Source organism: Frateuria sp. YIM B11624 (assembly GCF_049727805.1).
In the GTDB taxonomy this organism is placed as follows: domain Bacteria; phylum Pseudomonadota; class Gammaproteobacteria; order Xanthomonadales; family Rhodanobacteraceae; genus Frateuria_A.
On record NZ_JBCNYA010000014.1, the window covers coordinates 1 to 54,439 of the forward strand.

Consider the following 54,439-nt stretch of genomic DNA (forward strand, 5'->3'; position numbering starts at 1 on the left):
GCCACCGAAACGCTCGGCGCCCACCTTGGTCAGCGCCGCCGTCAGCGTCGTCTTGCCGTGGTCCACGTGGCCGATCGTGCCCACGTTCACGTGCGGCTTGGTGCGTTCGAATTTACCCTTTGCCATGCGCGCTAAACCCCGATGGAGTCAATGAAAAAAAGAAAACCTGCCGTAGGCCCGGAGCGACCGGCGGCAGCCGCGTGAGATGGTGCTCATGACAGGAATCGAACCTGTGACCTCTTCCTTACCAAGGAAGTGCTCTACCGACTGAGCTACATGAGCGAAGTTCTTGCAGCCATCCATCCTGGTGGCGAATAGCCCGGCATCCGGCCGAACCCTCAAAATCCTGCGACGAGATCAATGGAGCGGGAGACGGGAATCGAACCCGCACCATCAGCTTGGAAGGCTGAGGTTCTACCATTGAACTACTCCCGCCTGGCAATACCCTGCGCGGAACTCGTCTTGATGGTGGAGGGAGGTGGATTCGAACCACCGAAGGCGTAAGCCAGCAGATTTACAGTCTGCCCCCGTTGGCCGCTTGGGTATCCCTCCAACAAAGAACGGCTATTTTCGCGAGCGACCCCGGATGTGTCAACAGTTTGCGACGGCGAAACCGCCGATCGCAGCGGCTTTTCGATGCACGATCACCTCCGGCGCATGATCGCTCCTGCCGCCGCGGCCGCCGCGGCCGCTTGCGGCACGCGATGCCGGCCGCCATATGGCGGAAAGGTCCTACGGGAGCACCTCATGTCCACGCCATTGAACATTCCCTGCGCGCATTGCGGCGCGCTCAACCGCGTACCGGCCGAACGCCTGGCCGAGCATCCGGTGTGCGGTCGTTGCAAGCAGGCGCTGTTCGAAGGCCGGCCAATCGAGCTGACCACGGCCAACTTCGACGCCGTGGCCGGGCGCGGCGACCTGCCGGTGCTGATCGACTTCTGGGCGACCTGGTGCGGCCCCTGCCGCGGCTTCGCACCGGTGTTCGCCGAGGCGGCCCGCCAGTTCGAGCCGCGCCTGCGCCTGGTCAAGGTGGATACCGACGCGCAGCCGCAACTGGCGCAACGCTTCGGCATCCGCAGCATCCCGACGCTGGTCCTGCTCAAGGATGGCCGCGAGCTGGCGCGGCAGGCGGGCGCGCTCGGTGCCGCGCAACTGCGCCAGTTCGTCGACGGCGCGCTGCGCTAGACCGCCCCGCCGTGGACGCGTCGGCTGTCCGCAGGCGCTTCTCCCCGTTCGCGCATGCCGTAGTCGCGCAGGACCGTCGCCACGCGCAGCCGGTAGTCGGCGAACACGTCCGCGCGTCCTTCGCGCTGCGCGGCGCGATGCACTTCCAGTTGTCGCCACCGGGCCACCGCTTCCTCGTCGCGCCAGAACGACAGCGATAGCAGCTTGTCCGGTTCGGCCAGGCTGCGGAAGCGCTCGATGGAAATGAAGCCGTCGATCGTTTCCAGCCACGGCCGCAGCTGTGCAGCCAGTTCCAGATAGCGGCCATCGTGCCCTTCCTTCAGCACGACCTCGAAGATGACGGCGATCATCGGAACGCCTCCGCCGCATGGATGAAGGCATCCACGCTTTCGTACAGCGAGCGGCGCGCGCGTTCCAGGTGCATCACGTGCGTGCCGTGGTCGATGCGCAGCCGCCAGCGCAGGGGACTGGCATCGAAGCGCGCTAGGAACCCCGCCGCCGACGCATCGCCGACCACCGTGTCGTGGTCGCCGTACACCACGAACACCGGCACGCGGACGTCGCCTGCGGCATAGGGATAACGGCCGGCCTGCGCTTCGCCGATGTCCGCCACTGGGCCCGCCGGGATCCGCAACTGGCCGCGCGGGTCACCGGCGACATGCGGCGCCGACGCCTCGAACCGCGCGGCCCAGACGGCATCCACCGCCGGCTCCAGCAGCACCATGCCCCGCGGCAGCACGTCCAGGAAGCGCAGTTGCCGGTAGCGCGCCTGCGCGGTGATGCCCCACCACGCGCTGCGCACCGGCTCGCCATCCGGGTGAGCCACGGGTGTCACCGGCCCGAACAGGGTGAGCGAGGCAAGCGCGTGCGGATGCGAGGCGGCGAAGGCCGCCGCCGGAATCGTGCCCCATGAATGAGCCACCAGATGCACCTTGGCCATGCCGCGGGTGCCGCGCAGGTAGTCGACCGCCAGCGCGATCTGCGCCGCCGCCTCCGCGGCACGGTCGACCGGCGTGCCCGCCTCGTCAGCTTCCATGGCCGGCGGCCGGCTGGAAGCGCCGAACCCGATGAAGTCCAGGCCGCAGGCGAGGTAGCCGCGGCGCGCCATGAAGGCCATCCAGGAGTCGCCCGGCGCGAACTCGAAGCCGGCGGCGAGCATCGTCGGAAAACTCGCACCATGGATGAACAGCACGCTGCGGCCGGTCGCCTGCGCGGGTGCGATGCAATGCAGCGCCACCTGCTGTCCGGGCGCCTGCGGCAAGGGAAGATAGGCGGTGTGCACGGCCGCCGCGGAGAGCAGGCCGGCGAGCAGGATTGCGGACATGGGGCGCGTCCTGAGGAAGGGGGAGCCCATGCTGAGCGACCTGGCGCGCCGTGGTTTCGGGACGGAACGAAACATCGCAGGTGCGCGATGTGCCATGAAGCAGCCCTGCGCGTGCGTTCCTCAGGAGCTGCAGGAAAGCATCGAACAGCCGGCACGCTGCTTCGCCCAGTCCGGGCGCTTGTGTGCGAAGCGCTCGCGTCCCGGTTGCTCGTCGTACGGATGGCGCATGACTTCCAGCAGTTCGTGCACCAGCGCGTAGTCACCCTGCTCCGCGCGGTCGATCGCTTCCTGCGCCAGGTAGTTGCGCAGCACGTATCGCGGATTGGACGCACGCACGCGGTCGCGCCGCTGTGCGTCCGGCAGCGGGTCCTCGCGCAGGCGCGCGGCGTAGCGTTCGAGCCAGTCGCGCAAGGCCGGCTCGGCGGCAAGGCGGCTGTTCTCGTCGTAGCACACGCCCGCCAGCAGGTCGGGCGATGGCGCGTCCGGCCGGAAATCGGCCAGCGCGCGCCAGGCGAGGGTCATGTCCGCTTGCGCTGCGCGCATCCACGCGTGCAGGCCGTCGCGCAGGGCCAGGTCCTCGTCGCTGGCCCGGGTCAGGCCCAGCTTGGCCGCGACGTTGGCGCGATCGGCCGCCTCCCATGCGGCCACGTAGCGGTCGAGTCCCGCCTGCAGCGGCGCGATGTCGGCGAACAGCGGCGATAGCGCGCTGGCCAGCCGGGTAAGGTTCCACCACGCCACGTTCGGCTGCTGGCCGAAGCGGTAGCGCTTGCGCGTCGCATCGGTGGTGTTGGGCGTCCAGTCCGGATCGTAGTCGTCGATCCAGCCGTAGGGACCGTAGTCGATCGTCAAGCCGAGGATGGACATGTTGTCGGTGTTCATCACGCCGTGCACGAAGCCCACGCGCATCCAGTGCGCGAGCAGCCGGGCGGTGCGTTCGCAGATCTCGCCGAACCAGTCGGCGTAGAGCGTCTCGCCCTGCCCGCGCAGCTGCGGGAAGTCGCGGCGGATCGTGAAGTCCGCCAATTGGCGCAGCAGGGCCACGTCATTGCGCGCATAGGGCAGTTCGAAATGGCCGAAGCGGATGAACGAGGGCGAGACGCGGCAGACGATCGCACCGGGCTCCTCGCGTGGATGGCCGTCGTAGAACATGTCGCGCACCACCGCCTCGCCCGTCTCGACCAGGCACAGCGCGCGCGTGGTGGGGATGCCCAGGTGATGCATCGCCTCGCTGCACAGGAACTCGCGGATGGACGAACGCAACACCGCACGGCCATCCGCACCACGCGAATACGGCGTGGGGCCGGCGCCCTTCAGCTGCAGCTCCCAGCGCTGTCCGCGCGCGTCCAGCGCCTCGCCCAGCGAGATCGCGCGACCGTCGCCCAACTGGCCGGCCCAGACGCCGAACTGGTGGCCGCCGTAGTTGCTTGCCCATGGCTGCATGCCGTCCAGCAACGCATTGCCGCCGAAGACGCGGGCGAAGCGCTCGCTGTGCAGGTCCGCCTCGCCAAGGCCAAGCGTCTGGGCCATCTCGGCCGACCAGGCAACCACCCGCGGCGCGGCGACCGGCGTCGGCTCGACGCTCGACCAGTAGGCGCCTTCCACCTGGCGCAGTCGCGATCCGCTCTCGCTGTCGCCGGGCAGCTCGCGCAGGAAGGCATTGTCGAACTCGAAAGACATGCGCGGATGATCGCACGCCCTTCCGCCATGGGATGTCCATGCGCCTCGCCTACCCTACGGCGTCCGCCCGGCGACGGGATGAAGCGAACACGAACCTTTAGCACGCGGCTTGGCGGCAGGCGCCATACTGGCGCGTGGACAACTTTCCCGAAACCGGCGAGTACGCCGAGAGCATCGATCCTTCCGTGCAATGCACCGACTGCGACGCCGTCTGCTGCCGGCTGACCGTGGTGCTGATGCCCGAAGACCACGTGCCCGACTGGCTGGTGGCGCATGACGACCATGGACTCGCGGTCCTCGCCAAGGGCGAGGACGGCTGGTGCGCCGCGCTCGATCCGGACACCTACCGCTGCACGATCTACGCAGAGCGCCCGGCGATCTGCCGCAAGTACGCGATGGGCAGTCCCGGCTGCCGCGACGAGCGGCGCAAGTGGTACCAACGCCCGTTGCCAACGCCGGTGAAGTTGCTCTAGCGCCCGCCGGGCACCGTCGGTTCGAAGGCCTTGGCGACTCCGGCGGCATCGAGCGCACGCCACTCGCCAGGCGCCAGCCCATCGAGCGCCAGTTGCCCGATGGCCACGCGCTCAAGCGCATCGACGTGGTTCCCGGTCGCCGCGAACATGCGCCGCACCTGGTGGTAGCGCCCTTCAGTGACCGTCAGCCGCGCACGACGCGGCGCAAGCACCTCCAGTTGCGCGGGCGCCAGCGGCGTGGTCTCCGATTCCAGCATCAGCGTGCCGCTGGCGAACAGCTCGCCTTCGCCGCCTCCCAGGTCGCGGGCGAGCGTGGCTTCGTACACCTTGGCCACGCTGGCCTTCGGCGAAATGATCCGGTGCAGCAGTGCGCCGTCGTCGGTCAGCAGCAACAGGCCGGAGGTGTCGCGATCGAGCCGGCCGACGGTGGAAAGCGCCGGGTCGCGCCGGCGCCAGCGCGGCGGCAGCAGGTCGTACACGAGACGCCCGGCGTCCTTGCGCGAGCAGGTGTAGCCGGTCGGCTTGTGCATCAGCAGGACCAGGCCGGTGGGCGGGTCGAGCGGCTCGCCATCGATGCGGACGTCCTCGTGCGCGACCTTGTCGTCCGTGTAGAGCACCTCCCCTGCCGCGTCGGTGATGCGCCCCTCGCGGAACAACTGCATGACCTCCTTGCGGCTGCCGTAGCCGAGGTTGGCGATCAGGCGTACCAGCTTCATGCGCGCACCGCCTCGATCACCTTGAAGCCGTCCTGCAACGCGACTGTGCGCACCTGCGCGAAGCGCGAGGCCAGCGTGGCCTCGTACGGTAGGTGCCGGTTGGCGACCAGCCACAGGCGCCCGCCCGCCAGCAGCGCATCGGCGGCGGTTTCGATGAAAGCGCGACCGAGTTCGGGCAGGTCCGCCCGGCCCTGGTGGAATGGCGGGTTGCTCACGATGGCGTCGTAGCGCTGCGGCAGGCCGCGGGTCACGTCGTGCCAGTGCACGTTCACCGCAACCGGTCGCCCGCTCGCGTCGACGGCTTCGGCCAGGTTGATCCGCGCCGGCTCCAGCGCGCGCGCCTCGGCCTCGTACAGGTCGATCGAGGTGATTGCGGGACAGCGCGCAACCACCTGCGCCGCCAGGTAGCCGTAGCCGGCACCGAGATCGGCCACGCGGCCGCGCAGGTCATCCGGCAGATGCGCGGCGAGCAGGCCCGAGGCGGCATCGACCCGGTCCCAGGCGAACAGGCCAGGGCGGCTGAGGTAACCGCCGGCAATCCGCCGCGGAGCCTCCAACGCTTCCCATTCGGCCAGCAGCGCGCCGTCCGTCGCATCACCGGCGGTCGCCCAGAACACACGGCACTTGTGCTTCGAGAGGCTGCGCACGGGACCCAGCAGCCGCGCAAGGTCGGCCTCGGCCGATCGGGCGCCTTCGGCATTGGGCACGGCCACCAGCACGATGCCGCCGGGTCGCAGGTGGCGAGCCGCGCGCGCGAACAGCGCACGGGCCTCGTCGCGCTGGCGTGGCGGCAGCAGAAGGACGAGCGCAAAACGTTCGTCCTGCGCCGGCTCGCCGACTTCGCAGTCCGCGCGCTCGAGTTCGTCCGCGAACGGCTTGAAACCCTGCTGGCACAGCCAGCCCGCGCGGGCGAACGCACGCAGCGGCGCACCGTCGCGGGCGCGCAGGAAAAGCACGCGGGCATCGTCGGGCCACCGCAGCTCGCCGGTGGCCAGAGGCAGGAACAGCGCGTCCAGCTGAAGCGCGGGAGCGGAAGCGGCGATAGAAGCCATCGAATCGGGACGCACGGGCGGGGGCTGGATTCTACCCGGCCGCCGCACGGTGGGCTTCGGCCCACCGCCTCCTCCATGTCGCCATGGTGAGCCGGGCCCACCAAACGCCTGCCGCGCCCTCAGCGTGCGACCGAGCCGGCGCGAACGAGATACTGCACGCTGAACATGCGCTCGGGGTCGAGCCACACGCGCAATACCTCCAGCCCGGCCTTGCCCGCGAGTGCGGCGAAGTCCTCCAGCGAGTACTTGCAGCTGATCTCCACGCGGATCGCCTCGCCGTCGCCGAAGACGACCGTGCCACGGCCCAGGCGCACCTTTTGTGCGCGCTGGCTGACCAGGCTGGTCTCGATGCGGCCGGCCAGCGCGTTGTAGTGCGCGCGGTGGCGGAAGCCGGCAAGGTCGAAATCGCATCCCAGCTCGCGGTTGAGGCGCGCCAGCATGTTGAGGGTGAACTCGGCGGTGACGCCGGCCGCATCGTTGTAGGCCGCCTCGATCAGCGCAGGGTCCTTCTTCAGGTCGGCGCCGATCAGGATCCCGCCGTTGTCACCCATCTCCCCGCGCATCTTGCGCAGCAGCGCCACCGCATCGCGCGTGTCGAAGTTGCCGATGGTCGAGCCCGGGAAATAGAGAACCGTGCGCCGCGGCGCGCGCGACGGGATCGGCAGGCGCAGCGCGCGGGTGAAGTCGGCGCACAACGGCTGCACGGCCAGCTGGGGGAAGCGTTCGCCCAGGCGCCGGACGCTCTGCTGCAGCGGCTCGGGCGAGATCTCCACCGGCACGTAGCTCACCGGCGCGGCCATGTGCTCGAGCAGCAGGCGCGTCTTGGCCGCATTGCCGCTGCCGTATTCGACCAGGCGCACGTCCACGCCCAGCGTATCGGCGATGCCGGCGGCGTGCGCCTGCATCAGCGCGGTCTCGCAGCGCGTCAGGTAGTACTCGGGCTGCTCGCAGATGCGCTCGAACAACGCCGAACCCGGCGCGTCGTAGAACAGCCACGAAGGCAGGCGTTTGGGCTGCGCGCGCAAGCCGCGGCGGACGATCTCCAGCAAACCGGTGGCGGGCGGGGTACGACCATCGTCGTGCAGGTCCAGGGCACGGATATTCATGGAGTGGGGCTCCTTGGAAGTCCTAACGGTCCTTGGCCAGGCGCAGCCCGGCGAACTGCCAGCGCGCCTGCGGGGGGAAGAAGTTGCGATAGCTGGCGCGCACGTGGCCCTGCGGCGTGGCGCAGGAACCGCCGCGCAACACCCACTGGCCGCACATGAACTTGCCGTTGTACTCGCCCAGCGAGCCGGGCAAGGGCCGGAAGCCTGGATACGCCACGTAGGGCGAGGCGGTCCATTCCCACGCGTCGCCGTACATCTGGGCCAGGCCGGCGCCGTGCGCCGCCTGCGGCAGCCGAGGCGTGCCGTCGAGCAGGTTGCCCTCGATCGGCAGCACGGCGGCCGCGGTCTCCCATTCGGTTTCGGTGGGCAGGCGCGCGCCGGCCCAGCGCGCGAAGGCGTCGGCCTCGTAGTAGCTGACGTGGCAGACCGGTGCAGCCGGATCGAGCGCGCGCACGCCGACGAGCGAGAACGCGCTGGCCAGGTCCGGCTGCCAGTACAGCGGCCGCTGCCAGCCTTCGCGCTGCACCGTGGCCCAGCCGTCGGACAGCCACAGCGACGGTTCGCGGTAACCGCCGTCGTGGACGAAGGCGGCGTACTCCTCGTTGGTCACCAGGCGGTTGGCCAGCGCGTGCGGCGACAGCCACGTGCGATGGCGGGGCGTCTCGTTGTCGAAGGCGAAGCCCTCGCCGGCGTGGCCAATGTCCGCCACGCCCTCGCGTCCCGGCATGAACTGCAGCGGCGGTGCGCCGGACGCGGCGTCCGGTGCCGGCTCGTGCAGGTACGCCGGCAACAGCGGGTTGCTCCAGAAGGCATGCTGGATGTCGGTCAGCAACAGTTCCTGGTGCTGCTGTTCGTGCTGCAGCCCCAGCTCGACGAGCGCGGCGAGCGCGCCGTGGTCGTCGCGCAGCAGGCGCTCACTGACGGCCTCGTCGACATGCCGGCGCCAGCCGAGCACCTCGTCGAGCGCCGGGCGAGAGAGCAGCCCGCGCTGCGGCCGCGCATGCATCGGACCGACGCTCTGGTAGTAGGAGTTGAACAGGTAATGCCACGCCGGGTCACGCGGGCGATAGTGCGGATCGTGCCCAAGCACGAACTGTTCGAAGAACCAGGTGGTGTGCGCCAGGTGCCATTTCGCCGGGCTGGCGTCGGGCATCGACTGCACCATCATGTCCTCGGCGGTGAGGCCTGCACACAGCTGGAGGCTCTGCTGGCGGATGCGCCGATAGCGCTCCGCAAGGGCATGGCCGGCGAACGGACTCAGTTGCGTCATGGCACGCTCCTTCGGGTGTCGGACGCGAGGCTCGCGTGCGCGCCGGCAGCGGCGCTGTACCAGGGGACGGATCGAACCGTTGGCATCGCCCAAGCTTGGCGCAGCGTCCGTTCAATACTTGTGATCTGCCGATGGCAGTTCGCTGACAACGTTCCACTGGCGCCGCGCCGGCCGGCGCGCGATGCTGGCGCCGCGCGGCCCACCGTGCGCCTTCCCCAGCGAGGTGATGTCCATGAAACGCCTGCCTTCCCTGTTGCTGTTCGCCACCTGTGGCTGTGCTACGGCATTCGCCGCCGACGTGCCGACGCACAAGCCGTTGCCCTATGCGCAATGCATCCAGACCGACAAGATCAACGAGTGGCACATCGTGGACAAGCGCACCGCACTGGTGCGCACCGGTCCCTATCGCTACGCGGTGCACCTGAAGGCCGACTGCCCGCGCCTGGGGATCGGCGTGCCGGGCTTCCTGCTGCACGCCAGCGAATCGGGCAAGGCCGCCGGCGGCAACCGCATCTGCGGCGACCTGGGTGAAACGGTCGCCGCGCGCGACCAGCCGCCCTGCGCGATCTCATCGGTGGAACCGATCGACGAGGCCAGCTTCGAGCGCATGCGCAAGCATGCCGCGCGCCACGGCAGCGGCGCTGACATCCCGCCTGCCCGGTAGGAAAAAAAAGGCCCGGCTTGGCCGGGCCTTTTTCGCAGCGCGACGCGCTCAGTCGCCGTCGCCGTAGTAGCCCACGTAGCGGGTCGGCGGAGCATCCTCGTAAACCGTGCGCGTCTCGACCACGCGGCGGGTTACCACCGGTTCCTCGTAGATCACCCGCACCGGACGGCGGTACACGGGACGTTCGTAGACCACCGTGCGCGGCGGCGGGTTCAGCGCGTCGTCGACCAGGCCGATCACCGCGCCGGTGACGATCGCGCCGGCGATCCAGCGGCCGCCGCTCCAGTGGCCGCGGTCGCGGTAGTAGTGGCCATGCCAGCCGCCACCGTAGTAGCCGCGATCGTAATGCCCGCGGCCGTGCCAGCCCCGGTCGTGCCAGCCGTGCGCCGAGGCGCCCATCGGCAACGCCGCGGCGGCCGCGAGCAGCGCGGCGGCGATGGTGAGGGCGGGCTTGCCCAGCCAATGCCTGGTCATGATGCGTACCTCCTTACGGGCAAGTCGATGCCCTGCGCGACGATGCTCCGGCCGGCGGGCTTAATCGCCACTTAAGCGCAAACGGGACCGTGCGGGCGCACCCTTAGCGGTCTTCTGTGGGCAGGTCGCCGTGCACTACGAGGCGTCCATCGCGCACATCGGCCGTCACCTGGAAGGCCGGCCGCTGCACGCCCAGGTCGCGCATGTCGATGCGGCTGTCCGGACCGATGCCGGTCAGGCGGACGTCACGGTATTCCAGCGGCTGTCCCGGCGCGATCCGCTGCGGCGTACCCTCCGGCTGCACCAGCCAGGCAAAACCATGGTCCCTGGTGAAGATCCGCCCGATGCCGTCGCCACCGATCGCCAGCACGGTCGCCTCGTCGACGCCCAGTCCGACCACCTGCGCATGCCCTTCGTGGCGCAGCCGCGCAACGAAGGCGATCAATCGCCCCAGCCGCCCGCGTGCGGCGAAGTGCGTGTCGGTGATGACCTGCGCCAGCCACGGCACGTGCAGGAATCCATCGACCAGCGTCACGGCGCTGCCCAGCGGGTCGTGCGTCGCCTCGGGCGAAACGATGCTGCCGCCGTCCAGCGCGCCGTAGGCGTAACCGCCGAGGATCGCCAGCCCGGCGCTGGTGCCGCCGATCGGCTTGCCCTCGCGCACGTGGCGGTCCATCAGCTCGTTCAGCGGCGTGCCCTTCCAGAAGCACACGTAGTTGGCCTGGTCGCCGCCGGCGATGAAGATGCCGTCCGCGTGCCGCACGATGTCGAGCACGGCCGGATCGCTGGCGGCCGCGCGATCGTGGAACACCAGCGTCTGCACCGAGGCCACGCCGCCGATGCGCCGATAGAGCTCGTCCTGCATCTCGTCGGCGCCGGAGGCGCGCAGGATCACGACGTGCCCGTGCCCAGCCTGGGCCACGAACCAGTGGAACGCCGGATCGACCCAACTGCCGCCGCCCATCAGCATCAGCGCGGGCGCAGTCTGGCCGGGCCGGGCGGCCTGGGTGTCGCCGATGCGGTAGTACTCGTAGCCGCGATGCGTCGCCGGGTCGGCCGCCGCCGCCCAGCCCGCCAGGGCGAACCCGCAGGCGAACACCACCCACCACCAGCGGCATGCGCGCATCGTGGACTCCAGGCAACCAGGGCACTTGACGACCGGGACGATTGGCCGTGCGATATCCCCCACGCGCCGCGTCCGCCGCCGCGCTCCCAAGCGAGGCCGCCGCATGGACGATTCGCTCGACGCCTGGTTCGCCCGCGAGGTCCTCGCGCACGAGGCCGCGCTGATGCGCTACCTCACGCGCCTGTGGCCGCGCCGCGACGAGGTGCCGGATCTGCGCCAGGAGGTCTACGTGCGCGTCTACGAGGCAGCGGCCCGCGCGCGCCCTGTCAGCCCCAAGTCGTTCATGTTCACCACCGCGCGCCACCTGATGACCGACCGCCTGCGCCGCGGCCGCGTGGTGTCGATCGAGGCGATGGGTGATTCGGACGCCTGGAACGTCCTTACAGATGAGCTGTCCCCGGAACACCGGCTCGACGCGCGGCAGGAACTCAGGCGCCTGGCGACCGCCTTCGACCGCCTGCCCGACCGCTGCCGCGCGGTGGTCTGGCTGCGCCGGGTCGAGGAACTGCCGCAGAAGGAAGTGGCCGCGCGCCTGGGGATCGGCGAGAAGACGGTGGAGAAGCAGGTGGCCAAGGGCATGCGCCTGATCGCCGACTACTTCCACGGCGGCATGCGCAACACGCGCGATGGTGCGGGCTCGCCCGCCCGCTGCGCGGCAACGGAACGGGACGATGACCAGCAGCTCGCAGATTGAACGCACCGCCGCCGCCTGGCTCGCCAGGCGCGACGCGGGCGCCTGGTCGCCGGACGACCAGGCGGCGCTCGATGCATGGCTGCAGGAGGCCACCGCGCACCGCGTGGCGTTCCTTCGCCTGGAGACGACCTGGCGGCGCGCCGACCGCCTGCGCGCGCTCGGCGCCGGGCGTGGCGATCCAACGCCCCCGCCGCGCGGCGAATGGACGTTCACGCCATTCGCGCGGACGAACGAAGCCGATACGCGGCTTCGCACGCGCCGACCGCCGTTGAGGGCGTGGACGCCGATGCGCCGCCTGTCGCGCGGCCTGCTCGCGGTGGCTGCCTGCCTGGTGCTGGCCGCCGTGCTGTGGCCGGCATGGCATCGCCCGAGCGCGGTCGAAAGCACGAGCTACGCCACCGCCGTCGGCGCCCTGCGCGAGGTGCCGCTGGCGGACGGTTCGCGCATCACCCTGAGCAGCGACAGCCGCGTGCGGGTGACCTATTCCCGCGACGAACGCCACATCGAGCTGCAGCAGGGCGAGGCCTTCTTCGAAGTGGCCAAGAACCCCGGCCGCCCGTTCACCGTGGTCGCCGGCGAGCGCCGCGTGACCGCCGTCGGCACCCGCTTCGACGTGCGCCGCGAACGCGCCGACCTGCGCGTGGTGGTCACCCAGGGCGTGGTGCGGCTGGAAGCGCAGGCCGGCGCCGACGGGCAACGCCAGCCGGTCACCCTGCTGCCGGCCGGCAGCGTGGCGCTGGCCAGCGGCGACGGCGTCACGGTGCAGTCCGGCCCGGTTGCGCAGGCCGAGGACCGGCTGAGCTGGCGCAACGGCTTCCTGGTCTTCCACGACACCCCGCTGGCCAGCGTGGCGGCCGAGTTCAACCGCTACAACGCCCACAAGATCGTCGTCGGCGACGCGGCCACCGGCGCGCTGCGCATCGGCGGCAACTTCCGCTGGTCCAACGCCGAAGCCTTCGTACGCCTGCTGCAGCAGGGCTTCCCGGTGCGCGTGGAACACCGTGCCGACGCGATCGTGCTGCGCCATCGCTGAGCCGAGGCGGGATTTGCCGCGCCCGTTCGTCCTGCTTGGAAGGGGGCGATCCGCGCCTCGGGGAGGGTGACCATGAACCGTCGGTTCCGCCGGGCGTCGAGCGCGCTCGCCTTCACGCTGGCCTGCCTGCTGCCGGCCGCCGCCATCCACGCGCAGGAGCCGGGGCGGATCGACATTCCGGCCGGCGACCTGGCCGGCGCGCTCGACACGCTGGCACGCACGTCCGGCACGCAACTGATCTATCAGGCCGACCAGTTGCGCGGCCTGCGTACCGCCGGCGTGCACGGCGCGATGCCGGCGGACCAGGCGCTCGACCGCCTGCTGCAGGGCACCGGTCTTTCGGCGAAGCGCGATCCGTCCGGCGCCATCATCATCGTTCGGCAGGCGCCGTCGCCGGCGGCCCGCACGCCCCCGCCGCGTCCCGCGCAATCGACCGAAAAGCCCGAGCCGACCCAGCTCGAAACCGTCACCGTGACCGGCTCGCGCATTCCCCGCGCGCAGGTCGAGGGTCCCGCGCCGGTGATCGTGGTCACCGCCGCGGACATCAAGGCCGACGGTTTCGTCAGCGTGCCGGACGTGCTGCGCGCGATCACCCAGAACGGCGGCGAAACGCAGAGCCAGCAATCGGCCAACGGCGCCGACTTCTCGCCCGGCGCGCAGCAGGTCGACCTGCGCGGGCTCGGTCCGAACCACTCGCTGGTGCTGGTCAACGGCCGGCGCATCGCCGACTTCCCGCTGCCGTTCAAGGGCCGCAGCAACTTCACCGACATCTCCAACATTCCGCTCGGGATGATCGAGCGGATCGAGATCCTCACCGGCAGCGCCTCGGCGGTGTACGGCTCCGACGCCATCGCCGGCGTGGTCAACATCATCCTCAAGGACAAGGCCGACGGCACCACGCTGGACTACCGCTACGGCGACACCACCCGCGGCGGCGCGCAGTCGCACCGGCTCAGCCTGTCCACGGGCTTCTCCGGCGAGAAACTGCACGGCGTGCTCGGCGTGGAGCTGACCGACCAGAAGCCGCTGTGGGCCTACCAGCGCTCGATCCAGGATTCGACCAAGGACGCCCCCACCGCGGGCTCGCAGATCGCGCGGCGCGTGTTCCTGCGCACCGACTACTACGACACCTACCTCGACCCCGGCGCCGCCACCTGCGCCAACCTCGGCTACCTCAACGGCGGCACCACCTACCATGCCGCGCGTCCGCGCTACGGCGACTACGACCCGGTCATCGACGACTACGGCCCCGGCTATTACTGCGGCAGCGACGAGGCGATCGGCTACGGCACCATCCTGAGCAAGGACCGCGCGGCCAACGCGTACGGCTCGGTCACCTACGACTTCGGCAACGGCACGCAATGGTTCGCCGACCTGCAGCTTGGCTACAACAAGGTCGAGCTGTTCCGCGACGTCGAGCAGTGGAGCTACATGGCTCCGGACGGCAACGAGGAGGGCTACTTCTACAACCAGGCCACCGGCCAGATCGAGTACTGGCAGCGCCAGTTCACGCCGGAGGAGATGGGCGGGCTGGGGCGCGGCATGATCAGCAACGTCGAGCACACCTTCAGCCTCGCAACCGGCTTCAAGGGCACCTTCGCGGCCGACTGGGATTACGAGGCGACGCTGTCGCACTCGCAGTACCACTCCATCGTCAGCTGGCCGCAGACCATCGCCGGGCCGGCCAACGACCTGTTCCTCGGGCCGCAGCTGGGCGTGGACGCGGATTCGGGCCTGCCGATTTTCAATGCCGACCCCAATCGCCTGTACACGCCGCTGACGCACGCCGAGTACGACGCGGTCACCGCCAACACCACCTACCATCCGCGCACGCGCACCGACACGCTGTCCTTCAGCACCACGCAGGCGAGCCTGTTCGATCTTCCCGGCGGCCCGGCGGGCCTGGCCGCAGTGGTCGAGTACGGCTCGCAGAGCTACGCGATCAATCCCGATCCGCTGGCGCTGGAGTACTACTACTACAGCTGGAAGGATTCGGACGGCCGCGGCAGCCGTACCCGTTGGGCGACCGCCGGCGAGTTGCGCATGCCGGTGCTCGAGTCGCTCAACCTGAGCCTGGCCGCGCGCTACGACGACTACCGCTTCGCCGGCCGCAGCGTGGGCAAGCCGACCTGGAGCGCGGGCGTGGAATGGCGCCCGGTCGACACGCTGCTGCTGCGCGGCTCCTACGGCACCGCCTTCCGCGCGCCCGACCTGCACTACGTATTCGCCGGCGAGGGCAACGACGAGACCTCCGGCACCGACTACTACCGCTGCCGCACCGAGGAGCCCGACCTCGACATCGGCGACTGCGACTATTCGGACGAAGGCCTGATCCGTTCGCGCAACGGCAGCCGCGAGCTGGATCCCGAAACCAGCACCTCGTGGACCGCCGGCGTGCTGTGGTCACCGACCGAGAACTTCGACGTCTCGCTGGACTGGTTCGACATCCGCATGCGCAACCAGGTGCAGGATCTGTCGGTGGACACCATCCTGCGCAACGAGGCGAGCTGCCGCATCGGCTCGCTGGCTGACGGCACGCCCGTGGACGTCAACTCGCCCACCTGCCAGGACGCCATCGGCCGCGTGACGCGCCTGCCCAACGGCGACCTCTACGGCATCCACGTCAACCCGATCAACGTCGCCCGCGAGACCACCGACGGCGCCGACCTCACCCTGCACTACCGGCTGCCCACGCCGATCGGCACCTTTCGCCTGAGCGGCAACCACACCTGGGTGCGCCACCACGATTTCGTGCAGTACCCGGGCGATCCGGTGATCGACGAGTTCGCGGTCAACAGCGGCTACGACATCCCGCGCACCAAGACCAGCGCCAGCCTCAACTGGAGCCTCGGTGGCTGGTCGGCGACGCTGCACGGCGAGCGGCTGGGTCGATTGCCGAACTCGTGGTCGTACGACCAGGTGGTGGATCAGGAGGCGGGCGACCCCGCGTGGATCGGCGCGACCTACCGCTACAACGCCTCGCTGCAGTACAAGTTCACCGACCACTTCGAGCTGGCGGTGCTGGTCGACAACCTGTTCGACAAGATGCCGCCGAAGGATCCGACCTACACGTCCTATCCGTACTACGACATCTCGTGGTTCGACTCGGTGGGCCGCAGCTACTACATCCAGGCGACCTGGAAGTTCGGCGGCTCGCCGCTGTAGCAACCGCCGGGCGGGCTTAAGCCCAGCAGCGACGTGCGGGAAGGTGGGCTCAAGCCCACCCCGCGCCTCGGCAGGCTCACACGTTGAACAGGAAGTGCAGCACGTCGCCGTCCTTGACGAGGTAGTCCTTGCCTTCCTTGCGCAGGCGGCCGGCCGCGGCGGCGCCGGCCTCGCCCTTGTACTGGATGAAGTCGTCGTAGGCGACGGTCTCGGCGCGGATGAAGCCGCGCTCGAAATCGGTATGGATCACGCCGGCGGCCTGCGGCGCGGTGGCGCCCTTCTTCACCGTCCAGGCGCGCACTTCCTTCACGCCCGCGGTGAAGTAGGTCTGCAGGTTGAGCAGCTTGTAGCCGGCGCGGATCACGCGGTTCAGGCCGGGCTCGTCCAGCCCCAGGTCCTTGAGGAACTCGTCGCGGTCGGCGTCGTCCAGTTGCGCCAGCTCTTCCTCGATCGCCGCGCACACCGGCACCACCTCGGCGCCCTCGGTCGCGGCGCGCTCGCGCACGGCGTCCAGGTGCGGGTTGTTCTCGAAGCCGTCCTCGCGCACGTTGGCGATGTACATCAGCGGCTTGAGCGTGAGCAGGAACAGGTCGCGGACCAGCGCCTTCTCTTCCTCGTCCAGCTCGACGCTGCGCGCGGACTTGCCCTCGTTCAGCGCGGCGGCGAGCTTCTGCAGCACCGGCTTCTTCGCCAGTGCTTCCTTGTCGTTGGCCTTGGCCGCGCGCTCGGCGCGGTTGAGCGCCTTCTCGACCGAGTCCAGGTCGGCCAACGCCAGCTCGGTATCGATCGTCTCGATGTCGGCGATGGGGTCGACCTTGCCGGCCACGTGCACGATGTCGCTGTGCTCGAAGCAGCGCACCACGTGCGCGATCGCGTCGACCTCGCGGATGTGCGCCAGGAACTTGTTGCCCAGGCCCTCGCCCTTCGACGCGCCGGCGACCAGGCCGGCGATGTCGACGAACTCGACAGCGGTCGGGATTACCTTCTGCGGATTGACGATGGCGGAGAGCGCGTTGAGCCGCTCATCGGGCACCGGCACCACGCCCACGTTCGGCTCGATCGTGCAGAACGGGAAGTTGGCGGCGGCGATGCCGGCCTTGGTCAGCGCGTTGAACAGGGTGGACTTGCCGACGTTGGGCAGGCCGACGATGCCGCATTTGATGCCCATGGTGACTCCGGAGAACAGGGAACGGGGAACAGGGAACGTGCAGATCAGGGTGGGGCGGAAGACGCGGCGCTTGCCGTACGCCTTACGTTCCCCGTTCCCCGTTTCCCGTTCCCGCTGTATGTAGTTGCTGCATCGCCTTGTCGAACTGCCCCGCCACCGCCAGCGGCAGCACGTCGAGCGCGCGGGCGATGCCGTCGAGGATCGCATCCTCGTCCTGCGCCGACGGCTTGCCGAGCACCCAGGGCGTGACCTTGTCCTTGTGGCCCGGGTGGCCGATGCCGATGCGCAGGCGGTGGAACTTGCCGTGGCCCAAGTGCGCGATGGTGTCGCGCAGGCCGTTCTGGCCGCCGTGGCCGCCGTCGAACTTCATCCGTACGGTGCCGGCCGGCAGATCCAGCTCGTCGTGCGCCACCAGGCACTCGTCCGGCTCGATCTTGTAGTAGCGCAGCGCGGAGGCGACCGCGATGCCGCTCTTGTTCATGAAGGTGGCCGGCTTGAGCAGCCACACGCTGTCGCCGCCGATACGCACGCGGCAGGCCTCGCCGTGCAGCTTGCCGTCGAAGGCGAAGCGCTCGCCCTGCCCCGATGCGAGGGCGTCAACAAACCAGAACCCGGCGTTGTGCCGGGTCCGGAGGTATTCGGCGCCGGGATTGCCCAGGCCGACGATGAGTCGCAAACCAGCCATGCCGTGCGCCGATCGCCGGGCCTCCCGCGCTGCGGAAGGCCCGGCTGGGGCTTACTTCTTTTCGGCGGGCTTGGCTTCGGCCTCGGGAGCGGGGGCCGCTTCGGCGACCGGCTCGGCCTCTTCCTTCACCGTGTTGGCGGTGACCACGGCGATGTCGTGGTCCGCGCCCAGGTGCAGCGCCGGCAGGCTCACGCCCTTGGGCAGCTTGACCTGCGACAGGTGCACGATCTCGCCCGGCTTGAGGTCGGCCAGGTCGAGCTCGATGAACTCCGGCAGGTTGGCCGGCAGGCAGGACACTTCCACTTCCGTCAGGTTGTGCGAGATCACCACGCCGGAGGTCTTGCCGGCCGCGGACTTCTCCTGGTTGAGGAAGTGCAGCGGCACGTTGACGCGGATCGCCTCGTTCTCGTTCACGCGCAGGAAGTCCATGTGCAGCATCTGCTGCTTGAACGGATGCTTCTGCCAGTCGCGCACCAGCACCTTCTGCACCTTGCCGTCGACGTTCAGGTCGAGGATCGAGGAGAAGAACCACTCGTTCTTGGCGGCGAGCAGGATGGTGTTGTGCTCGATCTGGATGCTCTGCGGCGGCTGGTTCGCGCCGTACACGACGGCAGGCACCATCGCCGCATGACGCAGGCGGCGGCTCGCACCTTTCCCCTCGTCCGTGCGGCTCTGGGCCTTGATTTCATGAGTCTGGGCCATTGTTCTACTACCTTGGGTTGCGTGGTTCCGCCTTGCGGCGGACGGGTGACTCTCCCGCGACCAGGAGAGTCGGAAAAATCAGTCGACGTACAACGAACTCACCGACTCGCCGAAGGCGATGCGGCGAATGGTTTCGGCCAGCAGCTCGGCGACCGAGAGCTGGCGGATCTTGCTGCAGCCCTGCGCCTCGGGGCGCAGCGGCAGCGTATTGGTGACCACCAGCTGGTCGAGCTGGGAATTCTCGATGTTGCCGATCGCCGCGCCCGAGAGCACCGGGTGCACGCAGTAGGCGACCACCTTGCGCGCGCCGCGCTCCTTGAGCGCCGCGGCCGCGGCGCACAGCGTGCCGGCGGTGTCGACGATGTCGTCGACCAGCACGCAGGTCTTGCCGTCGACCTCGCCGATGATGTTCATCACGGTGGCGACGTTGGCCTTCGGTCGGCGCTTGTCGATGATCGCCAGGTCCGCGTCGTCCAGCCGCTTGGCGATCGCGCGGGCGCGCACCACGCCGCCGACGTCGGGACTGACCACGATCAGGTCGTCCATCGAGTAGTTGCGCCAGATGTCCGCCAGCAGGATCGGCGAGGCGTAGACGTTGTCCACCGGGATGTCGAAGAAACCCTGGATCTGGTCGGCATGCAGGTCGACCGTCAGCACGCGGTCCACGCCGGCGGTTCCGATCAGCGTGGCCACGAGCTTGGCGGTGATCGGCACGCGCGCCGAGCGCGGGCGGCGGTCCTGCCGGGCGTAGCCGAAGTACGGCATCACCGCGGTGACGCTGGCGGCCGAGGCGCGCTTGAGCGCATCGACCAGGGCGAGCATCTCGATCAGGTTCTCCGCACTCGGCGCGCCGGTCGGCTGCAGCACGAACACTTCCTGGCGGCGGACGTTCTCCTCGATCTCGATCTGCACTTCGCCGTCGCTGAACTTGCCGACCAGCGCCTTGCCCAGCGGCACGCCGAGTCGCTGCGCGACGTCCTCGGCCAGGGCGCGGTGGGCATTGCCGGTGAAGAGCATCGGGGTGGACGTGTCCACTTGGATTCCTCAAAGAGCCATTCGTGAATGGCCGATTCAATGTGGCTGGTTCAATGTGGCTGGGGCGGCAGGATTCGAACCTGCGCATGCGGGAATCAAAATCCCGTGCCTTAACCAGCTTGGCGACGCCCCAGTGTTTCGTTTGCAGGCCGTCGTCCTGACCACCTGTCGTTTGCTTCAAGCCCGCAACGGTTGCTCCGGCGCCGCGGTCCGGTCGCGATGACGCGCCAGGGTCCGATGCAGCGGCGAAACCTCGACCCCCGCGGCCAGTTGCGCCGCGAATGCCGGAGGGCACTCCCGCACCACCTTGCGCGCCTGCGCGAGCGAGGCGGTTTCCAGGAACACGCACCCGCCGCTGCCGGAAAGCCGGGCGCGGCCGTAGCGCGAGAGCCAGTCCAGCGCGGCGGCCACCCGCGGGTGCCGCGCACGCACGACCGGCTCGAACGCGTTCTGGACCGTTTCGCCGGAAGCAAAGGACGAAATTGTCGCCGGCGGGGCATTTCGTGTCAATTCAGGCGCTTGAAACAAGGCCGCGGTGGGCACGTGCTCGCCCGGATCGAGCACCACGTACCAGCGCCGCGGCAAGGCGATCGGCGCGAGCCGTTCGCCCACCCCCTCGGCCCAGGCCGAACGGCCGCGCACGAACACGGGCACGTCGGCACCCAGCCGGTGCGCCAGGGCGGCCAATGCATCCTCGTCGAGGCCGCAGCCCCACAGGTGGTTGAGCGCGACCAGCGCCGTGGCCGCGTCGGAGCTGCCGCCACCGAGCCCGCCGCCCATCGGGATGCGCTTGTCCAGCGTGATCTCGGCGCCCGACGCCACGCCGGCCTGTGCCTGCAGCAGGCGCGCGGCGCGTACCACCAGGTCGGCCTCGGCCGGTACGCCTGGAATCTCGTTCGCGCGCACGATCGCGCCGTCCTCGCGGACGCGCAGGCGCAGCTCGTCGCCCCAGTCGAGCAGGCGGAAGACCGTCTGCAGGTCGTGGTAGCCGTCGTCACGGCGGCCGACGATGCGCAGGAACAGGTTGAGCTTGGCCGGCGCGGGCCAGGCGGTCCATTCGTCGCGCCCTGGCGGCGTGAGCGGACGCGACATGAACACGCGCAGGTCGTCGGGAAAACCGTTCTCGCGGTCGCGCTCGCGAGCGCGGGCGAACGCCGGGTCGCCCTTGTCGACCACGACGAAGCCGTGCTTCGCGTAGAACGGCGCGTTCCACGGCACGTCGGCCAGCGTACCCAGGCCGACGCGGCGGTAGCCGGCCGCGCGCGCCCAGGCGCAGGCATGTTCGAGCAGCGCGCCGCCGATGCCACGGCGACCATGCGACGGCAGCACGTCGATCTCGGCGATATCGACCGCGCCCTCGCCCATGGTGTCGTCCAGCCAGACGAAACCGACCGGCGTACCGTCTTCCAACGCGACCCAGACCAGGCCGCGGGCGATCGCCACTTCCAGCAGCTCGGGCGGGATCGCCATGGCGATGTAGGCGCTCCAGGCGCGGTGGCCGCGGAACAGCTCCACCGCCGCGCGCTCGATCGCGCACAGCGCCGGCACCTGCGCCGCGGTGGCGCGCGCGAGCGTCACCGCCACGGCTTCAGCGTCCGCAACCGGCGCATGGGGCCGCGCCGAGCTGGAAGCTGTCGATCGACAGCTTGACCTTGTAGGGCGGCCGGCTCGCGAAGACCTTCTGCGGCAGCGGCGGCTGGTGTGCCAGGTCCCAGGCGCGGTAGTCGACCGCCCAGCCGTCCTGCGCGAGCAGCGAGGGCAACTGCTGCTCGCCGAAATGCAGTTCGGCCGACGAACCGGCCGCACGCAGGCCCAGCACCCAGGCGCGCAGGTCGTCCAGCGGCACTTCCCAGCCCAGCGCCTTGCGCATAAGCGCCTCGGCGTCCGGGCCGCGCAACGGACCGCCCTCGATGCCTTCCAGCAGCGCGCCGCCGGGCCCGCCGCTCAGGCGGAAGCTCTTGCCGGTGATCGGCGCGCGCAGTTCGAAGTCGTAGCGGTCGCCGTCCTGCGTCCAGCGCAGGCTGCCGCTGCCGCCGTCATGGCCGTCGGACACGGCCAGGTGGCCTTCCAGCGTCCACTGGTCGACGCCCGCCAGTTGCCGTTCGCGCGCGGCCTGCGCGGCCAGTGCCGCTTCGTCGGCGGGCTTGCGCACCGGCACCGGTGCGCAGGCGGCCAGCAGCAGGCCGGCTGCCGCGCCGAGCCACAGGAAACGCTTCATGGCTCGAGCCGCCGCAAGGTGTCGCGCAGGTTGGCATTGCGCGGATCGAGCCGGCGGACCTGGTCGAACACGTGCTGGGCGTCCTGGCGCTTGCCGAGCTTCCACAGCACCTCGCCCAGGTGCACGCCGACGTCGGCGTCCCTGGCGGCGGTCCAGGCCTGGCGCAGGGTGCGGGCCGCCTCGTCCAGATGGCCCAGGCGGTACTGCAACCAGCCCCATGAATCGGCGATCGCCGGATCGTGCGGCTTGGCCGCGCGCGCCACCTCGATCAGCTTCTTCGCCTCGGGCAGGTCGCGGCCGGCGTCGGCCAGCGTGTACCCCAGCGCATTGCTGGCGTCGACGTCGTCGGGCTTGAGCTTGAGCAGGTGGCGGAAGTCGGCCACCGCCTGGTCGATCGCGCCCGCTTCCGCGTATGCCAGGCCGCGGCCGTAAAGCAGGCCCGGATCGTCCGGAAGCACCTGCAGGGCGTGGTCGTAGGCCTTGGCCGCCTGCGCGTAATGCTGCTCGCGCATGTACAGCTCGGCATCGGCCTGCCAGGCGCGGCGCAGTTCCTCGGGCTGGTCGAGGTAAGCGGTTTCCAGCTGCTCGAGCAGCGCATGGGCATCGTCGACCTTGCCCTGCGTGTGCAGGATCACCGCGCTGCGCAGGTCGGCGTCGAAGGCGTGCGGGTCGTCGTCGCCGACCTGGTCGTACCAGGCCAGCGCCTCGTCGTTGCGATCCTGCATTTCGGCAAGCTGGCCGAGCAGGAAGGCGCTGCTCTCGCGCACGTCGGCCGGCGCCTGCTTGAGCTGGCGGTACAACCTGGCGATCGCCGGCTTGTCGTGCGCCTGCGCCGCCAGGCCGGCGCGCAGGGCGTAGGTCTCGGCGCTCTGCGGACCCTTGTCGAGCAGCCGGGCGGCAGCCTTGTAGTCGCCGCCCTGGCTGAGCAGGCTGGCGTAGGTCAGGCGCAGTTGCACGTTGTCGGGCGAGCGGGCCAGCGCCTGCTTGAGCAGGTCGGTGGCGCCTTTGCGGTCGCCGCCTTTGAACTGCATCTGCGCCGCCCAGACGTAGGTCTCGGTGCTGTGGAAGCGCGCGACCGCCGCGTCGGCGGTGCGCGTGGCGTATTTCGTGCGGCCCAGCTTTTCGCCCAGTTCGCTCATCGCCAGCCACGCCTGCGGGTCGGCCGGCAGCCGCTCGGGCGTCGCCAGGGCTTCCAGCAACTGGCCGGCCTGCGCCGGGTCGCGCGCGCCGATCAGTGCGCGGCCGAAGCGCCGCCACGCGTGCGGGTCGCCGCTGCCGACCAGGCGCTCCAGTTGCGTGCGCGCGCCGGCGGTATCGCCGGTGGCCAGCGCCAGTTCGGCGCGGGCCTGGGCCAGGTCCGCCGCGCTGGCGCCGAGCGCCTGCCAGCGGTCGACCGCCCGTTGCGCGGCGGCCTGGTCGCGCACCGCCAGGGCCAGTTCCACCGCGCGCTGTGCGACCTTCGGGTCGTCCGACAGTGTCATCGCACGGTCGTAGCGTGTGGACGCTTCCTTGAGGTCGTTGTGAGTCAGCGCCATCTCGCCGGCGAGCAGTTGCGCCAGCAGGTCATGTTCGGCGTCCGGGGTGACCACGGTGAGCCGGTCCAGCGGTTGCTTGGGCGCCGGCAGTGCCGCCTTGCCGCCGGGCAGGCTGGCGCATGCGGCCAGGCCCAGCGCGCAGCCGGCCAGGCCTGCAAAATGCCGCAGTTGCTTGAACTTGCCCTTCACGCTCAGCACACTAGTTGCCATCCCATTGTCCGTCCTGGCGTATCGAAACCCGCCGCAGGTACGAAAGCTTAGCCTACGCCGCCGCGGATCCTCCGTCGTCATTTCGCATTCCACGCCATGCCGCTGATCGCCCTCGGGCTCAATCACCTCACCGCGCCGGTCAGCCTGCGCGAGCAGGTGGCGTTCGACACCGACGCCGCCGGCGAGGCGTTGCGCGAGCTGAAGGCCGAGCCCGGCGTGGAAGAAGCGCTGATCCTGTCCACCTGCAACCGCACCGAGCTTTACGTCGGCGTGGCCGAAGGCGCCGAACAGGCACCGCAGGCCTGGCTCAACCGGCACCACCGCTTGACCCCGGGCAGGCTCGACGAGTTCCTCTACCGGCACGACGAGGACGCCGCGGTGCGCCACATGTTCCGCGTCGCCACCGGGCTGGACTCGATGGTGCTGGGCGAGCCGCAGATCCTGGGCCAGGTGAAGGACGCCTACCAGCTCGCGCGCGAGGCGCAGGCGCTGGGCGCACCGCTCGACCGCCTGCTGCAGCACACCTTCGCCGTGGCCAAGCGCGTGCGCACCGACACCCGCATCGGCGCGCACACCGTCTCGGTGGCATTCACCGCCGTGCGGCTGGCCGAACAGGTGTTCACCGACCTCAAGCAGGCTTGCGTGCTGCTGATCGGCGCCGGCGACACCATCGAGCTGGCCGCGCGCCACCTGGTCGACAAGCGCGTCAGCCGCCTGATCGTGGCCAACCGCACGCTGGAGAACGCGCAGGAACTGGCCAGCCGCTACGGTGGCTACGCGATCGCGCTGGCCGACCTGCCGCAGCACCTGGCCGAAGCCGACATCGTGATTTCCTCCACCGCCGCGCGGCAGCCGGTGGTGACCCGCGCGATGGTCGAGTCGGCGGTGGCCGCGCGCAAGCGCAGGCCGATGTTCATGGTCGACATCGCGGTGCCGCGCGACATCGACCCGGCGGTGGCCGAACTGGAAGACGTCTATCTCTACGGCATCGACGACCTGCAGCAGGTGATCGACGACAACCGCCGCTCGCGTGAAGCCGCGGCGCGCGAGGCCGAGACCATCATCGACCTGCAGGTGGACCGCTACATGGCGTGGCGCCGCGCACTGACCCTGCGCAACCCGGCGATCGACCTGCGCCAGCACGCCGAGCGCTATCGCGATGAGGTGCTGCTCAAGGCGCAGGCGATGCTCGCGCGCGGCAAGTCGCCGGACGAGGCGCTGGCGTTCCTCGCCAACACGCTGACCAACAAGCTGCTGCACCACCCCAGCGCGCGCCTGCGCGAGGCGGCACTGAACGGCGACCTGGACCTGCTGCACGCGGCCGGGCGGCTTTACGGCGAGTCCGAGCCGAGGGACGAGTAGCGAGGGCGGCTGGCTGCCGCGTCCCGCTCCGCCCGCCGGCCGCATGCCGGCCCCCTCCCTCGTGCCACTCTTGCCGCCATGACCCCATCGATCCGCCGCAAACTCGAGTCCCTCGCCGAGCGCCACGAGGAAATCGGCCTGCTGCTCGCCCAGCCGGACGTGCTCGCCGATGCCAACCGCTTCCGTGACCTCTCGCGCGAGTACGCGCAGATCGAACCGGTCGCCGCCGCACTGCGCGAACACGACGACGCCGAGCGCGAGCTGGCCGAGACCCGCGCCATGCTGTCCGACCCGGAACTGCGCGAGATGGCCGCCGACGATGTCGAGCGGCTGCAAGCGCGCCTGCTGGAGCTCGACGGCGAACTGCAGATCCTGCTGCTGCCGAAGGACCCGCGCGACGAGGCCAACCTGTTCCTCGAGGTGCGCGCGGGCACCGGCGGCGACGAGGCGGCGCTGTTCGCCGGCGACCTGTTCCGCATGTACGCACGCTACGCCGAACGCCGCCGCTGGCACGTCGAAGTGCTCAGCGAGAACCCGGGCGAGCATGGCGGCTACAAGGAAATCGTGGCGCGCATCGAAGGCAAGGGCGCCTATTCGCGGCTGAAGTTCGAATCGGGCACGCACCGCGTGCAGCGCGTGCCGGAAACCGAATCGCAGGGGCGCATCCACACCTCGGCCGCCACCGTGGCGATCCTGCCCGAGATGGACGAGATCGAGGACATCGAGATCAACCCGGCGGACCTCAAGACCGACACCTTCCGTGCCTCCGGCGCCGGCGGCCAGCACGTCAACAAGACCGATTCGGCGATCCGCATCACGCACCTGCCCACCGGCATCGTGGTCGAGTGCCAGGACGAGCGCAGCCAGCACAAGAACCGCGCCCGCGCGCTGTCGCTGCTGAAGGCGCGCCTGCTCGACGAGGCGCAAAGCAAGCAGGCCGCCGCGCAGGCGCAGGAGCGTCGCCTGCAGGTCGGCTCCGGCGACCGCAGCCAGCGCATCCGTACCTACAACTTCCCGCAGGGCCGCATTACCGACCACCGCGTCAACCTCACCCTGTACCGCCTGCCCGAAGTGCTCGCCGGCGACCTCGACGAGCTGGTCGACACGCTCACCCGCGAGCACCAGGCGGACGAGCTGAAGAGTCTCGCGTCGTAAGCAGCCGCAGTGCCGCAGGATTCGCGCGGCACACGCCAGTGCGTCTTTTCCCTTGAACTGCCTGCCATGGCATCCTTGCGCGCAGCGGCAGTGCCGGCCAGCGTGACGGGCTTCGGGGAGCCAATGGCGACGACAACAGCTTTCTTGGGGATGCCCGCCGGCAGGACGGGCCCGGCCGCATGACCGCGAACCCGCGCGCCGAGCTGGACGCCTTGCTCGAGCGGCTGGCGCACCTGTTGCGCCAGCGCGCCAGCGGCGATGCCGAGGCCCTCGCGGCGCGTTCGCGGCAGGTGTTCTCGCGCTCCGGCGAACTGGCGCGCCTGCATGGCATCGCGTTGCTGCAGCTCGGGCGGTGCCAGGAAGGGCTGGCCGCCCTGCACCGCGCCGCGGAGCTCGCACCCGACAGTATCGAAGTGCAGTGCAACCTGGCCAACGTGGCGCTGGAGGACGGCCGCCCGGAAGCGGCCATCGAGCGCCTGCAGGTCGCGCTCGCGCGCGCGCCGGGCCATCCGGTGGTGCTGCAGGCGCTGGGCGTGTCGATGATGGCCGCCACCCGTTTCGATGAAGCCCGCGATACCTTCGCCCAGGCGCTGCGGGCAGCGCCGACGCATCCGGGACTGCACCTGAACCTGGCGGAGGCCGAGCTGGAACGCGGCGACACCGCGCAGGCGCTCGCGCACGTACGCGAAGCGTTGAAGCTGGCGCCGCGCCTGGATGCGGCCCATGCGCTGCTGGGCCACGTGCTGCATGCCCAGGGACACGGTGCCGAGGCCGCGCAGGCGTGGCTCGAGGCGGAGCGGCTGGCTCCGGACGAACCGCGCCACGCATTCCAGGCCGCGCGCATGCTGGATGAGGCCGGCCGGCTGGAGGAGGCGGCAGCGGCCTACGCCCGGGCGCTGCGCCTGGCGCCCCGCTCCGGTCCCGCGTTGAGCCGACTGGCCTACACGCGGCGCCAGCTTGCCGAATGGAGCGAACAGGCGACGCTGACGGCGCGCATGCGCGAAGCCGTCGAAGCGGGGCACCAGGGCATCGTGCCGTTCGCGCTGCTGGTCGAGCCGTTCGACCGCGCGCTGCAACGCAAGGCGGTCGAAACCTTCACCCATCCGGTCGAACAGAACCTGGCGCCGCTGCGCCGGCAGCTTGCGTTCACCTACCCGCGCCCCGCGCCGGATGCGCCCATCCGTGTCGGCCTGGTGTCCAACGGGTTCGGCGAGCATCCGGTCGGACGGGCCGTGGCCGGCCTGGTCGAGGCGCTTGCGGACATGGGCGGGCTCGACGTGCACCTGTTCGCCACCACCGCGGATGACGGCGGGCCGGTGCGTCGGCGATTGGCCGGTGCAACGACGCTGCACGCGATCGATGCGTTGGCGCCGGCGCAGGGCGCGCAGGCCATCCACGCGACGGGCGTCGAGGTGCTGTTCGACCTCACCGGCTACGGCGCGCGCTCCAATGCCGGCCTGCTGGCGCTGCGACCCGCGCCGCTGCAGGTGAGCTGGCTGGCCTACCCGGGTACCTCCGGCGCGCCGTGGATCGATTACATCCTCGCCGACACGGTGGTGTTGCCGCCGTCGCATCGCGCCGACTACAGCGAGAAGGTGCTGCGCCTGCCGCGCTGCTTCCTGCCGGCCGCGGCGCCTGCCGACCTCCCTCCCGCGCCCACGCGCGCCGGGTGCGGCCTGCCCGAAACCGGCGTGGTCTTCGCCTGCTTCAACGCCACCGGCCAGATCGGTCCGCAAGTCTTCGCGCGCTTCATGCAGGTGCTGCGCGAGGTAGCCGGCAGCGTGTTGTGGCTGCGCGCCGGTCCCGGCGGCGCCGACGACCGGCTGCGTGCCGAGGCCGCTGCACAGGAGGTGGCGGCGGAACGCCTGGTGTTCCTTCCGCAACTGCCGCACGAGCCGTACCTGGCGCGCTACGCGCTGGTCGATCTGTGCCTGGACACGCTTCCGCGCAGCGGCCGTACCACGGCCGCGGACGCGCTGTGGGCCGGCTGCCCGCTGCTGACCTGCGCCGGCGCGACCTTCGCCGGACGCACCGCCGCCAGCCTGCTGCACCACGCGCACCTGCCCGAACTGGTGAGCGAGGACGCCGACGGCTTCGTGGCGATGGCCGTGCAACTGGGCCGCAATCCGGTCGCACTCGCGGCCTTCCGCGAGCACCTGGCGAGCCTTCGCGCGCAGTCGCCGCTGTTCGACGTCGCCGGTTTCGCAGCGGACTTCCGCCGCGTGGTGCAGACCATCGGCACCCGCCACCGCATCGGCCGCCCGCCGATCGACCTGGATTTCTGAGGTCAAGGGTGGGCTTCAGCCCACCGGTCCGATAACCCGGAAACGAAAGGTGGTGGGTTGAAACCCACCCTACGAAGGGCCTATCCGGTCGTGAAGGAGCGGGCCGCTTCGCCCTCGAACGGCGCCCGTTCGACACCTTCCACTTCGGCCGCCGGCGGGCCTTGCCACAACCAGCGCTCCAGCGCATCGAGCGCATCCGGCTCGCCGTGCGCGATCACCTCGACGCGGCCGTCCGCCAGGTTGCGGGCGTGGCCGGTCAGGCCCAGTTGCCGCGCCTGCGTGCGGGTGCTGGCGCGGTAGAACACGCCCTGCACCACGCCGCTGACGAGGAAGCGCGCGGCTGCCATGTCACTTGCCGATCGCCGCGCCCAGCGACTGCCCGGTCACCGGGCCGACGAAACGCTTGGCCACGTGGCCGTCGGGCGCGACCAGGTAGGTGGTGGGCAGCCCGCGCGGTTCGTCGAAATCCTTCGGCGCATCGTCCAGGCTGACCTGGGCGATCGGGTAGCTGACCGGGTGCTTGGCCAGGAAGGCCTGGATGTCGGCCTTGTCGCTGTCCTCGTAGGCCAGTCCGATCGCGCGCACGTTGGCGTGGCTGGCGACAAAGTGCGAGATGTCCGGCATCTCCTTGATGCACGGCACGCACCAGGTCGCCCAGAAGTTGACGATCACCCAGTGCCCGCGCTGCGCGGCCAGGTCGAATGGCTTGCCGTCGAGGGTGGTCACCTTCAGCGACGGCTGCGCGGGCATCGCCGCGTGCGCGGGAACCGCGGCGGCGAGCAGGCACGCGGCAAGGGCGAGGGAGGGGATCTTCATGCCGAAAGGTTCTCCGGGTCGGCCGGGGGAGTGGCGGGGAAAGTGTGGTCCAGTCGCGTGCCCAGCGTTGCGTCGAGCATCCGCGCCACCTCGCCGAGCAGTTCGATCAGCGCCGGCGGCAGGTTGATGCCCAGCGCCCGTGCCTCTTCCATGGGGCGCAGCGGCAGGCGGTAAGTGGTGTGACGATACACCCGCAGCAGGTCGGTGCTGTCGAGGCTGCGACTCAGCAGCCAGCCGCCCGCTTCGCCGCGCTGGATCAGGTCGGCGCGCTGCAGGTCGTCGAAGTAGCTGACGATGCTGGCGCTGCGCAGGTAAGGCTCCTGCAGGCGGATCGTGGCCGGGTCCACGTTGCAGCCCTGGCGCTGCGCCTCGACGAAGTGGCGCAGCACCACCATCAGGCCGAGGAACTCGGCGCCCTCCGGCAGCGTCTGCGCCGGCGCGTGGTACTCGTAGGCCGACAGCGACGCGGCCACCGAGGCGCCGAGGATCGCGATCACCCAGGAGAGGTAGATCCACAGCAGGAAGATCGGGATCGTCGCCAGCACGCCGTAGATCTGCTGGTAAGTCTGTGCGTTGCTGACGAACAGCGTGAAGCCCCAGCGGGCGATCTCGAACAGCACCGCGCCGAGCAGCGCGCCGATCGCCGCATCGCTGCGCCGCACGCGGCAGTTGGGCACCACCGCATACATCAGCCACAGGGTGATGAAGGTGACCACGAACGGCAGCACGCCGAGCAGCCGCTGGCCCAACCCAAGTTGTGCATAGGCGCCCGCCAGCAGCGGCATCGCGGTGACGTAGGAAGTGACGGCGATGCCGCCGACCGCCAGGATCGGCCCCAGCGTCAACGCGGCCCAGTACAGCAGCAGCCGCGAGCTCCAGCTGCGCGGCTGGTGCACGCGGAAGATGCGGTTGAGCCGGTCCTCGATGCTGATCATCATCGACAGCGCACTGAACAGCATCACCAGGATGCTGATGCCGGTGAGCTGGCTGGCGTTGGCGGCGAAGGTCTGCAGCGTGGCCTGCACCTTCGCCACCGTGGTCGGCAGGAAGTTCTGGAACACGAAGTTCAGCAGCACGTCGCGAGCGCTCTGGAACACCGGGAACACCGACAGCATCGCCAGCACCGCCACCATCAGCGGCACCAGCGAGACCAGCGTGGTGTAGGACAGCGCGCCGGCGGTCTCGAAGCACTTGTCGTCGATGAACCGCTGCCAGATGAAGCGGCTGAAGCTGAGGGCGCGGTCGCGATCGAAACGCCAGGCCATGGGCGACACCATCAAGCGGGAGGCGGCCGCTACACTACCCGATCGCCGGTGAACGCCCAACCGAACCGAAGGCCTATGACCCCGGAACCCATCAGACACGCGATCCTGGTCCTCTACTACAGCCGCAGCGGGCATACCGCCCAGCTCGCGCGGCTGATCGCCCGCGGCGTGGAAGAGGCCGGCCTCGAGGCGCGCCTGCGCCAGGTGCCGCCGGTGGCGCCGGTGACCGAAACGGCGCAGCCGCCGGTGCCGGACGAAGGCGCGCCGTACGTCACCCGCGCCGACCTGGCCGAGTGCGTGGGCCTGGCGATGGGCAGTCCCACGCGCTTCGGCAACATGGCCGCGCCGCTCAAGCATTTCCTCGACACCACCGGCGCCGAGTGGGCGAGCGGCACGCTGGCCGGCAAGCCCGCGGCGGTGTTCACTTCCACCAGCACGATGCACGGCGGCCAGGAATCCACGCTGCTGACGATGGCGCTGCCGCTGCTGCACCACGGCATGCTGCTGCTGGGCATCCCGTATACCGAGCCGGCGCTGACCGCCACCGCCAGCGGCGGCACGCCCTACGGCGCCAGCCATGTCGCCGGTGCCAAGGGCGACAACGCGATCAGCGAACATGAGCGGGAACTCGCGCGCGCGCTGGGCCGGCGCCTGGCGGAAGCCGCACGCAAGCTGGCGGCAAACGCATGAGCACGCCCGTGGCGCTGTCCTACCGCGTCGGCCGCGTTGCCTGGTTCGCGCTGATCGCCTTGCAACTGGTCTGGCACGGCTGGCTGGCCCGCCCCGAACATCTGCCGACCTGGCTGGTGCTGGCGGTCACCGTGGTGCCGCTGCTGCTGCCGTTCACCGCGCTGCCCGACCTGCGCCGTGCGCTGCTTTGGGTGGGCATCCTCAGCCTGTTCTATTTCTGCCACGGCGTGGCGGAGGCGTGGAGCGCGCCCACCGAGAAGTGGCTGGCACTAGCGGAGATCGGTCTGACGCTGTTGCTGATCGTTGCGCTGGGGACGGGAGTCAGGCGCAGGAAGCCGCAGGCCTGAGTCCACTGCCCGCGGGTGTCCGGCAGCGTCCCCCGGGAACCGCCCGCCCCGCCTGCACGGGCGTGGCGCCGGCGCCGAAGCGCCTCCACGCTCCGCCCCGCACGCCGTCCCTATACTCGCGCGTATCGTCCCGACGGAGCGCGCCATGGACTTCCTGCAGACCGCGCCGCAACTGGTCCATCCCTACCGCAACGATCGCACCCTGCTGGCCTTGCTGGACCGGGTGATCCCGCCCTTGCGCCGCCCCGCGCTGGATGCCGACCTCGACGCGTTGGGCGACTACGCGCAGATCGCCTGGGAACGCGCCCGCCGCAGCACGCCGCGCACGCCGGTGCTCACGCGCTGGGATGCCTGGGGCCGCCGCGTGGACCGCATCGAGCTGACCCAGGCCTGGCAGGAAGGGCCGCAACTGACCACCCGCCACGGCATCCTCGCCGCCGGCCAGGAGCCGCACGAGCACGCGCGGCTGGAGCAGTTCGCGCGCGTCTACCTCTACCACCTGGCCAGCGAGTTCTACACCTGCCCGCTGGCGATGACCGACGGCGCGATCGCGGCGCTGAAGGCCGCCGGCAACCAGGCGCTGGCCGAACGCGCGCTGCCGCATTTCCTCAGCCGCGACCCGGCCACCTTCTGGCTGAGCGGGCAATGGATGACCGAGACCGCCGGCGGTTCCGACGTGGGCCGCACCGGCACCGTCGCGCGGTGCGGCGAAGGCGGCCAGTGGCGGCTGCATGGGCGCAAGTGGTTCAGCTCGGCGGTGGTGGGCGAGGCGGCGCTCGCGCTGGCGCGCCCGGAGGGCGCGGGCGACGGGACGGGTGCGCTGGCGCTGTTCTACGTCGAGACCATGGACGGCGCCGCGCGCAAGCCGGAACTAGTCATCGATCGCCTCAAGGACAAGCTGGGCACCCGCGAACTGCCCACCGCCGAGATCCACCTGGATGGCCTGCCCGCCTGGCCGCTGGGCGAACTGGCCCACGGCGTGCGGCAGGTCGCGCCGATGCTCAACGTCACGCGCACCTGGAACGCCGTCTGTGCGGTGGCGAGCATGGCCCGCGCGCTGGCGCTGGCCTGCGACTACGCGGCGCGCCGTGAAGTTTTCGGCCGCCCGCTGATCGAGCAGCCGCTGCATGCGCAGACGCTGGCCGACATGCGCGCGGAGTTCGAGGGCGCGTTCGCGCTCGCCTTCGAAGTGGTGCAATTGCTCGGCCGCGTGGAACAGGGCGGGGCCGCGCCGCACGAGCCCGCGCTGCTGCGCCTGCTCACGCCGCTGGCCAAGCTGTGGACCGGCAAGGCCGCGGTGGCGCTGTGCTCGGAGGCGCTGGAGTGCTTCGGCGGGGCCGGTTACATCGAGGACACCGGCCTGCCGCAGTTGCTGCGCGACGCGCAGGTCTACGCGATCTGGGAGGGCACCACCAACGTGCTGGCGCTGGACAGCCTGCGCACGCTGGGCGAGGGTCTGACCGCGCTGCGCACGGCGATCGACGGCTGGGTGGCCGGCAGCCACGAACCCGAAGCGGTGGCGCCGATCATCGCCGCGTTCGACGCCGCCGCACGGCAGGCGCAGGCATCGGGCGGCGAGCGCGCGGCACTGGAAGCCTCCGCCCGCGGCCTGGCCATCACGCTGGCGCGTTGCGCCGCCGCCGCGCTGCTCGCGCGCCAGTCGACCTTCGCCCGCGGGCGCTGCGACATGCGCCCCGGTGCGGCGCTGCGACGCTTTGTGGCGCGGGGGCTGGATCGGCTGGTGCGTGCGGACACGGCCGACACCCACCTGTTGCTGTGAGTCCGGGCGGACGGCCGATCGCGCAAGGCCGCCGCGCCGATCACCCGAGCCGTTAGACTATCGCTCTCCCTACCTGCGTCAGAAGCCTCCATGCAGCACCTGAGCATCGTCACCACCGGCGGCACCATCGACAAGATCTACTTCGACGACAAGTCGGACTACAAGATCGGTGCGCCGCAGATCGGCGAGATCCTGAGCCAGCTCGGCGTCGCGTTCGCCTTCGATGTGATCCCGATCCTGCGCAAGGACAGTCTGCACATGAGCGCCGAGGACCGCGCGCTGGTGCGCTCGACCATCGAGGCGCAGCCGCACCGGCACGTGCTGGTGACCCATGGCACCGACACCATGGTCGAGACGGCGCGCGAGCTGGCTTCGATCCCGGGCAAGGTGATCGTGCTGACCGGCGCGCTGAACCCGGCGCGCTTCCAGGGTTCCGACGCGGTGTTCAACATCGGCTGCGCGGTCGCCGCGGTGCAGACGCTGCCCGACGGCGTCTACATCACCATGAACGGGCGCGTGTGGGATCCGGCCAAGGTGCGCAAGAACCGTGACGCCAACCGCTTCGAACAGGCCTGAAGCGATCGTGCGTGGAAACGAGGGCCGCCCGGTGGCGGCCCTCGTCGTTTGCGTCACTGCACCGTCAGCGTCACGTCGTCGAGCACGAACGAGGTCTGCAGCGAATAGTCCTCGGTGCCCACGAAGCGGATCTTCACCGTCTGCCCGATGTACGGGGACAGGTTGGCCGTGTGCACCACGTAGCCCGATGCGGCATTCAGGTTGGAGAACGTCGCGAGCGTGCGGAGCACCGTGCCCGACGTGCTGAGCACCTGCACCTTGAGCTTGTCGTAGGCGTAGGTCGAGGTGCCCTCGTCGGTGTCGACGTGCAGGTAGTACTGCAGCGTGGCCGAGGTCCGGCCGCCCGGGATGCTCACCTGCTGCGTCAAGCGGTCGGTGTGGCTCTGGCCGTAACCGTCCAGCCATGCCTTCCACGCGCCCTGGTGCGCGGGCTCCACGCTGCTGTTGTCGATCACGCCGGCGCTGGCGCTCCACGGCGCGGCCGAGCCGGTCTCGAAACCGGTGTTGCCCAGCAACTGGCTGCCGCCGCCACCGCCGCCGCTGACGGTCACCGCGTGGGTGACGCTGTCGCTGGCGCCGTCGTTGTCGGTCACGGTAAGGGTGACGTTGTAGGTGCCGCCCGCCGCGTAGGTATGGCTCGGGTTGGTCGCGGTCGAACTGCCGCCGTCGCCGAAGTTCCAGGAGCGCGAGGCGATGCTGCCGTCGCTGTCGGTGGAACTGTCGGTGAAGGTCGCCGTGAGTCCGCTCACCGAATCGGTGAAGCCTGCCACCGGCGGCGTGTTGCCGCCGCCACCGCCACCGCCGAGGTCATTCGCGACGTTGGCGATGATCATGCTGCCGAAGCCGCTGGTGAAGTCCCAGCCGGCGGTCGCGCTCTCGCCGCCGTTGTTGCCGGAGGTCACGTCGTGGAAGTCCGACGCGGGCAACTGGTAGATCAACGGCGCGGCGAAGCCCAGCCCGGTGCCCTTGATCGCCAGCATGCGCGCCCACACGCCGGCGAAGATCGGCGCCGACAGGCTGGTGCCGCCGACCTGCTCGCCGGAGCCGTTGACCACGATCACCGCGCCGCTGTTCGGGTCGCCATCGAAAGCGATGTCGGGCACGCCGCGGGTGCTGCCCGGCACCACGCCGTTCTGCCAGCTCGGTTGCGGCTCGAAGGTGCTCGGGCTGCCGCCGGTACCGCTCCACACGGTTTCGCCGTTCCAGCTGGTGCCGGAGGTGTTGAGCGTGGTGCCGCCCACCGCCACCACGTAGGGCGAGCTGGCCGGCTGGCTGGGCGTGGTGCCGCCGTCGCCGCACTCGTCGGCGCCCGAATCGCCGGAGGACACCGAGAAGGTCTGGCCTTGCGCGACCGCCTGCTGGAACGCCTGGTCGTCGGCCGCCGCCGAGCCGTCCTGCTGGGTGTAGGTCTCGCACTCGCCCAGCGAGACGTTGATGATCTTGGCCTGGTTGTCCGACACGATCCTGTTGATGTCGGCGGTGAGGTTGGCGTTGGACAGCGTCGGGATGTTGTAGAAGATGATCTTGCCGACCTGGCCGCCGGCGGCGCCGACGATGTCCTGACTGTCCAGGTTCCACTCGACCACGCCGCTGGTGTCCGAACTGGTGCCGTTGGTGTTGATGGTCTGCGTGGTGACCGCCGGCAGGCCGTTGTTCGAGGTGAAGGTGTTGAGGTCGGTGATGGTCTGGGTGATCTTGCCCTGGGTGATGATGCCGACCGTCACGCCCGCCGCGTTCTGCACGCCGGCGCCGCCGTAGATCGCCGAGAAGTCGACCGGGTTGTGGCCGGTCACCGATTGCGGGCTCAGCCCGCTGCTGCGTACCTTCACGAAGGTGTGCGGCCGATGCACGTCCTGCAGGCCGATCACCGAGAGCACGCTGCTGCGCAGCGCCGCGGGAATGCGCACGTCGCCGGTGTTCATGTAGGCCGCGCGGCCGTGCCTGTCGCGCACGCTGGCGAAGGGCGTGCCGAAGGCGGCGGTGGCGACGTCGGCGGTGCCGTCGGCGGAAACCAGCAGGCGGTTCGGCGCAATGCGCACGTTGGAGAAGCCGGCACGACGCAGGTAGTCGGCCACCGCGTTGGCCTGGTCCTGCGTAGGCGAATGGTTGGCGACGAACTGCTGGCTGCTCATCGCGCGCTGCGCGATCAGCAGGCTGGGCGAGCGTGCCGCCTGCAGAAAGCTGTGCAACTGCGCCTGGTTGCGCAGCTTCAGCGCCACCTCGACGTGCATGGGCTGCGACGCGGCGAGCGGGCCGACGAGACGTTCACCCTGCTGCAGGCGTGGCGCGTGCGCGAGGGTGACCTGGGCGTCGGCGGCGCAGACGTTGGTGGCGGCGACCGTGGCAAGCGCGGCGGCCAGCAGGGTGAGGCGGAATTCATGGGTCATGGCAAATCTCCCTTTGGTTTTTCAAAGACGCACGGGCCCGATGCGGCCCGTACGGACCTCATGCGTAGGTGTCGCTGGTGCGACCGTTCCGGTTCTTGGTGGCCAGCGATCCCGCTTGCCGTCGGCCCGGGCGCCTTCTCCCCTGGATTCCCTGCGGAGGCGCGTTGCGTGGCGGTCCGATAGCTGGCGCCGTCATCCCCTTCGATGGCGGGGCCGCGGCAGGAAGTCCGTCGACTTCCGTGCGACGGAGCGGGTCGACCATGGGCTTGCTCCATGGGAGCGTCAATAGGAATTTTTCAAAACGTGATTGCGTTCGTTAGGCCATTTACCGATGTAAATGGAGCGTGCAGAAACGCAATTTCATGCGCATTAATTCGGCTACTTCGACACGCATTTTCTTCGCATAAACGAAAGCGCCCGGCACGATCAATGCCGGGCGCTTCGATCAGACCAGGCAAACAGGCACCGGAACCCTGGCCCTGCAGGGTTCCGGCGCTTGCCTCACTGCACGGTGAGGGTCACGTCGTCGAGCACGAACGAGGTCTGCAGCGAGCTGTCCTCGGTGCCCCGGAAACGCAGGGTCACCGTCTGCCCGATGTACTTGGACAGGTTAGCCGTGTGCACGGCATAGCCGGAGACCTTGTTGAGGTTGGAGAAGGTCGCCAGCGTGCCCAGCACGGTGCCCGAACTGTTGAGCACCTGCACGCTCAGCTTGTCGTACGCGGTCGAGCTGGTGGTCTCGGACGTGTCGATGTGCAGGTAGTACTGCAGCGTGGCCGAGGTCTTGCCGCTGGGGATGCTGACCTTCTGCGAGACCGTGTCGGTATGGCTGCTGCCGTAGCCGTCCAGCCAGGCCTTCCACGAACCCTGGTGCGCAGGTTCCGCACTGCTGTTGTCGATCACGCCGGAACTGGCGCTCCACGGTGCGGCCGAACCGGTCTCGAAGCCGGTGTTGCCCAGCAACTGGCTGCTGCCGCCGCCACCGCCGCTGCTGACGGTCACCGCCTGGGTCTTGCTGTTGCTGGCGCCGTCGTTGTCGGTCACGGTCAGGGTGACGTTGTAGGTGCCGCCCGCCGCGTAGGTGTGGCTCGGGTTGGTCGCAGTCGAGCTGGTGCCGTCGCCGAAGTTCCAGGAGCGCGAGGCGATGGTGCCGTCGCTGTCGGTGGAGCTGTCGGTGAAGTTCACCGTCAGGCCGCTGGCGATGTCGCCGAAGTTGGCCACGGGCGGGTTGTTGGTCCCGCCGCCGCCACCGCCCAGGGCATTGATGGCGCTGGCCATCATGATGCTGCCGCGGCCGCTGGCCAGGTCGTAGCCCGCGCCCGCCGTCTCGCCGTCGTTGTTGCCCGAGGTGACGTCATGGAACACCGAGGCCGGCAACTGGTAGATCAGCGGACCGGCGAAGCCCACGCTGGTGCCCTTGGCCGCCAGCACCCGCGTCCAGAAACCGGAGAACAGCGGAGCCGCCAGGCTGGTGCCGCCGATCTGCTGCGTCGCGCCGTTGACGATCACCTTGGCGCCCGACTCCGGGTCGCCGTCGAACGCCACGTCGGCGACGCCGCGATGGCTGCCCGACCACAGCGTCTGCCAGCTCGGCTTGGGTTCGAAGGTGCTCTCGCTGCCGCCGGTGGCGCCTTCGTTGGCGGCCAGTTCGTTCCACACCGTCTCGCCATTCCAGGTGGTGGTGGAGGCGTCGAGCTTGGTGCCGGCCACCGCGATCACGTACTGCGAGGCGGCGGGCCAGCTCGGGGTGGTGCCGCCGTCGCCGCACTCGTCGGCGCCGCTGTCGCCGGTGGAGATCGAGAAGGTCTGGCCCTGCGCAACCGCCTGCTGGAAGGCCTGGTCCTGCGCCGCGGCCGAGCCGTCGCCCTGCGCGTCGGTCTCGCACTCGCCCAGCGACACGTTGATGATCTTGGCGGTGTTGTCCGAGACTACCTTGTTGATGTCGGCGGTGAGGTTGGCGTTGGACAACGTCGGGATGTTGTAGAAGACCAGCTTGCCGACCTGGCCGCCGGCCATGCCGACGATGTCCTGGCTGTCCAGGTTCCACTCGCCGACGCCGCTGGTGTCCGAGCTGGTGCCGTTGGTGTTGATGGTCTGCGTGGTGACCGTCGGCAGGCCGTTGTTCGAGGTGAACCTGTTGAGGTCGGTGATCGTCTGGCTGAGGCTGCCCTGGGTGATGATGCCCACCGTGACGCCCGCGCCGGTCGGTGCGCCCGCGCCGCCGTAGATGGAGGCGAACTCGGTCGGATTGTGGCCGGTGATCGCCTGCGGGGTGAGGTCGTTGCCGTGGAACTGCACGACCGTGTGCGCCTGGTGCACGTTCTGCAGGCCGATCACCGACAGCACGCTGTCGGCGATCGCGGCCGGCACGCGCGGCTCGCTGGTGTTCATGAAGGCGGCGCGGCCATGCCTGTCGCGCACCTGGGCGAACTGCGTGCCGAAAGCGGCGGCGGCCACGTCGGCGCTGCCGTCGGCGGAAACCAGCATGCGGTTCGGCGCGATGCGCACGTTGGTGAAGCCGGCCTGGCGCAGGTAGTTGGCGACCGCATTGGCCTGGCCCTGCGTGGGCGAGTGGTTGGCAAGGAACTGCTGCGGCGTCATGTGGGTCGGCGCGGCCAGCAGGTCGGGCGAATGGGCCGCCGCGATGAACTGGTGCAGTTGGGCCTGGTTGCGCAGCTTCAGCGCCACCTCGACGTGCAGCGGCTGCGAGGCCGGGAGCTGTCCCACGATCGCCTCGTCGCGGTGCAGCTGCGGGGCGTGGCCGAGCGCGATCATCGCCGGCTGGGTGACGGCGGCGGCCGAACCGGCGACCGCCATGCCCAGCGCAGCCGCCAGCAGCTTGATACGAACATCTGTTGCCATGTCGAACTCCTGTCTTTTTCCGGGCCGAGCGACACCGATGCGGTCGGTCGACCCCATGCGCATATGCCGCACGCGTGCGGCGCCTGGTTGGTTTTGCAGCGATCCCGCCCCTCGAACGGACGCCCTCCCCCCTTTCCCTGGCGGCGTCGCGCTGCGGTCTTGAAGGTGGCTCCCCGTCTTTTGGTGCGGGTGCCGCCGGCGGATGCCGGCCGCCTGCCGTGGCGACCGGACCGGATCGAAATTAGGCCTTCGGAAAATAACCGGTCAATAGGAAAAATACCCGAGTTGCGGCTTATGTACGCGATTTATTGTCGCATTATCTTTCGATTTATTTTTCATTCAATCGCAGGTTAATGCGCATATTCCCGGCATGCTTCCGCGTAGGAAAAATTCTTCTCCATCCGAGGGTGAATGACACACGGTCGGCGGCAAACTGCCAGGGCCGAAGCACCATCGGACCGTGACCCAAGCCGGTACTGACCTGCAAAAAAAAGAACCCCGGCCGAAGCCGGGGTTCTCCCTGGAACTGCCAGGCGACTGCGCCGGTTGCCGGGCGCAGTCGCGAGGCCGACCTCAGTTCAGCGTTTCGGTCAAGGTCACGCCGGAGAACGTCTGATACGCACGCACCCGGATGTAGTAGGTGGTGGTCGTCGACGGTGTGAAGGTGCAGCTCTCGTTGTTGCCGGTCAGGTACGGGCGGCAGTTGTAGGCGGTGGTGGTCGGCGCAGCGCCAGCCCGCACGTACAGGTCCGCGTCACCGGTACCGCCGGAGATCGCAAACTTCGCCGTGTGCCCGGCCTGCACCGTTTCGGTGTAGGTAGCCGACCAGTTGCCGGTGCTCACGGTCGGCAGGGGCACCGAATCGGTGCCGCCGCCACCGCCGCCGCCCGTGGTGTAGGACGCCTTCACGGTGACGCTGGAGTACGACGAGTAGCCGTGCACCTTGATGTAGTAGGTGCCCGCCTGCGGCGCGGAGACGGTGCAGCTCTCGTTGTTGCCGTTGAGGTATGGACGGCAGTCGTAGCTGCTGGTGGTCGGCATCGTGCCGAACTTGGTGTACAGGTCGGCATCGCCGCTGCCGCCCGAAATCGACATCACCAGGTTGCTCGCGCCAGCCGGCACCTGGATGCTGAAGTTGTTGTCCGCACCAGCCGCGCCGGAAACGCCGCTGACCGGCACGCCGTTGCTCAGGGCGGTCGTGCCGCCACCGCCGCCGCCACCGCTGCCCGGGCAGGTCACGCCCACGCCGTTGAAGGCGGTGATCACGTCGTTCTTCGTGTAACCCAGGTCGTCGGCCGCCGACTCGACGCCGCAGGCGCCGTCGTTGAAGTTGGTGGTGGCGCCCCAGTACGACTTGTTGGCCAGCTGGAACACCTGGAAGGCCTTTTTCACGTCCCAGCCGCTGGTCTTGGCCAGCAGGCAAAATGCCTTGTTGTACACGCCCGAGGAGTAATGCACGTCCAGGCCGTTGTAGTAGTCGGCCGCGTTGTCGATCGAGCCGCCGTCCTGCGGCGGGTTGCACATGTAGCGCAGCGCGTCGCCGATGCCGGCGCTGGCCTTGACGATGTCCGCGCCGACCAGGAAATCCGCCGTGCCGCGGTCATAGAACTCGGCCGCTTCGCCGGCGATGTCCGAATAGGCCTCGTTCATGCCGCCGGACTGGCCGCTGTATTCCAGGCCGGAGTTCTGCTCGGTGTAGCCGTGGCTGATCTCGTGGCTGGTCACGTCCAGCGACACCAGCGGATAGAACGTGCTGGCGCCGTCGCCGAAGTTCATCGACGAGCCGTTCCAGAACGCATTCTCGTAATTGCTGCTGTAGTGCACGTTCATGCGCAGCTGCATGTTCAGCGGCGGCGCGCCGGTGTAGGCGACGTACATGTCGTGCACGACGCCGCCGAAGTGGTGCGCGTCGTTGACCGGCGAGTAGGCGCCGTTGATCGGGTCGGTGTTGCTGGTCGGGCAGGTGAAGTTGACCAGCGTGCCGCCGCTCGTCCCGTGGTTGAGGTTGTAGGTCACCACATTGGTGTTCTGCAGGTAGCAGGTGCTGCCCGACTGGGTGACCTGCAGCGCGGCGTAGTCGGTGCCGTAGTAATACTCGCCGGTCTTCTGGTTGCCGCCGGGGCCGTTGGCGGTGGCGTCGGTCAGGCCTTCCCAGCTCTTGACCACTTCGCCGGTGTGCGCGTCGACGATCGCGGTCGGGCGGCTCGGATGCTGCCCGCCGACGAAGTAGGAAGTGCGATAGACCAGGCGCGGCGAGCCGTTCTCCTGCGGATAGACGAACAGGTCGGCCTTCTTGTTGCTGATCGCGGCACCAGCCTGAAGCGTGGTGTGCGCATGCGCCTGCAGCTTGGCGATGGCCTGGGCTGCGCTCAGCTTCGGCGTGACCGACAGCGGCGCGGCCAGGTTGGCCGGCAGCTTCATCACTTCGCCGGTGGCGTGCAGCACGTTGCCGTGCACGTCCTGCACCACCGCGACACTGCGGCCGTAGACCGGCACGCCGCGGTACATCTGCTGCTGGCGCACGACCTGCTTGCCATTGGGCAGGTGCGCCGTGCTGCGTGCGGACAGGGACATGTCCGCGCCCAGGTTCAGGCGCGCCGCGAGGCTGCCGGCCGGCACCGCGCCAAGGTTCTGCGCGTTCACGTGCTCGCTGTTCGCTGCCACGGCGGCCGAGGCGCAGGCCATGCCGATGGCGGCAACCAGGAGCTTGAGACGGATATTGCTAGGCATTTCAGGTACTCCATGAAGAGAGAAATTCGGGGCGAACGACCCTGATGCGGTCGCGTGGACCCCATGCGTGAATTCGCCGTGTCAGGCACGGCACCTTGGTTTTGCCAACGGTCCTGGCTGCATCCCGTTCGCGCCATCTCCCTCCCCTTTTCCTCCGTGAGGGGAGCAGCACGCGGACTCATTCATGCGAGTGCGACGCGTAACCCCTGGCGTCGCTGCAGGACCATCCGTCAACCTCCCCGCCAACGGATTCGTCGACAATAAGAAGGAACTTGCGGAGCGGCAAGGGTGAATTTTTCCTAGGGTTCCGAACTGTGACGGCTCGTGTTAGATGCGCGCGAAAACCGCGTCACTGCGCCGCGCAAGGCACGTGATCGTGTGGTGTGCGCACGCACAAGAAAGCCCGGCCAGGCCGGGCTTTCTTGTGACGTCGCGCGCGTTCAGGCTAGAGCATGCCGGTTTCCAGTTTGGCCGCATCCGACATCATCGAATGATTCCACGGCGGATCGAACACCAGATCGACGTCCGTCTCGGCGACGGTGGGAATCAGCTCGAGCTTGGTGCGGACGTCGTCGACCAGGATGTCGCCCATGCCGCAGCCGGGGGCGGTCAGCGTGAGCTTGACGTAGACCTTGCGCGCACCGTTTTCCGCGGCGTCGATCGACACGTCGTAGACCAGCCCCAGCTCGACCACGTTGATCGGGATCTCCGGATCGAACACGGTGCGCAGTTGCTGCCAGACCAGCTTCTCCACGTCCTCGTCGCTGGCATCGGCGGCCAGTTCGATCGGCGGCGGCGGTTCCTTGCCGAGCGCGTCGGCGTCGTTGCCGGCGATGCGGAACAGGTTGCCCTCAACGTACACGGTGAAGCTGCCGCCCAGCGCCTGGGTGATGTAGCCGATCTGCCCGGCCGGGAGCATCACGCTCTCGCCCTGGGGCACCATCACCGCCGCGCAATCGCGCTCCAGGGTGAAGGGTTCGCTGCTCAGACTGAAACCACTCATGCCGATCCTGCCGATCATCCGACGAAGCCGCGGGGACGCTGCGGCGAAGCACTCTATTATGCCGCGCCGGCGTCGCCGGCCGCTGATCAAGATCAGGTCCGCGCGGCCGATCTCAAGGAAGCGGACAGGCGCCTGCGGCCGGGTGGGCGCCTGCGCGCGCTATCATGCCCGTTTGCCCAGGAGCCGCAGGAACCGCATGCCTTTCGACCCTCCACCGCAGCGTGGGCCCCGCCCGTGCGCCTGATTTCGCTGCTGTTCGCCGCCTTCAGCGCCGCCATGCTGGGCCTGGCCGCCGGCGCCGTGTGGATGCTGCCGACGATGGCCCTGCAGCGCCCGCTGCCGGTGCTGGCGCTGGCCGCGGGCTGGCTGCTGGCGCTGGCCGTGCGCGCCTGGGTGCGCCCGGCCGGCCGTGTGGCCGGCGCTCTGGCGGCAGGGGCGACCGTGCTTGCGGCGATCTACGTGGACGCGTTGACTGCGGCCGCGCGCATCGCCGGCGCCATGGGCATCGGCCTGCTCGATGCCTTGCGCGAGGCCGGACCGTCGATGCTGCTGGCACTGGCGGAACTGGCCGTGCGTCCGGTCGATGTCGCACTCACCCTGGCAGGCGCCCTGCTGGCCGCATGGGTGGCCAGCCGCCGACGCAAATCTGAGTAGGTGGGCTTCAGCCCACCAGCACCGTCCGGCCGATTCGATGGTGGGCTGAAACCCACCCAACAGTCACCCTCCGCTCACGCATCCAGCGTCTTCAACGCCGCGACCAGCTCGCTGGCCACCGCCTGGCCGTCGCCGTACAGCATGCGTGCATTGTCGGCGTAGAACAGCGCGTTCTCGATGCCGGCGAAGCCGGTGCCCTTGCCGCGCTTGACCACGATGACGTTCTTCGCCGCCGCCACGTCCAGGATCGGCATGCCGTAGATCGGCGAGGCCGGGTCGGTCTTGGCCAGCGGGTTCACGACATCGTTGGCGCCGATCACCAGCGCCACGTCGGTGCTCGGGAACTCCGGGTTGATCTCGTCCATGTCGGCGATCAGGTCGTAAGGCACGCCCGCCTCGGCAAGCAGCACGTTCATGTGCCCCGGCATGCGGCCGGCCACCGGATGGATGGCGAACTTCACTTTCACCCCGCGCTCGATCAGCAGCCGCGCGAACTCCCACACCTTGTGCTGCGCCTGCGCCACCGCCATGCCATAGCCCGGCACGATCACCACGCGCTCGGCATAGGCCATCATCACCGCCGCGTCCGACGCCTCGACCGGCTTCTGCGCACCGGCGATCGCCTGCGCCGCGCCCGCCGAAGCACCGAAGCTGCCGAACAGCACGTTGCCGAGCGAGCGGTTCATCGCCTTGGCCATCAACTGCGTGAGCAGGGTGCCGGCGGCACCGACCACGGTGCCGGCGATGATCATCGCCTCGTTGCCCAGCACGAAACCCTCGAACGCCACCGCCAGTCCGGTGAAGGCGTTGTACAGCGAGATCACCACCGGCATGTCCGCGCCGCCGATGGGCAGCGTCATCATCAGCCCGAACAGCAGCGCCAGCGCGAAGAAGCCGGCGACCAGCGGCATCGTGAGCATGCCGCCCACCAGCATGGCGCCGAGCACGATGGCGGCCGCGAGCACCAGCAGGTTGACCATGCGCTGGCCGGGAAAGATGAAGCGCCGGTCCAGCCAGCCCTGCAGCTTGGCGAAGGCGACCAGCGAACCGGAGAAGCTCACCGCGCCGATCAACGCCCCCAGCACCGCCAGCGCGAGTTGCGCGCTGCCCGGCGCCTGGCCGTCGGCGGTGAAGCTGCCGCCGTCGAGCAAGGTGACCGCGGAGCCGGCGAACCCCACCAGCTCGGCCGCGCCGATCGCCGCCGCTGCGCCGCCGCCCATGCCGTTGTAGAGCGCCACCATCTGCGGCATCGCGGTCATCGCCACGCGGCGTCCCGACCACCATGCGGCCGCCGTGCCGATCAGCACCGCGGCCAGGATCAGCCCGCGATGAGCCAGCCCGGGCAGCGCGAAGGTGGCGGCGACCGCCAGCGCCATGCCCACGCCCGCCCACACGATGCCGCCGCGCGCGCTGCGCGGGGAACTCATGCGCTTGAGGCCCAGGATGAACAGCAATGCGGCGAGGAAATAGCAGGCCTTGATCGCCCCCGGCAGCCAGGCCATCAGCGTGGCTCCCCGCGGCCCGGACGGCTGGACTTGAACATCTCCAGCATGCGCTCGGTCACCACGTAGCCGCCTGCCGCATTGCCGGCGCCCAGCAGCACGCCGAGAAAGCCGATACCGATTTCCAGCGGCGTCTGCGCATGACCCAGCGCGATCATGGCGCCGACCAGTACGATGCCGTGAATGAAGTTGGAACCGGACATCAGCGGCGTGTGCAGGATCACCGGCACCCGCGCGATGATCTCGTAACCGGTGAAGGCCGCGAGCATGAAGACATACAGCGCCAGGAACCCGTCGAGCATGACCCCTTCCCCTGTCCGCGCATCCGGTCGAGCGGTACCCGCATCATACGGTTGCGCGTCAACCCGTGCGAGCCTGTCGCGTTGAAGCACCCGACCGAACCGAAACCGGGACCGAGCGCCGATGACGCGGACCGCGACGCCATGAACAGCCTTGCCGGTACCCTCGACAGCGAGCTGCTGGCGGCGGGCGCGCGCGCCGTTCCGGCCTCGCTGGATGCCTTCCTGGCCGACGTGGAGCGCCGCGCCTTCCGCCTGGCCGAGCTGCAGCTGGGCCACCGCGAGGACGCGATGGACGCGGTGCAGGACGCCATGCTGCGGCTGGTCAGGCATTACCGCGAGAAGCCCGCGCAGGAATGGACGCCGCTGTTCTGGGGCATCCTGCGCCGGCGCATCGTCGACCTGCAGCGCCGCCGCAAGGTGCGCTCGATCGTGGTCGGCTGGCTCGGCGGGCGCGACGAGGACGGCGAGGACCTGCCGGCCTGGGAACCGCCGGACAACGCACCCGGACCACTGCAACGGCTGCACGACTCGCAGTCGTGGTCGGACCTCACCGCCGCGGTGCAGCGCCTGCCGCAGCGCCAGCGCGAAGCGTTCCTGCTGCGCATGCTCGAAGGCCTGGACGTGGCGCAGACCGCCCAGGCCATGGGCTGCTCCGAAGGCAGCGTGAAAACCCATCTGTCGCGCGCCATGCACCATCTGCGCGACCAACTGGAGGACTGGCGATGACGCCCGATCCTGACAAGCTCGATACCGACGGTCGCAACCTCGATCGGCGCGGCCTTGACCGGCACGATTCCGAACGGCTCGCCCGCCGTGCCCGCGCGCTCTACCTGGAAGCGAGCCGGCACGTCGACCCGGCCACCGCCGGCCGCCTGCGCGCCGCGCGCCGCCAGGCGCTCGAGGCCGCGCATGCGGCACCGTCGCGGCTGGCCTCGCGCCTGCTACTGCCGGCTGGCGCCTTCGCCGTGCTCGCACTGGCCTCGCTGATGATCTGGCAGCCGCTGCGCCACGCCGACCACGCGCCCCCGCGCGCCGCCTCGGCGGTGCCCACGACGGACGCGGACGGCGACCTGCCGCCGGATGCCGACAGCGCCGACCCGCAGCTTTACCAGAACCTCGACTTCTACGGCTGGCTGGCCGCCAACGACCGCGTCAAGGCGCGACACTGACCGATGAACCGCTTCGCACTGCTTCCGTTGCTGCTCGCCCTGGCCGGCCTGGCGCCGCTGCATGCGCAGGATGCGCCGCCGCCCCCGCCCGCCTCCGCGCCTTCGGCGCCGCGTCCCTGGCAGAGCCTGGATCCGGCCCAGCAGGAGGTTCTCGCGCCCCTGCGCGACCACTGGAACACCCTGCCGCCGCGCAAGCAGGCGCACATGCTCAAGCGTGCCGAGCACTGGGTCACCCTGCCGCCGGACCGGCGCGAGGAGATCCGCCAGCGCATCGCGCGCTGGCAGCAGATGACGCCCGAGGAGCGCCAGCGTGCCCGCGAGAACATGCACAAGTTCCACCGCCTGCCGCCGCAACAGCGCGAACGCCTGCACGAAGCGTACGAGCGCTTCCAGCACATGCCGCCGGACCAGCGCGAGCGGCTGCTGCAGCAATGGCGCTCGCAGACGATCGAGCAACGGCTGCGGGGATTGGACCGCCCGCCACCGGGTGCTCCCCCGCCACCCCCGCCTCCGGGTCACTGAGCGGAGGGCCATCCCCTTGCCGCGCTGCCACTCCCTCTCCCCTCCGGGGAGAGGGCTGGGGTGAGGAGCCACTCTAGCGACAGTCCAACATCAAGGCGTCGCGCGACCGAACTTGTTGCCCAACCCGCCTCACGCCTCCCCGGCGGAGAGAGAAGAACGGGCAGCTATCCCTGGAAATGCGGCTCGCCACCATGGCTCAGGCAGGTGCGCGCCACCAGTTCGTCGTCGAAGTCCGGCACCAGCTCGCCATCGCGCAGCAGCAGTTCCACGAAGTTGTAGACGTTGCGCGCATACATCTCCGACGCGTGCAGCGGCGCCCCGGCGGGCAGGTTCAGCGGCCCGAGGATCGCCACGCCTGCATGCTCCACGCGTTCGCCCGGCCGGGTCAGCTCGCAGTTGCCGCCGCCCTCGGCGGCGAGGTCCACGATCAGCGCGCCGGGTTTCATGCCCTCGACCATCGCCGCCGTGAGGATCTTCGGCGCCGGGCGGCCGGGCACCGCGGCGGTGGTCACGACCACGTCGACCGCCTTCAGGTGATCGGCCAGCGCCTGCTGCTGGGCGGCGCGCTCCTCGGCGGAAAGCTCTCGCGCGTAGCCGCCGCTGCCGGCGGCGCTCACGCCGAGGTCGAGGAACTTCGCGCCCAGCGACTCGATCTGTTCGCGCGTTTCCGGACGCACGTCGTAGCCTTCGGTCTGCGCGCCGAGCCGGCGCGCGGTGGCGATCGCCTGCAGGCCCGCGACGCCCGCGCCGATCACCAGCACCCGCGAGGGACGGATGGTGCCGGCGGCGGTAGTCAGCATGGGAAAGAATTTCGGGCAGGCTTCGGCGGCGATCAGCATCGCTCGATAGCCGGCCACCGCGGCCTGCGAGCTGAGCACGTCCATCGCCTGGGCGCGCGTGGTGCGCGGCAGCAGTTCCAGCGCAAAGGCGGTGAGCCGGTGCTTGCCCAGCGCCACGATGCGCGCGGCCGCGCCGTGCGGGCGCAACTGGCCCACGACCATGGCGCCCTCGCGCAACTGTCCGAACACCGCATCGGTGGGCGGCAGCACGCAGGCGAGCAGGTCGGCCTGCGCCAGCATCTGCGGCGCGTCGGCGAATTCCGTATCGGCATAGGCTGCATCGGGAAACCCGGCCGCCTCGCCTGCGCCATGTTCCAGCAGTACGCGCACGCCCTTGCCGTGCAGCTTCCTGGCCACTTCGGGCGTGATCGCCACCCGCCGTTCCCCGGCGGCCGACTCGCGCAACGCAACCACGGTGATCGTCATGCGGCTCCCCTTCCGAGCGGACGTCCCATCCTAGCCCAACGGCCGCGGCCGCAAGCACGTGCCCGCTTGACCCGCGCCTTGCCGGCCGCAGTAGACTGGCCCACCGGCAGCGCCAAGGCTGGCGCATACGGGGTCTTTGCAAGGGAGATCCCTTTTGTCCACACCGATGCCCCTGCCCGTCGCCGATCCGCTGATGCTCGTGGCCCGCGAGGCGCGCGACCAGGCCTACGCGCCCTATTCGAAATTCCAGGTCGGTGCCGCGGTACGCACCCGCGACGGCCGCACCTTCGCCGGCTGCAACGTGGAGAACGCCGCCTACGGCCTGTGCAACTGCGCCGAGCGCACGGCGCTGTTCAGCGCGGTGGCGGCGGGCTGCCAGCCACGCGATTTCGTGCAGCTGGCGGTGATCGCCGACACCCCCGGGCCGGTCAGTCCCTGCGGCGCCTGCCGCCAGGTGATGGCGGAGCTGTGCGACGAAGCCATGCCGGTGCTGCTGGGCAATCTCGCCGGCGCGCTGGAGGAAACCACCGTCGGCGCGCTGCTGCCCGGCTCGTTCCGCCTGCCCGGCCGCGAAACGTAGGGTGGGCTTCAGCCCACCGCTTTCCCTTACTTGCACATTGGAGAGCGGTAGGCCGAAGCCCACCCTACGCCGGATTACCCCGCCGGCTATCATGGGCGACCCGCCTGCAGCACCTCGCCCATGTCCCCTCCGCTCGACCTGCTGATGCAACGCCACTCGGTTCCCTCGCGCCAGCTCGGCGCGCCCGGGCCGGAAGGCGCCGAGCTGCGTGCGCTGCTTGAGGCGGCGGTGCGCGTGCCCGATCACGGCAAGCTGGTGCCGTTCCGGCTGATCGAACTGCGCGGCGAAGCCAAGCAGGCCTTCGGCGAGCGCCTGGCGGCGATCGCCGCGCGCAATCCCGCCCTGTCCAAGGCCAAGCGCGAGAAGGAACGCACCCGCTACACCTTCGCCCCGCTGGTGCTGGTGGTGGTCGCGCGGGTAGCAGCGGACAGCAAGGTGCCGCCGATCGAGCAGGAGGTAGCCGCCGGCTGCGTGGCCTACAACCTGCTGCTGGGCGCGCACGCGCTGGGCTACGGCGCGCAATGGCTGACCGGCTGGGCCGCCTACGACGCCGACGTGGCCGCGCTGCTGCGCCTGGCCGGCAACGAGCGGGTGATCGGCTTCGTGCACATCGGCACGCCGCAGATCGACGTGCCCGACCGCGAGCGGCCGGCGGTGGAAGAGGTGTTCTCCACGTGGACGCCGTGACCGCCAGGACCGACGCCGTCCACCTGGTCGACGGCAGCCTGTACGTCTTCCGCGCCTGGCATTCGATGCCCAACCAGTTCCACGACGCCGACGGCCACCCGGTCAACGCGGTGCACGGCTACACCCGCTTCCTCTGCGAACTGCTGGAGAAGACCCGCGCCGCGCACCTGGCCGTGGCCTTCGACGCCTCGCTGACCAGCTCCTTCCGCAACGCCATCTATCCGGCCTACAAGGCCAACCGCGAGCTGCCGCCGCCGGACCTGGAGCGCCAGTTCGTGCTGTGCCGCGCGATCACCGCGGCGGTGGGCGTGACCGTCATGATCGACCACAGCTACGAGGCCGACGACCTGATCGGCAGCGCGCTGTGGAGCCTGCGCGGGCACGGCCTGGACAGCGTGATCGTTTCGGCCGACAAGGACTTCGGCCAACTGCTCGGCGAGCGCGACGAACAATGGGACTTCGCCCGCAACGTGCGCTGGGGACCGGCCGGCGTGCACGAAAAGCTGGGCGTGCATCCGCACCAGGTCGCCGACTACCTGGCGCTGTGCGGCGACGCGGTGGACAACATCCCCGGCGTGCCGGGCATCGGCGCCAAGACCGCAGCCGCCCTGCTCGCCCATTTCGGCAGCCTGGACGCGCTGCTGGAGCGGGTCGAGGAAGTGGCCTTCCTGCGCCTCCGCGGCGCCGCGGCCTGCGCCGCGCGCCTGCGCGAGCACGCCGAGATGGCCCTGCTGTACCGCCGGCTGACCCGCATCGCGCTGGACGCACCGGTGGCGCCCACCGCCGATGCGCTTCGCCGCCAGGCCGGCAGCGGGCAGTTGGAGGCGCTGTGCGAGCAGCTCCGCTTCGGACCGCTGACGCGCAGCCGGCTGCGCGCGGTACTCGAAGGCTGAACTGCCGCCGGTTGAGCGCCGTCGCGGCGCACGGCACCATGGCCGGATGAATTCCACCTCCCCGCTTCCGCCCGACGCCCACGCCCCCGTGGAAACCCTCTGCGAGGGCCGCTGGCTCAGCCTGCGCAAGCGCGGACGCTGGGAGTATGCCGAGCGCAACAACCCCGGTGGCGCGGTGATCATCGTGGCGGTGACGCCGGACGATTGCGTGCTGTTCGTCGAGCAGTACCGGGTGTCGATCCTCAGGCAGACCATCGAGATGCCGGCAGGCCTGGTCGGCGACCTCGCCGACCAGCTCGACGAGAGCGCGCTGCTGGCCGCCACGCGGGAACTGGAGGAGGAGACCGGCTACCGCTGCGGACGGGTGGATTTCATCCACGAGGGCCCCTCCTCCTCGGGCATGAGCACCGAGATGATCGCCTTCGTGCGCGCCCACGACCTGGTCCGGGTCGGCAATGGCGGCGGCGACGAAACGGAGAACATCGTGGTGCACGAGGTGCCCCGGCGGGAGGCCGGCGCCTGGCTGTTCGCCCGCGCGGCCGAGGGCTATTCGGTCGACCCCAAGCTGTTCGCCGGGCTGTGGTTCCTGGAGCACGCGGAACAGGCCGGGACGCCGGCCCCTGACCCGGGCTAAAGATTTCCTTCGAGCGGCCGATTCCTGGGTTGTCGCCTCCTATCGACATCCCTAACGCAACGGAATCCGCCATGAAAATCCTGCTCGCCTCCGCCCTGTTCCTGCTCGCGCCGATGGCCGCGCACGCCGCCTGCTCGCCCAGCGACTTCGCCGTGCAGGACTTCAAGATCGCCGCCAGCAGCGGCCGCCTGAGCCTCAAGGGCCAACTGGTCAACCATTGCGCCGAGCCCGCAGCCGCGCAGATCACCATCGAAGCGAAGGACTCCAGCGGCAACGTGCTGGCAAGCAAGAAGGGCTGGCCGGCCGGCACCGCCAACATCGCGCCGGGCCAGTCGGTCGAGTTCGACCTGGGCCGCCTGTTCCGCTACCAGTCGGACATGCAGAGCTTCACCGCTGGCGTGGCCAGCGTACGTACCTGGTAAGCATCGGACTGGATGCACCGGCAAAGCAGAGAGGCCCGATCGGGGCCTTTTTGTTGCCTGTCGCACCGGTTTGGGCGGCCTTTCGCAAGGCCTCTCCCATCCGCCCTTCGGGCACCTTCCCCCGTGAACGGGGGAAGGATTCGGGTGGCAATTACCAGATGTGCACGCGGTCCTTCGGATCGAGGTAGAGCTTCTGCCCGGGCTTCGGATCGAAGGCCTTGTACCAGGCATCGATGTTGCGCACGGTCTGCGCGCGGTAGCGTCCCGGGGCGTGGCCGTCGGTGATGATCTGCTGGCGCAGCGCCGCGTCGCGGGTCTTGCTGCGCCAGGACTGCGCGAAGGCCAGGAAGAAGCGCTGGTCGCCGGTCAGGCCCTGGATCACCGGAGCCGGCTTGCCACCGAGCGACTTGTGGTAGGCGATCCAGGCCGCGGTCAGGCCCGACACGTCGGCGATGTTCTCGCCCAGCGTCTGCTGGCCGTTGATGTGCAGCCCGGGCAGCGGCTCATAGGCGTCGTACTGCTCGACCAGCTTCTGCCCGGCGGCCTTGAAGTGGGCCAGGTCCTCGGGCGTCCACCAGTTGGCCAGGCGGCCCTGCGCGTCGAACTCGGCGCCGGTGTTGTCGAAGCTGTGGCTGATTTCGTGGCCGATCACCGCGCCGATCGAGCCGTAGTTGGCGGCCGCGTCGGCCTTCGGGTCGAAGAACGGCGCTTCCAGGATCGCTGCGGGGAAGTTCAGCGCGTTCTGCAGCGGCAGGTTGACCGCGTTGACGGTCTGCGGGGTCATCCACCATTCGCCGCGGTCGACCGGCTGGCCGAGCTTGGCCTTCTGGTGGCGGTATTCCTGCTCGACCGCGCGCAGGTGGTTGCCCAGCGCGTCATCCGGCTTGATCGCCAGCGCGCCGTAGTCACGCCAGGTCTCCGGGTAACCCACGCCGACCTTGAGCGATTCGATCTTGGCCTTGGCCTTCTGCTTGGTGGCCTCGGTCATCCAGTCGAGCTGGCCGACGCGCTCGTCGAACGCGGCCAGGATGTTCTTGACCATGTCCTGGACCTGCGCCTTGGACGCCGGCGGGAAATATTGCTTGACGTAGATCTGGCCCACCGCGTCGCCGAGGTCGTTGTTGACCGCGCTGATCGCCCGCTTCCAGCGGTCGCGCTGCTTGGGGGTGCCGGTCAGGGTGTGGCCGTAGAACTCGAAGCTGGCGTCGGCATAGGCCTTGGGCAGCAGGCCGGCGCTGTCGTTGATGGTGTGGAAGGCGAGGTAGTCCTTCCAGGTCTCGATCGGTTCGCTGGCGACCAGCGCGGATAGGCCCTTGATCGCCTCGGGCTGCCAGGCGTCGATTACCGGCTGTCCAGCCAGGCCGGCGGCCTCGAAATAGGCGTTCCAGTCCATGCCCGGCGCCTTCTGCGCGTAGGCGCTGGTCGGCCACGGGTTGTTCGCCTTGTGCACGTCCTCGCTCTCGACCAGGCTCGCCTGGGCCTTGGCGATCTTCATCTCCAGTCCGAAGATGGCGTCGGCCTTGGCCTGCGCATCGGCCATGCCGGCGCGCTGCAGGGTGGCGCCGATGTAGGCCTTGTACTTGGCGCGGAAACCGGCCATTTCCGCGTCATCCTTGAGGTAGTAGTCGCGGCTGGGCATCCCTAAGCCGCCCTGCAGCAGGTAGGCGATGTTGTGCGAGGGATCTTCCAGGCCCTGCGTCACGAACAGGCCGAACAGGTGCTCGGTCTGCCAGTTGGTGGCGTTGATCGGGTCGACGTCGGCGCGCAACTGGCCGCCGAGCACACGCGAGAGGTCAGTGCGCGTGCGGATCGCGGCGATCTTGTCCAGTTCCGGCTTGAGCGGCGAAAGGCCGGCCTTCTCGATCGCCGCGGTGTTCATGAACGCGGCGTAGTAGTCGGCGATCTTGCGCTGGTTGCTGCCGGCCGCCGGATGGCTGGCGCCGGCCTCGCGGATGATCTGCGCGTTGCGCTTCTCGGCCTTCTGGAACACCTGCAGGAAGATGCCGGTGCTGGCGCGGTCGGCCGGGATCACCGCCGTCTTGCGCCAGTTGCCGTTGGCGTAGTCGTCGAAGTCGTCGCCCGGCTTGACCGAATGGTCCATGCCGGCCAGGTCCACGCCCATCGCGTGGGCGGCCATGGCGCCCGCCGGCGCCTTGCCTTGCTGGGCCGCCGCCGCGAACGCACCCGCACTCACCGCCGAACCGCACAGCATTGCGGTCGCCACCATCCATCGCATCGCTTGCATCGCCTTGCTCCGCCGTGGAAACAGGCGCCCACGATAGCGGCGAAGGAGCAAGGGGGCGTGCATGACCTCTGGGCTAGGAGGATGAAGCTCCCGCTGCCAATGCGGCGGTCGCGCGCTCTGCTCCCTCTCCCTCCGGGGTTGGGGTGAGGGGCCGCACTGGCCTCGAGCCGACGTGGCTCTGAAGAGACACCCCGCCGCAACCCATGCCGCCGCGAGCCCCGTTGCGTCAAACGGGCTGCTGAGGATGGTGCAACCAGCCCCGGGACAGGCGGGACAGACCCAGGCATGCGGCCAGCGCCCAGACCCAAGGCTTGCCCAGCAACATGCCGACTGCCCCAAGGTCGAGCGAGGGCAGCCACTCGGCGCCATACAGGACGGTGACGGCCAGCGCGGCCAGTGCCATCGCCGCGGCAAGCAGCACGAGCAGGTCACGTTCCAGGCGGGTATCGGCCGGGCGGGCGGCCTTTGCCGCCTGCCGCGCCACCCGCCGTGCGAAGTCGGGCGGCAATTGCGCATCCAGCGGCTGCGCCAGGGCATGGGCCACCAGGCGGTAGCTGCGCAGTTGCGGCTCGCCCTGCTCCGGCGCGAGCCCGGCGCGTTCCTCGGCCAGCGCGCGCTCCTGCGCGGACCATTCGTGCGCGTCGTCGTCAGGCAAGGGGAAACGGGGATCGTGGTTCATACGGCAACTCCCAGCCGGCCTTCGAGTACGGCGCGAAGGCGCAGGCGTGCGCGGAACAGGTGACTCTTGATGGTGCCGGAGGCCAGCCCGGTGATCGCGGCGATCTCAGGAATGC

General features: G+C 69.7%; 53 protein-coding genes and 4 tRNA genes (1 of these 57 cut by a window edge). 22 read left to right on the plus strand and 35 right to left on the minus strand.

Going from position 1 to position 54,439, the window contains the following annotated elements; genetic code table 11:
* The 4 genes from AAIL17_RS08805 to AAIL17_RS08820 all read right to left on the minus strand — a co-directional run.
* Positions 1–126: GTP-binding protein (locus AAIL17_RS08805; RefSeq protein ID WP_229730253.1), on the minus strand; the 126-nt coding region annotated here is incomplete at its 3' end.
* An 80-nt stretch (positions 127–206) separates the two neighbouring features.
* A tRNA-Thr gene (locus AAIL17_RS08810) sits at positions 207–282 on the minus strand.
* Between the two features lie 79 nt (positions 283–361).
* Positions 362–435, minus strand: a tRNA-Gly gene (locus AAIL17_RS08815).
* Positions 436–466: 31 nt separating this feature from the next.
* A tRNA-Tyr gene (locus AAIL17_RS08820) sits at positions 467–552 on the minus strand.
* Positions 553–747: 195 nt separating this feature from the next.
* Between AAIL17_RS08820 and trxC the strand changes: the two genes are divergently transcribed.
* Positions 748–1,185 carry a thioredoxin TrxC gene (trxC, locus tag AAIL17_RS08825; RefSeq protein WP_424682455.1) on the plus strand — a complete coding sequence of 146 codons (438 nt, stop codon included), beginning with the start codon at positions 748–750 and terminating at the stop codon, positions 1,183–1,185.
* On the opposite strand, the gene AAIL17_RS08830 is transcribed toward trxC, so the two are convergent.
* The 3 genes from AAIL17_RS08830 to AAIL17_RS08840 all read right to left on the minus strand — a co-directional run bounded on the left by AAIL17_RS08830 (position 1,182) and on the right by AAIL17_RS08840 (position 4,186).
* Positions 1,182–1,535, minus strand: a complete 354-nt coding sequence (locus AAIL17_RS08830) for an antibiotic biosynthesis monooxygenase family protein (RefSeq protein ID WP_424682456.1) — start codon at positions 1,533–1,535, stop codon at positions 1,182–1,184. The genes trxC and AAIL17_RS08830 overlap by 4 nt on opposite strands.
* A complete protein-coding gene (locus tag AAIL17_RS08835) occupies positions 1,532–2,509 on the minus strand; it encodes an alpha/beta fold hydrolase (RefSeq protein ID WP_424682457.1) in 978 nt (325 codons plus the stop codon). Before AAIL17_RS08835 ends, AAIL17_RS08830 begins: the two co-directional genes overlap by 4 nt.
* 120 nt (positions 2,510–2,629) lie before the next feature.
* A complete protein-coding gene (locus AAIL17_RS08840; protein ID WP_424682458.1) occupies positions 2,630–4,186 on the minus strand; it encodes a protein adenylyltransferase SelO in 1,557 nt (518 codons plus the stop codon).
* A 134-nt stretch (positions 4,187–4,320) separates the two neighbouring features.
* On the opposite strand from AAIL17_RS08840, the gene AAIL17_RS08845 reads away from it, so the two are divergent.
* Entirely contained in the window at positions 4,321–4,659 is a 339-nt protein-coding gene (locus tag AAIL17_RS08845; RefSeq protein ID WP_424682459.1) for a YkgJ family cysteine cluster protein, read from the plus strand.
* Here the strand turns inward: AAIL17_RS08845 and AAIL17_RS08850 are convergent.
* The 5 genes from AAIL17_RS08850 to AAIL17_RS08870 all read right to left on the minus strand — a co-directional run bounded on the left by AAIL17_RS08850 (position 4,656) and on the right by AAIL17_RS08870 (position 9,037).
* Positions 4,656–5,375, minus strand: coding sequence for a pseudouridine synthase (locus AAIL17_RS08850; RefSeq protein WP_424682460.1), 720 nt, complete (start codon positions 5,373–5,375; stop codon positions 4,656–4,658). The two genes, AAIL17_RS08845 and AAIL17_RS08850, sit on opposite strands and share 4 nt — an antisense overlap.
* On the minus strand, positions 5,372–6,427 hold the full coding sequence (locus tag AAIL17_RS08855) for a class I SAM-dependent methyltransferase (protein ID WP_424682461.1): 1,056 nt from the start codon (positions 6,425–6,427) through the stop codon (positions 5,372–5,374). The genes AAIL17_RS08850 and AAIL17_RS08855 overlap by 4 nt, the downstream gene beginning before the upstream one ends.
* 119 nt (positions 6,428–6,546) lie before the next feature.
* Positions 6,547–7,533, minus strand: a complete 987-nt coding sequence (gene egtD, locus AAIL17_RS08860) for an L-histidine N(alpha)-methyltransferase (RefSeq protein ID WP_424682462.1) — start codon at positions 7,531–7,533, stop codon at positions 6,547–6,549.
* 22 nt (positions 7,534–7,555) lie between these two features.
* On the minus strand, positions 7,556–8,803 hold the full coding sequence (egtB, locus tag AAIL17_RS08865; RefSeq protein ID WP_424682463.1) for an ergothioneine biosynthesis protein EgtB: 1,248 nt from the start codon (positions 8,801–8,803) through the stop codon (positions 7,556–7,558).
* A 111-nt stretch (positions 8,804–8,914) separates the two neighbouring features.
* Positions 8,915–9,037, minus strand: coding sequence for a hypothetical protein (locus AAIL17_RS08870; protein ID WP_424682464.1), 123 nt, complete (start codon positions 9,035–9,037; stop codon positions 8,915–8,917).
* On the opposite strand from AAIL17_RS08870, the gene AAIL17_RS08875 reads away from it, so the two are divergent.
* Positions 9,036–9,467 (plus strand): DUF6491 family protein, encoded by a 432-nt coding sequence (locus AAIL17_RS08875; RefSeq protein WP_424682465.1) that lies wholly within the window; start codon positions 9,036–9,038, stop codon positions 9,465–9,467. The genes AAIL17_RS08870 and AAIL17_RS08875 overlap by 2 nt on opposite strands.
* 48 nt (positions 9,468–9,515) lie before the next feature.
* Here AAIL17_RS08875 and AAIL17_RS08880 read toward each other — a convergent pair whose 3' ends face one another.
* Positions 9,516–9,941 carry a hypothetical protein gene (locus tag AAIL17_RS08880; protein WP_424682466.1) on the minus strand — a complete coding sequence of 142 codons (426 nt, stop codon included), beginning with the start codon at positions 9,939–9,941 and terminating at the stop codon, positions 9,516–9,518.
* 103 nt (positions 9,942–10,044) lie between these two features.
* Positions 10,045–11,067: a cyanophycinase gene (locus tag AAIL17_RS08885; protein ID WP_424682467.1), complete on the minus strand. Its 1,023-nt coding sequence runs from the start codon at positions 11,065–11,067 to the stop codon at positions 10,045–10,047.
* Positions 11,068–11,170: 103 nt separating this feature from the next.
* Between AAIL17_RS08885 and AAIL17_RS08890 the strand changes: the two genes are divergently transcribed.
* The 3 genes from AAIL17_RS08890 (at position 11,171) to AAIL17_RS08900 (ending at position 15,959) form a co-directional block, all read left to right on the plus strand.
* Positions 11,171–11,761 (plus strand): RNA polymerase sigma factor, encoded by a 591-nt coding sequence (locus AAIL17_RS08890; protein WP_424682468.1) that lies wholly within the window; start codon positions 11,171–11,173, stop codon positions 11,759–11,761.
* On the plus strand, positions 11,739–12,794 hold the full coding sequence (locus AAIL17_RS08895) for a FecR family protein (protein WP_424682469.1): 1,056 nt from the start codon (positions 11,739–11,741) through the stop codon (positions 12,792–12,794). Before AAIL17_RS08890 ends, AAIL17_RS08895 begins: the two co-directional genes overlap by 23 nt.
* Before the next feature lie 72 nt (positions 12,795–12,866).
* Positions 12,867–15,959: a TonB-dependent receptor domain-containing protein gene (locus AAIL17_RS08900; protein WP_424682470.1), complete on the plus strand. Its 3,093-nt coding sequence runs from the start codon at positions 12,867–12,869 to the stop codon at positions 15,957–15,959.
* A gap of 76 nt (positions 15,960–16,035) precedes the next feature.
* On the opposite strand, the gene ychF is transcribed toward AAIL17_RS08900, so the two are convergent.
* The 8 genes from ychF to AAIL17_RS08940 all read right to left on the minus strand — a co-directional run bounded on the left by ychF (position 16,036) and on the right by AAIL17_RS08940 (position 23,512).
* Positions 16,036–17,127, minus strand: coding sequence for a redox-regulated ATPase YchF (gene ychF / locus AAIL17_RS08905; RefSeq protein WP_424682471.1), 1,092 nt, complete (start codon positions 17,125–17,127; stop codon positions 16,036–16,038).
* Between the two features lie 82 nt (positions 17,128–17,209).
* Positions 17,210–17,812, minus strand: a complete 603-nt coding sequence (gene pth / locus AAIL17_RS08910; RefSeq protein ID WP_424682472.1) for an aminoacyl-tRNA hydrolase — start codon at positions 17,810–17,812, stop codon at positions 17,210–17,212.
* A gap of 51 nt (positions 17,813–17,863) precedes the next feature.
* Complete coding sequence (locus AAIL17_RS08915) at positions 17,864–18,514, minus strand: 50S ribosomal protein L25/general stress protein Ctc (protein WP_424682473.1); 651 nt, start codon at positions 18,512–18,514, stop codon at positions 17,864–17,866.
* 78 nt (positions 18,515–18,592) lie between these two features.
* Positions 18,593–19,531: a ribose-phosphate diphosphokinase gene (locus AAIL17_RS08920; RefSeq protein ID WP_424682549.1), complete on the minus strand. Its 939-nt coding sequence runs from the start codon at positions 19,529–19,531 to the stop codon at positions 18,593–18,595.
* Positions 19,532–19,605: 74 nt separating this feature from the next.
* A tRNA-Gln gene (locus tag AAIL17_RS08925) sits at positions 19,606–19,682 on the minus strand.
* A gap of 44 nt (positions 19,683–19,726) precedes the next feature.
* A complete protein-coding gene (gene ispE / locus AAIL17_RS08930) occupies positions 19,727–21,133 on the minus strand; it encodes a 4-(cytidine 5'-diphospho)-2-C-methyl-D-erythritol kinase (RefSeq protein ID WP_424682474.1) in 1,407 nt (468 codons plus the stop codon).
* Positions 21,134–21,137: 4 nt separating this feature from the next.
* On the minus strand, positions 21,138–21,767 hold the full coding sequence (lolB, locus tag AAIL17_RS08935) for a lipoprotein insertase outer membrane protein LolB (RefSeq protein WP_424682475.1): 630 nt from the start codon (positions 21,765–21,767) through the stop codon (positions 21,138–21,140).
* Positions 21,764–23,512 (minus strand): tetratricopeptide repeat protein, encoded by a 1,749-nt coding sequence (locus AAIL17_RS08940; protein ID WP_424682476.1) that lies wholly within the window; start codon positions 23,510–23,512, stop codon positions 21,764–21,766. The genes lolB and AAIL17_RS08940 overlap by 4 nt, the downstream gene beginning before the upstream one ends.
* A 96-nt stretch (positions 23,513–23,608) precedes the next feature.
* Here AAIL17_RS08940 and hemA point away from each other — a divergent pair, with 96 nt between their 5' ends.
* From hemA to AAIL17_RS08955, 3 genes are all read left to right on the plus strand, one after another.
* Complete coding sequence (gene hemA / locus AAIL17_RS08945) at positions 23,609–24,874, plus strand: glutamyl-tRNA reductase (RefSeq protein WP_424682477.1); 1,266 nt, start codon at positions 23,609–23,611, stop codon at positions 24,872–24,874.
* 78 nt (positions 24,875–24,952) lie between these two features.
* On the plus strand, positions 24,953–26,029 hold the full coding sequence (prfA, locus tag AAIL17_RS08950; protein ID WP_424682478.1) for a peptide chain release factor 1: 1,077 nt from the start codon (positions 24,953–24,955) through the stop codon (positions 26,027–26,029).
* 179 nt (positions 26,030–26,208) lie between these two features.
* A complete protein-coding gene (locus AAIL17_RS08955; RefSeq protein ID WP_424682479.1) occupies positions 26,209–28,314 on the plus strand; it encodes a tetratricopeptide repeat protein in 2,106 nt (701 codons plus the stop codon).
* A gap of 80 nt (positions 28,315–28,394) precedes the next feature.
* Here AAIL17_RS08955 and AAIL17_RS08960 read toward each other — a convergent pair whose 3' ends face one another.
* From AAIL17_RS08960 to AAIL17_RS08970, 3 genes are read right to left on the minus strand one after another with little or no spacing between them, the layout of a single operon-like run.
* Positions 28,395–28,661 carry an acylphosphatase gene (locus tag AAIL17_RS08960; RefSeq protein ID WP_424682480.1) on the minus strand — a complete coding sequence of 89 codons (267 nt, stop codon included), beginning with the start codon at positions 28,659–28,661 and terminating at the stop codon, positions 28,395–28,397.
* 1 nt (position 28,662) lies between these two features.
* Positions 28,663–29,130, minus strand: a complete 468-nt coding sequence (locus AAIL17_RS08965) for a TlpA family protein disulfide reductase (protein ID WP_424682481.1) — start codon at positions 29,128–29,130, stop codon at positions 28,663–28,665.
* Positions 29,127–30,395 carry a YihY family inner membrane protein gene (locus AAIL17_RS08970; RefSeq protein WP_424682482.1) on the minus strand — a complete coding sequence of 423 codons (1,269 nt, stop codon included), beginning with the start codon at positions 30,393–30,395 and terminating at the stop codon, positions 29,127–29,129. The genes AAIL17_RS08965 and AAIL17_RS08970 overlap by 4 nt, the downstream gene beginning before the upstream one ends.
* Positions 30,396–30,470: 75 nt before the next feature.
* Here AAIL17_RS08970 and wrbA point away from each other — a divergent pair, with 75 nt between their 5' ends.
* The 4 genes from wrbA to AAIL17_RS08990 all read left to right on the plus strand — a co-directional run bounded on the left by wrbA (position 30,471) and on the right by AAIL17_RS08990 (position 33,788).
* Positions 30,471–31,085, plus strand: a complete 615-nt coding sequence (gene wrbA / locus AAIL17_RS08975; protein WP_424682483.1) for an NAD(P)H:quinone oxidoreductase — start codon at positions 30,471–30,473, stop codon at positions 31,083–31,085.
* Positions 31,082–31,432, plus strand: a complete 351-nt coding sequence (locus AAIL17_RS08980; protein ID WP_424682484.1) for a DUF2069 domain-containing protein — start codon at positions 31,082–31,084, stop codon at positions 31,430–31,432. Before wrbA ends, AAIL17_RS08980 begins: the two co-directional genes overlap by 4 nt.
* 145 nt (positions 31,433–31,577) lie before the next feature.
* Entirely contained in the window at positions 31,578–33,212 is a 1,635-nt protein-coding gene (locus AAIL17_RS08985) for an acyl-CoA dehydrogenase family protein (RefSeq protein ID WP_424682485.1), read from the plus strand.
* 90 nt (positions 33,213–33,302) lie between these two features.
* Positions 33,303–33,788, plus strand: coding sequence for an asparaginase domain-containing protein (locus tag AAIL17_RS08990; protein ID WP_424682486.1), 486 nt, complete (start codon positions 33,303–33,305; stop codon positions 33,786–33,788).
* Between the two features lie 53 nt (positions 33,789–33,841).
* Here the strand turns inward: AAIL17_RS08990 and AAIL17_RS08995 are convergent, their stop codons facing one another.
* The 4 genes from AAIL17_RS08995 to sufT form a co-directional block, all read right to left on the minus strand.
* Positions 33,842–36,175, minus strand: coding sequence for a protease pro-enzyme activation domain-containing protein (locus AAIL17_RS08995; RefSeq protein ID WP_424682487.1), 2,334 nt, complete (start codon positions 36,173–36,175; stop codon positions 33,842–33,844).
* A gap of 501 nt (positions 36,176–36,676) precedes the next feature.
* On the minus strand, positions 36,677–39,037 hold the full coding sequence (locus AAIL17_RS09000) for a protease pro-enzyme activation domain-containing protein (RefSeq protein WP_424682488.1): 2,361 nt from the start codon (positions 39,035–39,037) through the stop codon (positions 36,677–36,679).
* 573 nt (positions 39,038–39,610) lie between these two features.
* Positions 39,611–41,767 (minus strand): M4 family metallopeptidase, encoded by a 2,157-nt coding sequence (locus tag AAIL17_RS09005; protein WP_424682489.1) that lies wholly within the window; start codon positions 41,765–41,767, stop codon positions 39,611–39,613.
* A 445-nt stretch (positions 41,768–42,212) separates the two neighbouring features.
* Complete coding sequence (gene sufT, locus AAIL17_RS09010; RefSeq protein ID WP_424682490.1) at positions 42,213–42,770, minus strand: putative Fe-S cluster assembly protein SufT; 558 nt, start codon at positions 42,768–42,770, stop codon at positions 42,213–42,215.
* Positions 42,771–43,004: 234 nt separating this feature from the next.
* On the opposite strand from sufT, the gene AAIL17_RS09015 reads away from it, so the two are divergent.
* A complete protein-coding gene (locus tag AAIL17_RS09015) occupies positions 43,005–43,424 on the plus strand; it encodes a hypothetical protein (RefSeq protein ID WP_424682491.1) in 420 nt (139 codons plus the stop codon).
* A gap of 74 nt (positions 43,425–43,498) precedes the next feature.
* Here AAIL17_RS09015 and AAIL17_RS09020 read toward each other — a convergent pair whose 3' ends face one another.
* Together AAIL17_RS09020 and AAIL17_RS09025 are read right to left on the minus strand one after the other, a co-directional pair.
* Complete coding sequence (locus AAIL17_RS09020; protein ID WP_424682492.1) at positions 43,499–44,926, minus strand: NAD(P)(+) transhydrogenase (Re/Si-specific) subunit beta; 1,428 nt, start codon at positions 44,924–44,926, stop codon at positions 43,499–43,501.
* A complete protein-coding gene (locus AAIL17_RS09025) occupies positions 44,926–45,228 on the minus strand; it encodes an NAD(P) transhydrogenase subunit alpha (protein ID WP_424682493.1) in 303 nt (100 codons plus the stop codon). The genes AAIL17_RS09020 and AAIL17_RS09025 overlap by 1 nt, the downstream gene beginning before the upstream one ends.
* 141 nt (positions 45,229–45,369) lie before the next feature.
* On the opposite strand from AAIL17_RS09025, the gene AAIL17_RS09030 reads away from it, so the two are divergent.
* From AAIL17_RS09030 to AAIL17_RS09040, 3 genes are read left to right on the plus strand one after another with little or no spacing between them, the layout of a single operon-like run.
* The gene (locus tag AAIL17_RS09030) at positions 45,370–45,954 is read left to right on the plus strand and encodes an RNA polymerase sigma factor (protein ID WP_424682494.1); all 585 of its coding nucleotides are present in this window, start codon (positions 45,370–45,372) and stop codon (positions 45,952–45,954) included.
* On the plus strand, positions 45,951–46,397 hold the full coding sequence (locus tag AAIL17_RS09035) for a hypothetical protein (protein WP_424682495.1): 447 nt from the start codon (positions 45,951–45,953) through the stop codon (positions 46,395–46,397). Before AAIL17_RS09030 ends, AAIL17_RS09035 begins: the two co-directional genes overlap by 4 nt.
* A gap of 3 nt (positions 46,398–46,400) precedes the next feature.
* A complete protein-coding gene (locus AAIL17_RS09040; protein WP_424682496.1) occupies positions 46,401–46,919 on the plus strand; it encodes a DUF3106 domain-containing protein in 519 nt (172 codons plus the stop codon).
* 164 nt (positions 46,920–47,083) lie between these two features.
* Here AAIL17_RS09040 and AAIL17_RS09045 read toward each other — a convergent pair whose 3' ends face one another.
* Complete coding sequence (locus tag AAIL17_RS09045) at positions 47,084–48,184, minus strand: NAD(P) transhydrogenase subunit alpha (RefSeq protein WP_424682497.1); 1,101 nt, start codon at positions 48,182–48,184, stop codon at positions 47,084–47,086.
* Between the two features lie 166 nt (positions 48,185–48,350).
* Between AAIL17_RS09045 and cdd the strand changes: the two genes are divergently transcribed.
* The 5 genes from cdd to AAIL17_RS09070 all read left to right on the plus strand — a co-directional run bounded on the left by cdd (position 48,351) and on the right by AAIL17_RS09070 (position 51,400).
* Positions 48,351–48,764, plus strand: a complete 414-nt coding sequence (gene cdd / locus AAIL17_RS09050) for a cytidine deaminase (protein ID WP_424682550.1) — start codon at positions 48,351–48,353, stop codon at positions 48,762–48,764.
* 120 nt (positions 48,765–48,884) lie between these two features.
* Complete coding sequence (locus tag AAIL17_RS09055; RefSeq protein WP_424682498.1) at positions 48,885–49,451, plus strand: nitroreductase family protein; 567 nt, start codon at positions 48,885–48,887, stop codon at positions 49,449–49,451.
* The gene (locus tag AAIL17_RS09060; protein ID WP_424682499.1) at positions 49,439–50,344 is read left to right on the plus strand and encodes a 5'-3' exonuclease; all 906 of its coding nucleotides are present in this window, start codon (positions 49,439–49,441) and stop codon (positions 50,342–50,344) included. Before AAIL17_RS09055 ends, AAIL17_RS09060 begins: the two co-directional genes overlap by 13 nt.
* A 46-nt stretch (positions 50,345–50,390) precedes the next feature.
* Positions 50,391–50,978: an NUDIX hydrolase gene (locus AAIL17_RS09065; protein ID WP_424682500.1), complete on the plus strand. Its 588-nt coding sequence runs from the start codon at positions 50,391–50,393 to the stop codon at positions 50,976–50,978.
* 71 nt (positions 50,979–51,049) lie between these two features.
* On the plus strand, positions 51,050–51,400 hold the full coding sequence (locus tag AAIL17_RS09070) for a hypothetical protein (protein ID WP_424682501.1): 351 nt from the start codon (positions 51,050–51,052) through the stop codon (positions 51,398–51,400).
* A gap of 151 nt (positions 51,401–51,551) precedes the next feature.
* Here AAIL17_RS09070 and AAIL17_RS09075 read toward each other — a convergent pair whose 3' ends face one another.
* The 3 genes from AAIL17_RS09075 to AAIL17_RS09085 all read right to left on the minus strand — a co-directional run.
* Positions 51,552–53,645: a M13 family metallopeptidase gene (locus AAIL17_RS09075; protein ID WP_424682502.1), complete on the minus strand. Its 2,094-nt coding sequence runs from the start codon at positions 53,643–53,645 to the stop codon at positions 51,552–51,554.
* Positions 53,646–53,871: 226 nt separating this feature from the next.
* A complete protein-coding gene (locus AAIL17_RS09080) occupies positions 53,872–54,324 on the minus strand; it encodes a hypothetical protein (RefSeq protein ID WP_424682503.1) in 453 nt (150 codons plus the stop codon).
* Positions 54,321–54,439, minus strand: the 3' end of a protein-coding gene (locus AAIL17_RS09085) for an RNA polymerase sigma factor (RefSeq protein ID WP_424682504.1). The gene runs 463 nt beyond the window's last position; 119 of the gene's 582 nt are visible here — the last part of the coding sequence; its start codon lies off the right edge, out of view; its stop codon occupies positions 54,321–54,323. Before AAIL17_RS09085 ends, AAIL17_RS09080 begins: the two co-directional genes overlap by 4 nt.

What these genes read in the sequence shown, in the direction of transcription:
- AAIL17_RS08960 (WP_424682480.1), bottom strand. Translation starts at nt 28,661, where the DNA reads ATGGCAGCCGCGCGCTTCCTCGTCAGCGGCGTGGTGCAGGGCGTGTTC.
- AAIL17_RS09040 (WP_424682496.1), top strand. Translation starts at nt 46,401, where the DNA reads ATGAACCGCTTCGCACTGCTTCCGTTGCTGCTCGCCCTGGCCGGCCTG.
- AAIL17_RS08985 (WP_424682485.1), top strand. Translation starts at nt 31,578, where the DNA reads ATGGACTTCCTGCAGACCGCGCCGCAACTGGTCCATCCCTACCGCAAC.
- AAIL17_RS08940 (WP_424682476.1), bottom strand. Translation starts at nt 23,512, where the DNA reads ATGGCAACTAGTGTGCTGAGCGTGAAGGGCAAGTTCAAGCAACTGCGG.
- AAIL17_RS09020 (WP_424682492.1), bottom strand. Translation starts at nt 44,926, where the DNA reads ATGGCCTGGCTGCCGGGGGCGATCAAGGCCTGCTATTTCCTCGCCGCA.
- AAIL17_RS08885 (WP_424682467.1), bottom strand. Translation starts at nt 11,067, where the DNA reads ATGCGCGCATGCCGCTGGTGGTGGGTGGTGTTCGCCTGCGGGTTCGCC.
- AAIL17_RS08995 (WP_424682487.1), bottom strand. Translation starts at nt 36,175, where the DNA reads ATGACCCATGAATTCCGCCTCACCCTGCTGGCCGCCGCGCTTGCCACG.
- AAIL17_RS09075 (WP_424682502.1), bottom strand. Translation starts at nt 53,645, where the DNA reads ATGCAAGCGATGCGATGGATGGTGGCGACCGCAATGCTGTGCGGTTCG.
- AAIL17_RS09080 (WP_424682503.1), bottom strand. Translation starts at nt 54,324, where the DNA reads ATGAACCACGATCCCCGTTTCCCCTTGCCTGACGACGACGCGCACGAA.
- egtD (WP_424682462.1), bottom strand. Translation starts at nt 7,533, where the DNA reads ATGAATATCCGTGCCCTGGACCTGCACGACGATGGTCGTACCCCGCCC.
- AAIL17_RS09070 (WP_424682501.1), top strand. Translation starts at nt 51,050, where the DNA reads ATGAAAATCCTGCTCGCCTCCGCCCTGTTCCTGCTCGCGCCGATGGCC.
- AAIL17_RS08970 (WP_424682482.1), bottom strand. Translation starts at nt 30,395, where the DNA reads ATGGCCTGGCGTTTCGATCGCGACCGCGCCCTCAGCTTCAGCCGCTTC.
- AAIL17_RS08890 (WP_424682468.1), top strand. Translation starts at nt 11,171, where the DNA reads ATGGACGATTCGCTCGACGCCTGGTTCGCCCGCGAGGTCCTCGCGCAC.
- AAIL17_RS09055 (WP_424682498.1), top strand. Translation starts at nt 48,885, where the DNA reads ATGTCCCCTCCGCTCGACCTGCTGATGCAACGCCACTCGGTTCCCTCG.
- sufT (WP_424682490.1), bottom strand. Translation starts at nt 42,770, where the DNA reads ATGAGTGGTTTCAGTCTGAGCAGCGAACCCTTCACCCTGGAGCGCGAT.
- AAIL17_RS08895 (WP_424682469.1), top strand. Translation starts at nt 11,739, where the DNA reads ATGACCAGCAGCTCGCAGATTGAACGCACCGCCGCCGCCTGGCTCGCC.
- trxC (WP_424682455.1), top strand. Translation starts at nt 748, where the DNA reads ATGTCCACGCCATTGAACATTCCCTGCGCGCATTGCGGCGCGCTCAAC.
- AAIL17_RS08920 (WP_424682549.1), bottom strand. Translation starts at nt 19,531, where the DNA reads ATGCTCTTCACCGGCAATGCCCACCGCGCCCTGGCCGAGGACGTCGCG.
- AAIL17_RS08915 (WP_424682473.1), bottom strand. Translation starts at nt 18,514, where the DNA reads ATGGCCCAGACTCATGAAATCAAGGCCCAGAGCCGCACGGACGAGGGG.
- AAIL17_RS08980 (WP_424682484.1), top strand. Translation starts at nt 31,082, where the DNA reads ATGAGCACGCCCGTGGCGCTGTCCTACCGCGTCGGCCGCGTTGCCTGG.
- AAIL17_RS08835 (WP_424682457.1), bottom strand. Translation starts at nt 2,509, where the DNA reads ATGTCCGCAATCCTGCTCGCCGGCCTGCTCTCCGCGGCGGCCGTGCAC.
- AAIL17_RS09000 (WP_424682488.1), bottom strand. Translation starts at nt 39,037, where the DNA reads ATGGCAACAGATGTTCGTATCAAGCTGCTGGCGGCTGCGCTGGGCATG.
- AAIL17_RS09065 (WP_424682500.1), top strand. Translation starts at nt 50,391, where the DNA reads ATGAATTCCACCTCCCCGCTTCCGCCCGACGCCCACGCCCCCGTGGAA.
- wrbA (WP_424682483.1), top strand. Translation starts at nt 30,471, where the DNA reads ATGACCCCGGAACCCATCAGACACGCGATCCTGGTCCTCTACTACAGC.
- AAIL17_RS08850 (WP_424682460.1), bottom strand. Translation starts at nt 5,375, where the DNA reads ATGAAGCTGGTACGCCTGATCGCCAACCTCGGCTACGGCAGCCGCAAG.
- AAIL17_RS08875 (WP_424682465.1), top strand. Translation starts at nt 9,036, where the DNA reads ATGAAACGCCTGCCTTCCCTGTTGCTGTTCGCCACCTGTGGCTGTGCT.
- AAIL17_RS08870 (WP_424682464.1), bottom strand. Translation starts at nt 9,037, where the DNA reads ATGGACATCACCTCGCTGGGGAAGGCGCACGGTGGGCCGCGCGGCGCC.
- AAIL17_RS08830 (WP_424682456.1), bottom strand. Translation starts at nt 1,535, where the DNA reads ATGATCGCCGTCATCTTCGAGGTCGTGCTGAAGGAAGGGCACGATGGC.
- cdd (WP_424682550.1), top strand. Translation starts at nt 48,351, where the DNA reads ATGCCCCTGCCCGTCGCCGATCCGCTGATGCTCGTGGCCCGCGAGGCG.
- AAIL17_RS09030 (WP_424682494.1), top strand. Translation starts at nt 45,370, where the DNA reads ATGAACAGCCTTGCCGGTACCCTCGACAGCGAGCTGCTGGCGGCGGGC.
- AAIL17_RS08900 (WP_424682470.1), top strand. Translation starts at nt 12,867, where the DNA reads ATGAACCGTCGGTTCCGCCGGGCGTCGAGCGCGCTCGCCTTCACGCTG.
- AAIL17_RS09025 (WP_424682493.1), bottom strand. Translation starts at nt 45,228, where the DNA reads ATGCTCGACGGGTTCCTGGCGCTGTATGTCTTCATGCTCGCGGCCTTC.
- prfA (WP_424682478.1), top strand. Translation starts at nt 24,953, where the DNA reads ATGACCCCATCGATCCGCCGCAAACTCGAGTCCCTCGCCGAGCGCCAC.
- pth (WP_424682472.1), bottom strand. Translation starts at nt 17,812, where the DNA reads ATGGCTGGTTTGCGACTCATCGTCGGCCTGGGCAATCCCGGCGCCGAA.
- lolB (WP_424682475.1), bottom strand. Translation starts at nt 21,767, where the DNA reads ATGAAGCGTTTCCTGTGGCTCGGCGCGGCAGCCGGCCTGCTGCTGGCC.
- AAIL17_RS08840 (WP_424682458.1), bottom strand. Translation starts at nt 4,186, where the DNA reads ATGTCTTTCGAGTTCGACAATGCCTTCCTGCGCGAGCTGCCCGGCGAC.
- AAIL17_RS08965 (WP_424682481.1), bottom strand. Translation starts at nt 29,130, where the DNA reads ATGAAGATCCCCTCCCTCGCCCTTGCCGCGTGCCTGCTCGCCGCCGCG.
- hemA (WP_424682477.1), top strand. Translation starts at nt 23,609, where the DNA reads ATGCCGCTGATCGCCCTCGGGCTCAATCACCTCACCGCGCCGGTCAGC.
- AAIL17_RS08880 (WP_424682466.1), bottom strand. Translation starts at nt 9,941, where the DNA reads ATGACCAGGCATTGGCTGGGCAAGCCCGCCCTCACCATCGCCGCCGCG.
- AAIL17_RS09045 (WP_424682497.1), bottom strand. Translation starts at nt 48,184, where the DNA reads ATGACGATCACCGTGGTTGCGTTGCGCGAGTCGGCCGCCGGGGAACGG.
- AAIL17_RS09035 (WP_424682495.1), top strand. Translation starts at nt 45,951, where the DNA reads ATGACGCCCGATCCTGACAAGCTCGATACCGACGGTCGCAACCTCGAT.
- AAIL17_RS08855 (WP_424682461.1), bottom strand. Translation starts at nt 6,427, where the DNA reads ATGGCTTCTATCGCCGCTTCCGCTCCCGCGCTTCAGCTGGACGCGCTG.
- AAIL17_RS09005 (WP_424682489.1), bottom strand. Translation starts at nt 41,767, where the DNA reads ATGCCTAGCAATATCCGTCTCAAGCTCCTGGTTGCCGCCATCGGCATG.
- AAIL17_RS08955 (WP_424682479.1), top strand. Translation starts at nt 26,209, where the DNA reads ATGACCGCGAACCCGCGCGCCGAGCTGGACGCCTTGCTCGAGCGGCTG.
- AAIL17_RS08990 (WP_424682486.1), top strand. Translation starts at nt 33,303, where the DNA reads ATGCAGCACCTGAGCATCGTCACCACCGGCGGCACCATCGACAAGATC.
- egtB (WP_424682463.1), bottom strand. Translation starts at nt 8,803, where the DNA reads ATGACGCAACTGAGTCCGTTCGCCGGCCATGCCCTTGCGGAGCGCTAT.
- ychF (WP_424682471.1), bottom strand. Translation starts at nt 17,127, where the DNA reads ATGGGCATCAAATGCGGCATCGTCGGCCTGCCCAACGTCGGCAAGTCC.